We start from the raw sequence: 57,421 nt of genomic DNA, 5'->3' as shown, positions 1-57,421 counted from the left end.
TGCAGTAGCGGCTAAGCGTTAGTTAAGAATATTCAGCGAAGGAGCATATACGTTGTTGCCATCCAGCTTGGCGCCTACTTTCACATCACCCGGTCCGCCCCCTATGGCAATCTCATAAATATTGGCGTTACCACCTTTTACACAAACCGGAATATAAAATTTACCATCCTTTACCGAATTCAAACTGAAGATATCAGACAACGGAGCTTTCGGGATATTCAGTTTCGTGACGGTTTTGTTATAAATATCGATTTCGTAGAGTTGGCCATAATTTTCATAGAGATTGTCCCAGACACTCAAATCACTTTCCAGGATGACATTCGCATAAGCGATGCCGTTGCCTGCGTACCAAGCATTCCAGATGCTTACGGGTTCATCAAACTCTTCAGACACATTGAATGCGTAACCATCATCATATTCCCCATCTGTAATTTTCACAAATACGCAAGGCGTATTGGGTACGTCTTCCGGGTTTGAGGCCCATTGGTTGCTTCGAAGGTTCCATTGGTATATATCGCCCTTTTCATCTTTGAATGAGCCGTTGGTGCGATAACCGGCTACACTTCCTCCCGATGCCTTACTGATGATGGTCTTTGGGTTGGTAAACGACGGATAGTCATAGACGATGGTAATCAGGGAATCCGGAATATCACCATACACTTCAGGTACGCCATATTCTCCACCTACATATACCTTATCGCCCGAGACAACCGCACGGCACCAGCTCGGTTTGTACCGGTCCACGTTTGGCATCTTGAAACTACCGTAGCTCTCCACCGTAAAGGTAGCGATATCGATAATGGCGTAGGGAGCGTTTCCTTCGTCGTTTGGAAAGTTCATGAGAAGCAGGTCATTCGTTTCTGTCAGATCGGTATAGCGGGCGAACGAGCCAGACATCACCGCAGCGGTAGAAATTGCATCTTCCTTGGTGATGCCCGTTTCGGTAATCTTGTACTTATCCAATGTAGCTTCGTCTCCGTTGATGACGTACAGGTAGCCATCTTTCACCACCGCATGGTGAGCGATGCCTTCAATGCCGTTACCCACTACGGATATGCTGCCAGACATGATGTCTTTGCTAGGCACCATGTAATATTCTTCGCCAACTTCGATGCCGACAAAATAGTTCATCAACTCGGGTTGTTCGTCTGCCCTGGGATCGTCTTTTTTACATGAGGCCAAAAACATAGCCGTGGTTAACGAAAGGGCAAGAAGGGTCTGAAATCGTTTTATTCGTTTCATATCGATTTATATTATGTTGTGATTAATTATATGCTAGTTGATATTTCAATTTGATAAATGCTGCTCTGCCGGGCTTCTGGAGCAAGAAATTGTCGTATGCCTGCGTATTGGTCACATTGGAGAGGTCCAATGCCACACTGATCCGTTCGCCGGGCAATGTATACCCAACGCCAAGATCATAAACCAACTGGCTCGGTATTATATTTTTGGTATCCGCGGTTCCCAGGCTTGGCCAGTAGAGATAAAATTCGTGGAGGTAATTGGCATGGAGGTAGGCAAATAATTTCGAACCGCCTTGAATCGAGTTGGGTATATTGGCAGAAATACCTGCATTGCCCAGCAGATACGGTGTATTCCGCAGCCGGTCGCCATAAATGATATTCGGTACACCATCCTCAAGGCGTTGGTTATTCCGGATATCCAGGTACGTCATATTGGCGTTTACTTTCAGCCAATGGTTCAGGTCATATACCATGGCCAGTTCCACGCCTTTTCCGAGGGTCTGGCCCACGTTTTCATAGATTCCATCGTCCCGAGAGGCGATCATGTAGAGCAGCTGGTCTTTGGTATCCCTGTAGAAGACACCGGCCGTGACGGTTAAGCCCTGTTGGCTGCCGATCGGGATTCTTCCCCACACCAGACCCAGGTTGATGTTGAGGCTTTGTTCGGGTTTGATATTCGGATTATTCGTCACCAATACGCCGTTTCCCAGCGCCTCCGTGGGTGTTGGCAGGCGGGTAGCCTGTTCTACCGAAAACTTAGTGAGGAAAAGCGGGTGGAATTTATATGAAGCTGCTATACCGCCTCCCCAGTTAGACTTATTGTTCTTGATCGGAACTGCGGTTGCCTGGTATTCACCATCAACAATAAAATATTCCAGCTCGTTAGAAGTAGTTTTGAAATCATACCATTTTAGAAATGTGTTTACATAGAGCCTTTCATCAAACTTCTTGGTTTCGAGGGATAAGCCTGCAAACTGCCTGTGGATGTTTTGCGGCGCGATATGCGGTACCCGATACGCCGATACGTAAGGGTCTTTTCCGTGTCGTTTGGCGGAAGAATTGAAGTAGTTAAATCCAAGTTTAAATTCAGCCGGCAGCCGATAGGTCACGTTGATCCGGTTAATCCACGAATCTTCGTATAAAGTGTACCATGATTTTCCGTTGCGCGATATCTCTCCACCACCTTGTTCATGCGGCGTGGTTTCGCCTTTCCAATTGTAAAAAGCCATGGCCGTATCGATGGTTTCTCCCTTCCGGTTTGAATAACCGGAAAATAAGCTAACGGTTAAACCATCCGTAAACAGATTTTCCTTTTGATAGGAGAGATGCGGCATCAACAGCACCTCCTTGTAATGCAGCTTTCCATACACGGTAGCCATCGTCTGCCCCGTCTGTATACCCTTCCTTTGTGTGGATGCCAATAAACTGACAAAGAACTGGTCCGCCCATTTTTTGTCCACGAAGCCAACATCCACCTTTCCGTTGAAGGTTTGGAATTGATCATTAAATCGTGTCGCCGGATTTTCCTTTGTGAAGTCGACTGCTTTAAAACCAGTCGACGCATCGGCATAATTGACGCCCTGTCCCCACACGTTGTAATTATTATCCGAATGTGTGTAAAATGCTGAAACGCGCGTCGTAAAATGACTTGCCGAGTGGCTGTATTGGCCGTGCACCACTGCCTGGTGAGTGTTGAATGAGCCATAGCTATAGCTCGTTTCGAGAAATCTTTTACGCTTGCTATCCGATACAACATGGATTGCCCCGCCCAATGCATCCGAACCCAAATCAACCGGAACCACCCCCTTATAGACATCAATTCGTTTAATGAGCGAAACCGGAAGGTTATTGATCGTATAAGATGAGCCGAAATATTCCATCGGTATTCCGTCTATAAAGAACGTAACCGCATTTCCAGACATGCCATTCAGTGAATAGTTATAGTTGGAGCCCATGCCACCTTCCTGGCGAACCCGTACGCCCGGCGTCCAGTCCAATATCCGGTTTAGTTGGATGCTTTGGTTTTGAAGATCGGCGGTTTCAACGGATTCAACACTAAAGCCGGTTTCTCGTAGCGCTTGCACCTGGGTTTTACCGACAACGTCCACCTCGTCCAGATTTACCTTGCTTTCCTTCAATACGACCTTCAGCGGTTTCATGCTTTCTTTTCTTAGATGCAGGCGGACTTCAAAAGCTGCGTAACCTACGCAAGCCACCAGTAGTGTATAGTTGCCAACCGGAGCCTTCACATCAAATTGTCCCTGCTCATCTGTGGTGGTACCGTAGCGTGTTCCAGCCAGCGCCACCGAGGCACGGGCGATCGGGGTGCCCGATGGCGTAACAACCACACCCCGTACCGTCACTTCTTCCTGAGGTTGTGCATAGCCGGTAAAGTTTAAAAGGCAAAAAAAAGCCGTATTTAGTAAGAATAATTTGAACATCGATAATTCGAAAATCAACTCTTATAAAAATTAAATCGTTATTTAGATTGATTATAAAATGCAAATGTATAATATTGTAAGTACAAAAGAATACGAATCTGTGAACGACTCATTTTACCCGATCAACGACATATCGTTTGCCAGCGATAGGACTTCAACGACCGAAAAGCGGTCTCGTTGGTTTCAACACCGTTGGTTATCTACACCCCATTTCAAAGAATTCGTATACCAAATGGTCATTGTGTTGTTGTTGCTGGTTTTTTTTTCGTTCGAGCTTGACGAGGAGCAGCATCAGTCGTTGCATACGCTGTTCAAACCGTCCAAACTGGCCTTTTTCGCCAATTACCTCGCAGCAGCAATGGTGATAAATTATGTACTGCTGCCTGTTTTCTATTATCATAAGCGGTGGATCCTGTTCATCGTGGCACTTTCAGCGGTGTTGACTGCGGTGATTCTGGTGGATGAGTTTATCCTGGAGCAGATTTTTTTTCCCGATACGCGCGGGACACACTTCCCAGGCCTCATGTTTACGCTGGTTGAAACACTTCCCATTATCATTATCATTGTAGCCTTTAAACTTGCGTGGGATTCCAACCGCAGACAACGCGAACTGGAACGCTTAGCCGGTTTAATGAAGGAAAGTGAAATCCAATTTCTGAAATCACAGATTAATCCACATTTCTTATTCAATAACCTGAATAGTCTTTACGCGTATGCGATCGATAATTCGCCAAAGACGCCATCGATTATCCTGGAACTGTCGGCGGTATTAAGGTATATGTTGTACGATTGCCAGTCAGATTTCGTGGCACTGCCCCGTGAGATACAACAACTAGAAAACTACGTGGCCCTGAATCGATTACAAATCGAAAACCGGGGAGAAATCCAATTCACCAAAGACATCGCTAACCTGGATTTTTCGATCCCTCCCCTTATCTTGATTGTTTTTGTTGAAAATGCATTCAAACACAGTACCGGAAGCCAGGCGGCAAACATTGCTGTTGAAATCCGGGTGCAGGTCTCAACAGATGGGAAATTGACGTTTTTGTGCAAGAACAATTATTCCCTAGATTACCAGTCGGCTAGTTTAGAAAAAGGCATCGGGTTAGAAAATGTCCGGAAACGCTTGGACCTGCAATATCCCGGAGCGCATGAACTCGATATACAAGATAACGGAAGCATTTTTATCACCAGATTAACCATGCAGTTAAAAAAAAGGGATAAGCTATGAAATGTATCATTATCGAAGACCATGCTCCCGCACAGCATATCCTGCAGAAGTATATCCGCAGCACGGAGGCCCTTAAGCTAGAAATGACATGCTGCGATGCGCTTGAAGCAAGCACCTATCTCCACGATCATTCCATCGATTTGATTTTTTTAGACATCAACCTGCCACGTTTTTCGGGAATGGAGTTTTTGAGATCAGCGCAAAACCATCCGCTTACCATCCTGACGACAGCTTATTCTGAATTTGCACTTGAAAGCTATCAGTTCAATGTCGTTGATTACCTACTTAAACCGTTCTCATTCGAGCGCTTTACGCAAGCTGTTGAGAAAGTAATGACAATGACCCAGTCGATACAGCAAGTAGGGCAGGAGCATGCAACACCGGCCGACAAATACGTGTACATCAAGTCAAGTCATGATTTGGTGAAGCTTAATAGAGACGACATCATTTTTATTAAATCAGACAGTGACTATACCGAAGTGATTACCGCTTCAAATAAGTACCTGACATCAGAGCCGCTAAAAGATTGGGTAGCTAAATTGAATGACGATTTCAAACAAGTGCACAAGTCGTATATTATCAATACGGCACATTTAACGAAAATCTCGCACAACAAAATTTACCTAACCGTAGATCAGGTCATTCCTATTGGAAGAGCCTTTAAGAAGCATTTTATGGAAAAATTGCTGAAATTCACGGGTTCGTAATCGAAAGATGTTTTGTTTTACAGGCAAGACCTAGTCGTGTATGTCGAAATAGCAAAAGTCCATCTCCTTGGTTACCATTTCACTTGCTAAGTATGTCCACATCTCTTCGTGGTGTTAGCATGTATTTGCAGAAATCAGTTTCTTTGCACCCGGCATCCATAAGGGCAGTAATTTTCATACACTATAGGAAAGAATGTTACCGTTATGATAGAGATATTGCTCTAGTTTTCTAACGTCCTTCTGTCTAATGTGTATGTCAATATCAATTGTTAAATCACTATCAGCGTTTTTTTCTGTCTTCACCACGCTTTGATAAATAGTAAATTTTCTTATTTGATCGATAATTTCAAATCGCTTTTCAGCATGTTCTTTATTGATTTTAATTTTAAGCGCTTTCGTACTATTCGCAGGGATTAATTGTTTGCCAACTGTTTGGGTCAAAAACACTATGGCCATTGTTACAAACAAGAATAGGCCTGCAATGTAAAATTCCCCAAAGCCTATCGCCATCCCAATGGCTGCTGACACCCAAATTATACCGGCGGTAGTAAGTCCATAGATCGTAAACCCCTCTTTAAATATCACCCCGGCGCCTAAAAATCCTATCCCGCTAATTATGCCAGCAGCAATCGAAAAGCTATCGCCTTTTCCACTATAATTTTGTGATAAAATGGCAAAAAGCGCAGAGCCAACCGTAATTATTGTTATCGTTTTAAGGCCTGCAGATTTATCTTTGCTCTCTCGTTCGTATCCTAACAATATCCCGGCGACTAAAGCCGATACGGCCTTCAATATATCCGATTGTTGAAAATGCTGATTTATTTCTTCCATGACTTCCTTATTTTTCCTTAAAACGCTTTACGCCATATAAAGTTCCTATCCTCAGCACATATTCAGCCGCTTACTTAAAAAAAGAGGCCAACCTCACCCGGTCTAGCAGGCATTTCTAAACGATGTACTAACAAAAAACAAAAATTTTTTAAATTCATTGTCGATTTGTTCCGGTGCCATTCGTCTACTTATTGCGTACCATTACTTATCACGTGTAAAAAGAATAATCATGAAAAAGACAAAAGTAACTTGTGGATTAACAGTTTCTCTTGATGGCTTTGCCGCGGGGCACAATCAAAGTTTTGAAAAACCATTTGGAGATGGGTTTGATTCAGACTTGCTGGATCGTTGGATGTTTGCCGAGCCGGAAAAGCATCGGCATAAAAAAGAAATAGATGCTATTCTCGATGCGGGCGCATTTATCATGGGCAGTAATATGTTTGGACCTAAAGATAGGCGAGACAAATCGGGATGGAAAGGATGGTGGGGCGACAATCCGCCATATCATGCTCCGGTTTTTGTACTCTCCCATAAAGAACGCCCACCGATAGAAATGGAAGGGGGAACGATATTTCATTTTGTTACAACTGGTATCGAAGCAGCATTGAGCATGGCAAAGGATGCGGCAGGAGATCAAAATGTGAAGATCATGGGAGGCGCAAATACCATCAATCAGTATCTGGCTGCTGGTCTCATTGACGAATTGTGGCTGCATCTCGTACCCGTTACGATTGGTGTAGGCTCAAGGCTCTTTGAAGACGTACCGAATCTCCGGCTCGAACCTGTTGAGGTGAGCGGAACAGGCTTGGTGACACATATCAGGTACAAGGTTGAAAAATAGCATTGGCGATCCGATGAAAGATTCACAAATGAACCGGCCGGCTTCCGGTCGGTTTTTTTGTCAATCATGAAACGGCCGGTAAAGGACGAGTTGACGGACTTTTGATTGCTGGTTTGTTATTCCAGCTCGAAGCTTATCTTCCAATTGATTCCGAATTTGTCAGTCACAATTCCGTAGTATGAACCCCAGAAAGTTTCGTTCATTGGTAGCTTTATTTCCCTATCCTCGGATAGGCTTTGAAATAGCGTTTCAGCCTCTTCTTTGTTGTCGGTACTGATCGATAAGGAGAAATTGCTCGTTGACACCGGTTGATTAAACAGTGCCGTACTGTCCGCGCCCATCAATGTAGTGTTGCTGCTGATCGGAAGTGAAACGTGCATAATCAACTGGTCTTGGTCCGCAAACAACCCGCCGCTAGTTTGAGGTACATCCTTATATCGGCCGATATAATTGAATTCACATTTAAACACTGATTTGTAGAAATCAAAAGCCTCTTCGCAATTCCCGTTGAAATAGAGGTATGGGTTTACGGTTATCATAAAATAGTTGGTTTCAGTTTGTTGACCCTTTCATAATTCGCTGTTAAAATTAGTAAACAATTTCTATGCGTCAAACCGTCTTTTTTGGAAGCTAGTTGGTTAATTAGAAACCCCGATTCTCTCCGGTTCAGAGCTTTGCTTGGCTTGTACAGGGTGTTTTAATATACCGCGATTAGCGGTAATGTATCAGTTCTGGAAATATATCATGGTCAAATTAAACGCTGTCCATTTACTTCCGTCATAACTAAAAAGGAAGCATATGAACCGTATCACTAAAGCCGTAGCGTTTGCGTTATTTATAATGGTCATGGCAAAGCTCGTCAATGGCCAGACGATCAGGCTGGGGGAGGATCCCCATGCGCCTGATATCGTTTTGCGGGAAGGGCCGTTTTATCTATTGATCGACAACAAGGGAAATTTGACAACGGCTGAGCCGGAGCTTTTCCGAACAAGCAATGAAGTACGCATCGACTATGATCTGGACGGGCGTATCAAGCAGTTTGGCAATACATCGGTAGATTATGACCTGGATGGTCGGGTCCGTCAGATTGGTGATGCACGGATAGACTACGACCTTGATGGCCGTATTCGGCGTGTGGGGAGCAAACGCATCGATTACAACTTCAACGGTAAAATCGAACGTATTGGTGACGAATCATTGGATTACGACCTCAGCGGCCGCGTCAGGCAATTCGGCGCAGATCGTATTGATTATGACCTCAATGGCCGGATATGTCGGATTGGCGATCTACGTATCGAGTATGATTTAAATGGGCGTATTCGGCAAATAGGAGATAGGCGATTCGATTACGATCTCGATGGCCGCCTGCGCTCGGTGAGTGGCAGCGCGGTAGCTCGTCAATTCATGAGAAAATACCGGATGATTGAGCGCATAAATCAATAATCAAGTTATTTGCGGTAAAAATCCACGGCTAATTCCAGTGATGGTCACGATTTTCACCCTTCACCGTACCTCGCGTCCCAAAAAGAAATTTTCGTAAGCTAAATTTATCAGTGCTTCATAGCCCTCCCCGTTCTCTTCTGCTTTTGCGTATCCGTTTATTCTAAATCTCAAGAGGTTAATTGCATAAAACTTGCACCTATGACTTTCAGCGTGCCACCAAATCTTTTCCAAACCCTGAAATAACGAAATTTGCCCTCCAACGGCGTTCCCATTACTTGTCCTTTTGCTGTCATTGTTACTATTGAAAGCGCAGTGTCAGTTGTTATTTTAATGTCGTTAATTTCTGTTGAAGCATCTTCAATAATCATTGTTTTCATTCTATGCGCATTCAAGTCCATCTCCTTAGTTACAATTTCACCTGTCGGTGTAACTGCAATCAGGTCATCGTGCAATAGTTGGTTAAGTACGTCCACATCGCTTATTAGCTGAGCTGAAAAAAGTTTGTTTTCCGCTTCAACAACATGTTCTCTCGTGATTGTTTCTGTCATTCTGAATTAGCTTAAATTATTTTCACCTCTAATTAGTTCACGCTGGTTGCGGTAAAGATAAGCAATTGTGGTCTAGAGATGGAGAACTAGCTAATCTGTCATTGTCTACGGTATCTTTTTTCATGCGTAAGATGTACTACCTGACTGTATCAGATCGATACAGTGGGGTGTCCGAAATCGAACATATTTTAACAGACAATTATATAAAACATTGATAATTAATGGGTTTTATTCAGGCACCAACTTTGCCAGCAGAATTGAGAAAGATCCTCCCGTTCAGTATTTGTTTTATTTTTTATCAAAAATTAACACTTAAGTCATGATAAAAAACTCGCTAAAAATCGCTATCCGGATACTCTGGAAAAACAAACTTTTTTCATTAGTCAATATACTGAGCTTATCACTGAGTATGGCGGTTGGTGTTATTCTTTTTACATTCATAAAAGCTAATCACGATAAAGATCATTTTCATCCAAGATTAAATCAAATTGTGCGGATACTCACGCAAGAAACAAATGAGGGTGAACAAACCAAATTGGCAACAGCTCCATTGCCATTGGCGACTCAAATGGAAAGCATCTCCTTTGTTGAAAAAACGGTAAAAGTACGTCTGGCAGGAAGACATAATTTGCAAACTGACAGAGGTGATGTACCTATAGACATAAAATTTTCAGAGCCTTCTTTTTTTGATGTTTTTGGTTTTAAATTGTTGTCAGGCACCGCACAAAGCCTAACCAATAATTCCAACACCCTTTTTTTAACTGAAAAAACAGCAAAAAAAATCTTTGGAAACACCAATGCTTTAGGACAAACTATACAATTTGAAAATTTAGGTTCTTATACCGTTGAGGGGATTATCCAAGACCCGCCTTTAGAAACACATCTACCCATTGAGGCCATGTTATCGCTAAATTCTGCTGAAATGCTTGAAAAAAAAGGAGCAATCAGTACTATTTCACAAAATTGGGAAGACTTCAAGAGTTCAGCAATTTATGCCCGGTTAAAATCAGAAGGTAATTTAAATCAGCTCAATATCGTGCTCCAAAACTATAATCGGAAATTGGATAAAAGTCATCTTCAGTTTTTAGCACAACCCATAGAAGATATTACCCCTCGAAACAATGACATTAAAAATGACCCCAATGCGGGCGCCGATTGGACGAGTATTAAAACGCAACTATTGATAATTCTATCCTTAACCCTTTTATCTGCTTTCAATTATATCAGTTTGGCATTAGCGCGTGCCTTCTCTCGAGCGCAAGAAGTAGGTGTTCGTAAAACCATAGGCGCAACAAGAAGACAAATTATTGGTCAATTTTTAATAGAATCGACCCTTGTTTCCCTATTTGCATTGTTTTTTACCTTGCCATGTGTTCGAATTCTAATGCACTACGTACCCGATATGGATGTGGCGTTTTCTTGGGATACAACCTTATTTTTTGGCTTGTTAACCTACGCAATTATAACCGGATTGGTCGCCGGAGCATTCCCATCATGGCTATTGTCAACATTTCAGCCCATACAGATTTTACGTAAGATGAAGAATATAAAGCTATTTCGGGGTGTTGCTATTTACAAAGCTTTACTTGTTGTACAATTTTCAGTAACCATCATGCTGATGATATTAGTCGTCATACTGGTCGATTATGAAATAAAAAACAATGCAATCATTAACTCAACCGTGCCACCCAATGTCCTGACACTTGATTTAAAAGGTGAAAAATATGAAAACCTGCAAAACGAAATAAGTCAGTTAAGTCAAGTAGAAACGACTTCGGCAACTAACTGGTATTATAAACCGATTAAAATGGGCAAATCTTCAGTAAGATTAGACGATAACATTCTGGAAATAAATTATGTAAGTGTTGATCCGAATGCAATTGATAAAGAGGGAATTATCTTAAAATCTGGACGAAATTTTCCTAAAAATATGCCCCAAGGTACGGAACAATATGTGTTGGTCAATGAAGCGGCCGCAAAATTATTGGAAGCTAAATCGGAGCATTTGGTAGGGCAAAATCTATTACTGGACTCTGCCTATGTGCAAGTTATTGGTATTATGCCTAATGATATTGTTGGCCAATCAACCCCGTTGTTGTATCGTTATTTACCCAATGAAATAGCCACCCTGGCTATAAAAATAAATCCCGATGCAGAATTGGAAGTTACCAAAGCCATTCAATCTTTATGGGGTAACCATTTTCCTGAAAAAACGGCAAATATTCATAACCTAAAAGACGATTATTTAGGAAAAAGCAGTAAAGAGAGGCTAAGTTTTTTTGGATTCTTTGCCCTTATAGTTATGATAATCGCTGCTTTGGGCATTTTAGGCATAGCAAGTTACGCTGTAGAGACACGCACTAAGGAACTGGGTATAAGAAAAGTGTTGGGAGCAAGCAACATAAAACTGGTGTGGACAATTACCGGAAGTTTTGGCATTCTTATCCTAATTTCCGGACTTATTGGTGTTCCAGCGGGCTTGTTTGGCGGTGATTTATTAAGACAAGATATGGGCACTCATGTTGATTTGAGTATTATCAATATAAGCATAGGCTTTGGTTCGGTTGCTATAGTCGGGCTACTGACGGTCCTGTCCCAAACCGTTCGAGCGGCGCAAATTGAACCCGTAAAAGTTTTAAAAGCCGAGTAGAAAAGGTAAAACATTCGATGCATCAATTCCCCAAGAAGCGAGGATATGCGCTGCAACGATTTCCCGGTTTCCCTTTGCATTGGGATGTCCTTGCAGCTTCTTCTTGGGCAGATTTCCTATCGTGTGTATTGTATAGATTTTCAGGAATTTCTGAGAGTGTCGATTCATGTGCTTTGCCGCCAAGCGTGTAAAATTCCTGAAAACTCATAATGAGGGGTTTCCATCTATCGGGGTCAACTCGGTTTGGATTATTATCCATAATAATTGATTTATCCAGATATACCCTGTTTATCTTTAGTTCAAATGTGATAATCTTCCCATGCTGTAATGGTTCATCCTCTGCCAATTTATGAATGGCCATGACAACAGCCTCCATTTGTACAGGGCATTCGTTAACCCGTAAGGCATTGATGGTTTCAGACGGGCATCCCGTCAATCCTGCTATTCCAAATTTATTTTCTTCGAAACGATAACCCTTTAACATTTTAGATTGGGGAACAGGATTAGCACCCGTGGTTCTGGCCAGTAGGTTCACTGCCTTTACCTCGCGTACCGATGGAAGATTTAATACGGCCTCTTTTGTTACCAAAAGGTTTTTGGCGGTTTGGGATGAAGCCCCAAGACCAATGATGCACCGCCAACCCAACCAGAAAATCGAAGACATAGGCGCAAGATTATCTGTGCCATTGGGATTTTTGGTGCTGATAAGTACTACCTGTGTGCCGAAGTACAAAATGGATGGATAACTTTTAATATGCATGTTATAGTAGCTTGTATGATTTCGTTACTCAACTTTCCTGTTCATTTTAAAATTAACGATACCATACAGCTATTAAAATCCGTTTCTTGCGGATTAAAGGGAATAACCCTATTTAGGGCACATAATGCGCACCGATTACATTCACTATTTGCCTGAGCATTTCCTCTTCTTCCACCACCCCGTGATTCCGCCAGACCACTTCACCTTGTGGATTCACCAAGACCGTGTAGGGAACGCCTCCTTGCCATTGGTCATCCAAGGTCTTCATCAACTCATCCGCATTGCCCCCAGTAAACAAGTAGCTATTGGTTGTTCTGCCGTCTTCAAGCACTCGCTTACGGCCTGGGTCTGACAAGCCTGCGCCTTCGCCCTCCAAAAACGCTTTGACCGCATCTTTTTGGTCTTTATGATCCACACTGATGGTGATGAAATCAAAATTTCGCCAATCGAATCGTCTTGCAGCGGAAACCAATATCGGGAATTCATCCACGCAAGGGACACACCAGGTAGCCCATACATTGATCAAACGGAAATTATTGCTGCCATTTGCGCGCACCGCGGCAACTTGATCGGTATCGATCGGCGCTACATCAACGGGAGTTTTATCCCATTGCGCCATCCGCTCAAGGATGCCGTCTTTTTTACTGCGCCATTTCGTGGAGCAGCCCATGGGTTGCGTCACCTCGACAGGTACCTCTCCTCCGGTCAACAATGCCTGCACCGCATTTCGGGCATCTGGCGACTTTACCGTCGAGGCATCGGCATACATCGAATCATCAAAACGACCTTTGTAACGCAATTTGCGCTGCTCATCGAATATAAATACATGCGGTGTGGCCAAGCAGCCGTAGGCCCTGGCAACATCTTGCGTTTCGCCGTCATATAAGTACGGAAAGGTGAATCCGCGATCTGCCGCATAACGGATCATATCTTCGTACCCATCGTTATAAATGCCAAAGCTAAGTTCGTCGATACTTAGTCCATCCGGATGATTGGGATTGATGGCCACGAAAGAAAGATCCTTTTTATCCGTCTCATCCAAAAGAGCCAATAAGCGTTCTTCCACCCCATGCGATGTCGGGCAATGATTTGAGGTAAAGAAAACCATCAGCAGCTTCCCATCCGCGAAATCTGCCAAGGAATAGGTCTTGCCGTCAATACCGAGCAGTTCAAAATCAGGTGCAGCATCACCGATTTGTAAATCCGTGATTTTTTCCTGAGCGCGTACTGCCAGCAAACCAACCACCATCAGTAGCCCCGCAGTAAACAAGACCTTCCCCGTAAGATTTCGTAAAGTTTTCATAGTATAGCCTCAATTCTTGGTGTGCCTAATGACGCACATAAATCATACCAAAGCGGGAATCAACACCCGTAGACAACGGCGTTGATGTTCATCCCCTAGGAACGATACAGAAAGGTGGTGAAGTCATTTACCAAAAGTCGAATGCAGATATCATAAAGCGAGCGTCTGTTGGAGGCATTTTGCTTGGCGGGTTAGCTTGAAACATGTTTTTAACCTGCTTAGTGGAAGCGTTCTCGTTAGGCGTGAATAGTTGAATGAGTTTTGAGTTTAGTGAGGTAATTCTTATCTTTATCTCAGGTTTAGGTTGTTAGCCCCTAACCCCATTGGGGCGGATGCTCGTTATCTTTCAGGTAACGGGTTTCTCTTTTTATCACCCTATTGTCTTTTTAACATATCATTAACAATCCCGCTGTAACAAAGCGGAGCTGGAATGCGTTATATAGTCAGTTAGTAAAATTTGTCTTTTCATAATTTAGGTTTATAATTGGTTAGTTTGAGCCCCGATTCTCCCCGTTTCGGGGCTTATTTGTTGAACGATGTCTATTAGTTACGGAAATACCGATTTTCGTCAGGGCAGGGGAGACCGAACCGCCCCCCCCCTCAGATATTCAGGCAATACGTCTTCGTTTTTTACGAGCAAGCTATACTTAATTACTAAATACAATCCCGTTTGGAAATAAGGTGTTGATTGGCGTCAAATTGTACGGCGTCAGGCGATTCGATTATGATCTCGGCGGCCGCCTGCGCTCGGTGAGTGGCGGTGCAGTAGCTCGTCAATTCATGAGAAAATATCGGATGATTGAGCGCATAAATCATACCGCCAAATACCAATAAGAAATAAGTTCTTATAGGTCGTCAAGCTGCGAAAACAAATTTCGACGGCCCGTGTTTCGATAGTATAACTTTGCAGCCCAAGGAAAACGTATCAAAATGGAAAAGCAATATGAAGACAATGGGCGGATCCGGCCGCTGCAGGTGCCCGCCAAACACGATCCTCAGACATCGCTGACCGACCGAGTGGTCTTCGCGTTGGCCGATATCAAGAGTGGTACCGCCAAGCAGGTCGTAAAGCGGCTTGCCGAACTGAAAGACCTCGATATCGATATCTACACCGTGGAATCAATCCTTAACGGGCTATTCGATAAGGGGCTGGTCAATGGCTCGGAAAGCCCGAAGAACCGTGTTTATGATCTCGCAAAGGTCACCCGGCCCCACCTCGGGCATGTCGACCCGGATTCGCTTGACAAGTAGGACAGACTAATTTTCAATTAACGATTTAATTGTTCCAAAGGACCACTGCATATTTGATTTCTGCCTGAGGCTTCATCAGTATCCATCGACCATCGTGAATTTCATTGATACCGTACGATGATACCGTAGTATCCGACACCGGGCGCACCGCTATTACTTATCAATAGTACGTTTTGCAATGGTTAAAAGTAAAACAAGTTCGCAGCCTAACTGTTAATCAATTTCCGGCAAGATTGGTATTGGCGGTTTGCTGATAATCTAACTATTGGGATATGAAAAAGATACTGATGATACTCACTTCGCATTCGGCTATGGAAAATACCGATACCCAAACCGGTGTCTGGCTAGGCGAATTTACGGATCCATACTACGAACTATTGGACCAAGGTTATGAAATTAAGCTGGCTTCTCCCAAGGGCGGGCAGCCACCGGTAGACCCGATGAGCAAACTTACCGAGAACCTCACAGCATCCAACCGCAGGTTTAATGACGACGATGCTGCTCGGGCCGCTTTTGGTGCAACGCTCACGCTAAGCGCTATCAATCCAGAAGAATACGATGCATTGTTTTTGCCAGGTGGGCATGGACCGTTGTGGGACTTGGCCACCGATGAAATATGCGCCAGGATTATCCTTGATTTCTATAATTCCGGCAAACCGGTGGCGGCGGTATGCCATGGTCCGGCAGCTTTGATCAAAGCTGCCGAACTGCAGCCCGAATTGCTGGATGGTAAAAGGGTAACCGCATTCTCCAACACAGAGGAAGCCTTGGTGATGAAGAGTGACAACATCCCCTATAAGCTGGAAACACGGCTCAAAGAACTGGGTGCCGATTTTCATTCTGCACTCATTCCGATGGCATCTCACGTGGAGATAGACGGGTTGCTGATCACCGGGCAAAACCCGTTGTCAGCCGGACCAACAGCGAAAGCACTGATCGATCACCTGCAGGCGAATGAAGTACCGGAAACCAAATGACGTCTTCGGAACAGTAGATGTAAACCTCCAGTTCGCTGTCGTCAAAAGGCAACAGTAATAGCTGTCTTATCTTGTGCATGCTAAGGGTTTTGTTTGCCGTGTCGCTAGGAGATCTTGTCGACCCCTAACTTATGCAATCCTAAAACTCCCAATGGTGCACTTTGTAGCGGGATTATTGGTGTACTTTGTGTCGGAATGGCAGTCCCTGAAAATCAATCAGAAAACCAACCTATCCTAAACAACCCTTACAGACTCGTGTACTTTGCCCCGGAATCCGTGGTGCATATTGGAGCGGAAGGTGACGGCACCTTACAGTCCAGGGAAACTTATGAATATGACGAAAAGGAGGGGCTAGTCACAGAACACAGACTCAATTCAAACAATGAAATCTTCCTTTGCACATAGGTAACCTTCGGGTGGCGTTCTGCATCGTTCTTGCCATGTTTCAAACTTTTTAGTTGACTAAGCAGTATTTGCTATAATTATATAAACTAATAAGTTTAAATATGGAAACGAAAATTTCATTTTACAACTTGTTCGTTGTATATTTCAATTACCCCCAATTCGGGGTAATTGAAATTGGGTTGTTTATCATTTAGTGGAATTTGTCACCCTTTTCCAGCATTTCAATAATTTCTTTCATACGCTTTTCTCTTGTCTCTTGTTTTTTTGCGGTCTGAAGTCGAAATCCAATGGAGAACAGATTCGTCTTATTGAGACCCCTAAAGAACGCTTCTGCTTTTTCGTTTTTGCTAAGTTCTTTTAGAAAGTCTTCAGGGATGATCATTTTGCTTGGAGAATCGTATGCCTTTTCCCACCTGCCGTCTGCTTTGGCTTTTTCGACAGCTTTTAATCCTTCGGGTCTCATTCTTCCTTCACCAATTAATCTTTCGATATGTCCAATATTTATTTTGGACCAAATACTTTTTGCTCTTCGGGGGCAAAACTTTTGTAGCCAGGCTTGTTCGTCATATGCTTGTTTTTGACCATCAATCCACCCGTAGCAAAGCGCTACATCAAGTGCTTCTGCATAGCTGATGGTCTTTTTCCCGGAATCTTTCTTAAATATTTTGATCCAAAGCCCATTTGAGTTATCGTGATTCTTTACGAGCCAGGTTTCAAATGTTTCAGCGGTTTTGAATTCCACAATAGGAATAGTATTTAGTTTAGTCATATACTGCGACTTTTTTTCGTTCTATTGCTTGCCGCTCACGAGGCTATGTAAAGTTGGGGCTTTCAGGTGCTAGCCATTTTAAAATTGCTTGGTTTGTTTCCTCCGGCTTTTCTTGCTGAATCCAATGACCACAATCCAGACTAACAACATCCAAATTAGGAACGATATTCTTCAGGTTTTCACCCTTTGGAATTGTATCCCGTTCACCATATATCATAAGAGTCGGCTGATGAATGATTGGTTTTACATCCGCCATTAAGTGCCAGTTTCTATCAAGGTTTCTGTACCAATTTATACTACCTGTAAACCCCGATGATTCGAAGGCAGAAACGAACACAGACAGTTCGTTGTCGTCCATTAAGGGTTCCCCAAGTGGTTTTTTTGCTCTTGCAAGATCTATCATTAGCATTCCGGGGGCTGGTGGTGTCGGAGGTACGTTTTTGCGGAATATGTTACGGAGAAACTGGGATGCGTTTTTATTCATTATAGCATCTGCTACTCCCGGTTGTCTATTGAAGTGAACAAAATAGAAGTCTCCTCCAAATATTGCTTCCATAAACTCAATCCATGGTTTTTCTCCACGCTCTTGGTAAGGCAAAGCCAAATTTATCACTTTATTTACCCGTTCAGGATGCAATAGCGCCAAACTCCAAACAACATTTGCACCCCAATCGTGACCAACAAAAGTGGCATCTTCATATCCAAAGTAATCGAGTAGTGCAACCAGGTCACCTGTCAAGTGTTCAATGTCGTATTCCGTTACTTCTGTCGGACTGGATGAGTTGCCATAACCTCTCTGGTTCGGGATGATAACATGATAGCCAGCTGCAACAAGTGCAGGCACCTGATGGCGCCAAGAAAAAGCATGTTCTGGAAAGCCGTGACAGAATACAATAGGTTTTCCAGCATTTTGTTTACCTGCTTCAAAGACTTCCAGTTCCACACCGTTAACTGAAATAAGCGTGGGTTTGGGAAAATTGGTTGAATTGATTTCGTTTGCCATTTTTTATATTTTAAAGATTAATGATGCAAACTTATATGGTCAAGTGACAACCCTGTGTCAGGGCTAAAATAAATTAGTGATATTTTTCAAAATGCGCTTATACGGTCACGTTGTAAGGGTCAAAATTATCGGTAAGCATGCCTACTCTCCATCAACAGATATCATCATTTCGGTATGCATGCTCAAGTACACTTGGATCAGTTCCAATTTAATTAGGGAGTCGGCTCGTGGCTTTTTCCAACTTGAGTTTTTTGTATTTCTTTGCTAGGGCAGAATAGTAAACAGGCCGAAATCCAAATTATATTTAGGTTGATTCTCATGTGTCTACAATTAATCGAATAGTTAGTCGTAAATGCCCTATCTCCAAACCCAATTCTCGTTTTTTGTGTGGTTAATTTCCAGCAGCTGAGTCAATTCGTATATTGTCCGCTGAAGCTCTTGGAGATTGTACAATTTGTTTTTGGGGTTTCCTTTTGATTCTTCCATTGGTTGAAGCCGTAAATAGTTGATAAGCCAAATAATCACGCTCGTCAAGATGGTACGTTGTTTCTATGTTCATTTTTGTTTATAATCGCCAGCGAATGATTTACGCTGTAAATTAAAGCTTCCAGTACCTATCCGTTGTAGAACACTTCCGAACAGCGGAACCTCATTTTTTTTAACTACAATCACGATGGAATTATTTCAGAATAATTCCATCGCTTTCTATACAACTTATATCATAAGTTTTTTATAACCCCTATTTTGGCGTGATGATTTATTACAAACGATGTGTATACTACTCAATGTTTTTTAATGTAATGCAGTTGTGTCAATCCTGTTTCAAATGTTTTTGCTGTTATGAACTCAAGTGTTTGCTCAGGTCTTCCGTCCTTAAAAAGTCTTGTTCCATTACCCAATAGAATAGGTATAACCGAGATTATAAACTCATCTACTAAGTCGTGTTTCAATAGTTCATTTATTACTTCTGCACCACCGTCACAATAAATATTCTTTCCATTTTCAGATTTTAGTCTCTTAATCAAATCGGGGAGATTTCCTGTGTAAAAAATTGTTCTACCCACCGTTGGCCTTTGGTTTCTTGTTATGACATAAACGTCTCTTTGTCCGTTGTCGTAATGAGAAACACCGACTTCTTTCTGTACATAATCATAAGTTTTTCTGCCAATAACTAACGTGTCGATTGTCTCATTAAATTTGGCATAGCCATAATCTTCACCTTCTTTTTCTACAAGTTTTAGGAAGCTAAGGTCGTCATTAGGCTTTGCAATGTAACCGTCTAAGCTCATTGCAATGAAAAGAGATATTTTACGCATTCGTCTTAAATTTTAAAGTTTCTACAAAGGTAGTTCTATATGACCGTTGGTACTTTGTAAAAATGCGACAGAATTAAATCTGAGAGGGGGGCAGTCCTGTATTCCTTTTAATATCATTGGTTAGGTGCGAATGGTCATAATAACCACATTCAAATGCAATAGCTAACAAACTCGTTTCTTGAGTAGAATTTTTTATTTTAGACAAAGCATTTTGAAAGCGAACGATACGAGAATATTCTTTTGGGGTAATGCCAATTTGTATTTTGAAATTTCGCTCTAATTGCCGTACTGTTGTGAAGTTTTTTTTGGCAATTTCGTTTATACTTGATTGACCTTGCGTTTGGTGAATATCGTCAATGACCGATTTTAAAAGTCCATTTCTAATTTGCAGTCGGTTAATAAAAAAATTATTCAAATAGTGAATTGGGTTTTTAATGAGCGTATCGATATCAAAGGAATATGCTTTTTCGAGTTGAACGGTTTGGTCTATTATTTCACTTTGAGGGGCGTAATCGTAGAAATTCGAGAATACTGCAGGTTTTAAACATACGCCAAACAAATGTGTGCTTTCCTCAATTAAACTATCTTTAAAAGATCTCATTGCACCAACAACGTATGTTTTTCCAAAGTCCATTTTCACCATTCCATTATCTGTGATGCAGGTATCTCCCAAATTGATCACTAATCCTGCACAACCATCCGGAAAATTCCTTTCCCATTGTTTGTCTTTATTTTCGCCTATCAACTCCCAAAAGCTATGAATGTATGGTGTCAGTGCTTTACTTGGTATTGTTTCTCTATACTCCATGTTTGATTGCGATTAGTTGGCAATGACTACCGAATGGTTTTGTTAAAAATCCATTCAAATTCTATAACAAAAATACAAATTAATCACTGGAGGATGCCAGGGAGAAAATAGAAGTATGACGGAAGGAGTACATGGGCCGTTAGTTAATAAATTCCCGATTATAGTAACCGAAGAAAAACCAATTTAGATTTTTCCTTTGTCGTCATCTGTTTTGGATGAAGTTTTCAGGCGGTGGCTGTAACATTCTGCAATTATTGTATTTTACATTAAATGGATTTCGAATATTTATATAAGCTGTATTCACCCAAAATATTCAGGGTATGCCTAGGATATTTTAATGATGCGGACAAGGCAAAAGATGTTACACAAGACACATTTGTTACTGTATTTGAACACTTGAAATCGCTGAAAAACACAGATAACATGGCTGGATGGATTTATCGAATTGCCAGCAACAAATGTTTGCGACAGCTCGAAAACGAGAAAAAAAGCAACTTAATTTATGACTATGACTTTTCGCATATAGAAGACACTGAAACAGCGATGGAAGAGGGAGATTTCGCTAAACTGCATAAATACATCAGTGAGCTTACCGAGTTGGACCGCATCATCATCGGTCTCTACCTTGAAGAAGTCAATCAGGAAAAAATAGCGGAAATCGTGGGGCTAAGTCATGCAAATGTGAGGGTCAAAATACATAGGATAAAAGAAACCTTATCAAAAAAAATGAAAAGCGATGCGTACTGATTTTGAGCGAATAAAAAAAGCCTGGCATGGCCGTGATGGTTTGGTGCTTGCAGATTACAACCGGCTACAAACAGAAATAGCTTATCTGAGAAAACAAAAGAAAAATCGCCTACTACTATGGTCTTCGGCGGTTATAGTATGCTCGGTTCTTATGGTGTGCTATGTTGTTTATACGGATGAATTGAACAGCATTTATAAAAGCATTTCAGAATACATCATCTTGTTTACATCGATTTACTTGTTTGGCTATTCGTGGAAAAGCATCACTAAACAAAAGAAGGAATATCTACTAAATAGCCTGGATTTCATGAAAGGTATAGCATACAGAGAAATGAAACGCAAGCACGTGGAATCGCTAACAGGCTGTATTTGTCTTAGCCTTTTCATGATTGCATCATTTTTTTATTTCCTCGATAAGTTTCTTCAATCGCAAAGATCATCTATAATCAGCATTGCAACATTGTTAGGGGCGCTTGCCATTCTTTGGGCAATACTAAAACCCGCTTATGAGAAAAGGCGAACAAGAAAGCACGAAACATTTTTACGCAGAATAGATAGCATTTTAAAAAACTCAAACAATTAGAATTAATTATGAAAAACGTACTGTTATTACTCGTATTTATTGGCATGTCAAGCTTTGGTTTTGCTCAAACCAAAACCATTCAATACAAAGAAACCAAACGCAGATATATCGTGTATACACCCAAGGACTACGATGCTCAAAAAAATTATCCGGTAATTTTCAATTTCCATGGAGGCGGTATGACGCCTGCCGAGCAGATGCTATATACCAAACTTAATCAGACTGCTGATAAATATGGTTTTATTGTAGTTTATCCCAAAGGCATCGACGAAGATTGGAATGTAGGCTTTGGGATGTCTTACCAGAATGGGACAGACGATATCGGCTTTACAGACGCGCTATTAACCCAAATTGAAAAAGATTATAAAATAAATAGCAAAAAAGTTTTTGCAACGGGGTTGTCAAGAGGCGGCTTCTTCTGCCATCGAATTGCTGCCGAACTACCGCATCGCTTTTCTGCCGTTGCCAGCGTGGGAGCACCCCTCCCGGACTCTGTTGCCTACCACCATTCGAATAGAAAGGAAATCGGAATGCTTATGGTGCATGGCAGGGCTGATAAAATAGTGGATTACGAGGGAAAGGACGGCGGATATTATTCAGCATTGAATTCGTATAACTATTGGAAGGACGAAACATTTACGGATGAAAGGCTGACTAAGATAGATAATATTCCAGAAGACGATACATCGGTTGAGATCTTGGAAGCATCGTCTAAAAATAAGTCGGTTGTGCTGATTTCAGTAGCGAATGGAGGTCACACTTGGCCCGGTGCAGATACATTTAACATTGGGTTGCCAATTGGCCTAACATCCAAGGAGCTTGATATAAATGAATTTATGTGGGAATTTTTTAATAATCAAAACTAATTTCACAAGCGTATATTTCGTCTGTAGAGTTTTTTTCGACCACTAAGTGTAGATTAGACCGTCACGCCCTCATTAAACCTCGAACACCGTCCCATCGAGGATCGCGTGTTATATTTACTGTAAACGATACCAGTCGGTTCGGGTCTGCCGAAAGACGCCTATAAGGCAGCAGTGGAAGACATTGTCATCGACGTCCCCAAGGCGCTCCCCGATGACCCTGATGCCATACCTACTGGCGTTGTCAGTTATTTCGATCCAAACCCAGGAGCGCCTTTTTGTACACGTGAACAGCTTTGCCGAGCCAACTACGGAACTGAGCATAGGCGATAAGGTATCGTACACCCCCACGCGGAGCCCTCGTGGCATGCAGGCCACAGCGGTGGTAAAACGTTAGGAGCATCGACTCACAAGCCCCGATTGTTTCTGTTTCGGGGCTTTGCTTTTCGTTACCTTATTCCCCGCAGACCCAAATCATTTTAAGCAGTTTCTTTTCTTCCCAAAAGGCTTGCCGTTCGTCGTCGGTGAGCTCTGCTGGATTGCCTTGCTCGTCGAAAATGCTGGCAATCGTATTGCAGGCAGGGCCGATAAACCAGTGCACATAAAACGACCGTCCATCCCATTTAAACAAGCCGATTCGCGGTTCACAGACGCAGTTGTCGTCAATAAGTTGCGTTACCGATTCGGGCACGCCGTCCAAGCGTAATTGAGGTGCTTTGTCGCAGGAGAATAGGGTAATCGCCGCGATGCCAATCAGAAAACAGATACTTTTCATAATCAATTATAAATGGGTATAGATTTAGCGCCGAATCAGGGGCATGTTTCGGGCTAATAACGATTATCTTACAGGTAAGTTGAACGTTCCTTTAATTATTATACTGCCGCCGTTTTCATTCGGAACAGAGAAATCAATGGAACCTTCTGCTACGGTGGTACCATTTTGATTTTTCCCATACTTTGTAAAGGCTATGAAGCCAGTGCCATAATATGTCTTGTCATAATCTACGATGTATCTGAAAAAAGGTTCGCCACTTTCGAAATCACTAAAACCATCATCTTTCCCCTTCACGACGATTTCTTTTCCCCGTATTGGCTTTATGTTGTATTGCTTATTGAGTTCAATCCCTCCTTGCATGGGGTGATAAAGGAAAAGACTGAATTCCTTATTATTGCGGTTGCCCTTTTTGTAAGGTGAAGAACGCAGACTTAAACTTTCTTTCGTTTGATAGCCTGGAGACGAAACAGTGTATGTTAGTTCCGGGCCATCTTTTGCACCTGGTGGAAGTATGGTAGGTATTTCATCAATGAAGTTTATGCCATCTTTCTGGATTTCTAACTTGTAACCGCTAGGTAGAGGGTTTCCCTCCTTGTCACACGCCGCAAAAAAAAGGGGAAGAGCTAACAGTAAAATCAGATGATGGTTTTTTAGGTATTTTATTAGCTTCATATTTTCTATTTTTTTATTAAACGCTGTATTCTAATTGTTCGCTACATATCGATAACCGTTTCATTTACTAAGCTATTTACCTTTCTATAAAAAAGCGGCAATATAAATATAATTTTAATCGCTACGACAGGTTAGATTTGTAGGCCGAATTCTCTACTTTAGCATGACTGGGATTTCGGGAGGAGGTCAGACCCACTGCTACTTCTGGAGTTTCCTGTGCATACTTGATATATGCCGGGCAGCAAAAAATTGTATCTTAGCCCCATGTCTAGGAAATACACCGTCGGCGTCCCCTTTTTCACTACAGCGAAATCCATGGGCGCATACGAGGTAAAGGAGGTATTGTCATCGTGAAGGCCGAAACCACGCTAGGGAATGGAACGTCGATAGTTTCGCGCTTGAAAGCGGGTGATCACGATGCCTTCGATACCATATATGCCCAATTCCACGGCAGTCTATACCGACACGCCTATCAGCTGACTCAAGACGAGGACGATAGTCATGAAATTGTCCAGTACATATTCGTCAATCTCTGGACAAATAGGAAAAACCTCGATGCCAACAGGAATCTGTTGGCCTATCTGCACAAAAGCGTGCATTATGCTTTTCTTGAGCAACTAAGAAACCGGAAGACCTTCAGCAAATACGAGCAGGGATTACGTGACTACCTGCAGCAGGAACACAATACGGTTGATGAACTCCTGTTTGAAAAGGAACTAATCGCCCGTATTCGGAACCTAGCTACCGATATCCCTGGGAAAGCCGGCCAAGCTTTCGTGTATTACCACTTGGAGGGTTATAATTACCAGCAAATCTCGGAAATGCTTGGGGTCAGCGAAAAGACCGTGAAAAATTTACTGGCGAAATCGGCAAAAGACATCCGTTTGCATCTCGGGCTATCCATTTTGATCCTATGCATGGCGCCTTAAAGGTGCTTATATACGCTTGCCTGACTTTTTTTATTTTTTTCGGGATTTTATGGGACTTCGCGCTTATTATAAATAATGAAAGCGGAAGAAATCAAACAATTGCTCGAAAAGTACCTCCAGGGTACGAGTACGCCAGAGGAGAAAGCGCAAATCCAACGGTATTACCTGCATGTGTTAGACCAACCCGCCGAGCCTGCATCGCGACACCTTATCAAGCGCGATTTCCAACGGACCTATCGCCGCATCGCGCCGATGATCACCGGATCGGCTCAAAAGCCGACGTACAAACGCTTACGGTGGCTGCCGTACGCGGCAGCAGTGGCCCTCATCGCATTGGCCGTTGGCACGTGGTTCATTTCAGACACGAGAAAACAGGCAATAAACAAAATGCTCGTTACCACCGATATCGCCCCCGGCGGTAACCGCGCCTCGCTCACGCTGGCCGATGGGCGGACGATTGATTTGAACAAAGCGCAGACCGGTATTGTGGTGGGAGATAAGATGACCTATTCCGATGGGACCGATGTATGGAACGAAAACGAAGGGAACACGGAGTTGGGGCAGGCCGACCCACAGGGGCTAAGTACTGGATACTATGTTCTAAGCACTCCAAAAGGCGGCAGCTACCAAATCACACTCCCCGACGGCTCTAAGGTCTGGCTTAATGCGGCATCTTCGTTGAGGTACCCGAGCCGGTTTGATGGGAAGAAACGCATGGTGGAGCTGGAAGGCGAAGCGTATTTTGATATTAGACGACAGCCGCTAGACAACAGCCATGAGGCCCCGTTGGCGCCTTTTCTTGTCAAGACGACAAACCAAACCGTCGAAGTGCTCGGTACGCAATTCAACATATCGGCCTATACCGACGAGCCTGAGACCAGGACCACACTGGCGGAGGGCAAGATCAGGCTCAACGCAGGCGCCACCGGTGCAAGCATCTCACTGGTACCCGGAGAGCAGGGGATACTGGCAAATGGCGTTATCGAAACGAAGCAAGTCGACATCGAACCCTACACCGCTTGGAAAGATGGCAAATTCGTTTTCGATCAGGAACCCTTGGAATCCATCATGAGGAAACTCGCCCGCTGGTACGATGTCGAAGTCGTTTATGCAGGCGATAAGACCTATAGCACCTTCACCGGTTCGATCAGTCGGCAAGAGCAAATTGGTGCAATATTGGAAAAGATACGGTTCACACAGGCCGTAGATTTCAAGATTGAAGGAAGGAGGATCACCGTTATGTAAAAGCCGCTACCCATACGGGATCGGTACAAAAAGATGGCGGAAGTGCTTGAGACCCCTTCCGCCGGAGCGTTTGGTACACGATCTACCATTTCCGGAATAGAAATTTTAGTAACGAATTAACCAAACACGTTCAAAGTTAATGAAAAAAAGATATACGCAAACTTGGCGAGTGATGCGCACCATTTTCTTTTTGCTGACCGCCACCTTGCTGCAGGTACACGCCACCTCCATTGCGCAGGTTAGCCTTCATGAAAACAACATTACCCTGCGTGCGGCTATCAAATCGATAGCCCGGCAGACCGGCTACGACTTTGTTTATGCCGATAAGGATCTCCGGATGGCCAAGCCTATCCGCGTAGCACTTGATAACGCTACGATGGAACAGGCACTAGCAGTCTGTTTTGAGGGGCAACCCCTCACTTACGCCATTGCAGACCACACTGTGCTGGTGAGACGAAAGGAGCCTGCCAACCAGCCCGCCGTCGGCATACATCCGCCCGAAGAACGGCTCGTCCGCGCCTATCCCGAGGTGCGCGGCCGGGTGGTGGACAGCGTGGGTAACCCCTTGGCGGGAGCCAGTGTGCGTGTGCTCAATATCGAGGGAAAGCGGACGACACTGCAGACGAAAACCGATGAGCATGGATATTTTGAATTGAACAATGTGCCAGAAGGGTATCAACTGGAAATATCCTATATCGGGCATGTTGCCACCACCATCGTCGCCGCGGCCAACGTAAGTACCGTGGTGTTGAAGGTTTTTCATAGCGAACTGGAGGAAGTGGAGGTGATGGTGAATACGGGGTATCAAACGCTTCCCAAAGAGCGGGTAACAGGTAGCTTTGCCAAGCCCGACCAGGCCCTTTATGAAAACCGGGTCTCCACGGATATGGTTTCCAAACTGGAGGGGATTACAAGCGGGCTGGTGTTCAACAGGAACACACTAGCGGTGGCAAATCGTGAGTTGGACATTAATATCCGAGGCAGAAGTACCCTATTCGCCGATGACCAACCGCTGATTATTGTAGACAACTTTCCGTACAGCGGAAACATCCTGGATTTAAATCCCAATGATATCGCTGACATTACGGTCTTAAAAGACGCAGCTGCCTCCTCGATCTGGGGTGCCAGATCCGGTAATGGGGTTGTCGTGGTCACCTCGAAGACAGGCCGGCTGAACCAGCCTTTAAAGCTCACGGTGACGTCTAATGTCACCATCGTTGATAAACCAAACCTCCAATACAACCCTGATTACTTCCGATCTACTGACTACGTCGATGCCGAGATCTATTTATACAATCAGGGCAAGTACAACGACCTCTTCAGCAATGATATCCAGTATCCGATTATATCTCCTGTGGTCAAGATTCTTGCCAGCGGAGCAACTGCTGATGAAAAGGAAAGGGCGATATCATTATATCGGAATAGCGACGTGCGAGACGACATGCTCACTTTTTTCTACCGTAATGCGATCAGGCAACAACATGCGCTGAGCGTGAGCGGAGGGGGTAATAAGGCATCGTATTATGTGTCCGGAGGGTTCGATCGAAACCTGGAAAGCATCAAAGACAACGATTATAGCCGCATCACGCTCAATTCACAGCAACGGTTTTTCCCAACAGCAAATTTGGAAATTCAGACGGGGATCAACATCATCCATACCGCCACTGCACAAGATCACACCCTGGGTAACACCCAACTCAATAGTGGTTTTTATCCGTACACCCGGTTTGCTGACGAATCGGGGACGCCTTTGCCTATAGACCGCCAATATGATAGTCGATTTATCGACTCTATCTCCGGGATGGGGTTTCTTGATTGGAGCTATTATCCGCTGAAAGAGCAGGGAACGATCGACTGGACGACAACTCACTGGGATGTACGTGCCAATACCGGGTTATCTTACAAATTCTGGAAGGGGTTGGAGGTTTGGGCAAAGTACCAATACCAACGCAACATGGGCCAAACCCGGATACTAAGCGATATTAGCAGTTATGATACACGCCGACAGATTAATTCGTTCTCCATCGTTGAAAACGGACAGGTAGTCGGATACAATATGCCGTTGGGTGATATCCTATCCCGCACCAATAGTGTTCTGCATTCGCACCATTTCCGCACCCAATTGGGGTACGCCTTTGAGAAGGAATTACACGAAGTCACAGCGCTAGCCGGCGTGGAGGTGTCCGCGACGAATTCAGAAGGTTATTCGCAAATCATGTATGGCTACAATGACGACGTCGGTACGTTCACCAATGCGAACTACCTCGCCCAGTTTCCACTCTATCCCAATGGCTATGGCAGCATCCCGTCGGGGCTCGGTGCTACCGGGACCGCCGACCGCTTTCGTTCGTGGTTTGGCAATGCTGCATACACCTATCGGAAGCGGTATACCCTGTCCATTAGTGGCCGAACAGACGCCTCCAATTATTTCGGTGTCCAAGCCAACCAACGCGTCCTACCCTTATGGTCTTCAGGTTTGCTGTGGCAACTGTCTAAAGAAGACTTTTATGATTTGGCGTGGTTGCCTGAGCTAAAGATCCGTATGACCTACGGCTACAACGGGAATCTGGATCGATCTGTCACCGGCATTACCACGTTCAGGTATTACGCTAATAACAGCCGGATTAATCTACCCTACGCAGACATTTCTAACCTGGGAAACCCCGAGCTGCGTTGGGAAAAGTCGCGTATGATTAACTGGGCGATTGATTTTGCCACGAAAAATCATCGCTTGTTTGGTTCGTTGGAATATTACGACCGGCGCGGCACTGACATGATCGGCGACAAAATCATGCCTACAACCTCTGGCGTGAGCTCCTTTCGTGGTAATTATTCGACTATCCGAGGCAATGGGGTCGACATTCAACTTACGTCCGAAAATCTTACTGGCATCCTGAGGTGGAGAACCACGTTTCTCTTCAGTTACACCAATGACCGGGTTGTTCGGTACGAAAGCAGTCTGTTATCGGGCGCACAGTATATGAATGATGTTAGCAACGTACCCCTGGAGGGCAAACCCGTGTATCCGTTATTCAGTTTCCGTTGGGCTGGGTTAAACCCCGAAACGGGCGACCCTCAAGGTTATCTTGCAGACGGTTCGGTCAGTTCCGACTATCAGAATATGCGAAGTGTGTCGGTCGATAATCTCGTTTACCACGGTCGGCAGCGACCTGCGGCATTTGGCGGACTGACCAACAGATGGACATACAAAGGTTTCGAATTGGCGGTGCAGTTGAGCTACAAGGCCGGCTATTATTTTCGGCGTCCGGCGCTATCGTACGGCTCCATGTCTACCTACGACTACATCCGGGGGCACAACGACTACGTTAATCGGTGGCAAAATCCGGGAGATGAGCAACTAACCGATGTACCCTCGCTGGTATACCCCGCGAATAGCGACCGGGATCTCTTCTATGCCCAATCCGAGGTCAACGTGCTAAAAGGTGACCATATACGGATTCAGGACGTCTATTTTGGCTATACCTTCAAACCCCGTGCGGCTTTGCCGCTCCGAGACCTGCATTGTTTCTTTTACACCAACAACCTAGGCATTCTGTGGCGAGCGAATAAACAGGGGTATGATCCCGACTATGTTCCCTCAAGCGGAGGCGTGAGTACGCTGCCCCCACCCAGGACATTTGCGCTGGGTGTAAAGGCAAGTTTTTAATTAACAGAACAGCGAACATGAAACACCTGATATGTATAGTCGCCGCATGTTTACTTTCGGCATGCGGCAAAGATTGGTTGGCTACCAAACCAGATAAAGCACTCGTCGTACCCTTAGCGGTATCAGACTACCAGTCGCTTTTAAATAACAACCTGTTTACCAGCAACGACGCTGCGTCATTCGGCGAGTTGGGTGCCGATGACCTTTACTTTACAGATGCTGACTACCTCTCCCTGACACAATGGGAGCAGAAACCTTATACCTGGGCGCGCGAAGATTTCTACCCAGATAACGTCAATACTTCCTGGCGATATGCCTACCAGCGGGTGCTGAAATCAAATGTAGTGCTCGACGGCCTTGATCAATTGACCAGCGAAAAAGGAAGTGCTGCATGGAACAATGCCAAGGCTAACGCCCTGTTCTACCGGGCATTTGCTTTTCACCAGTTGGCTTCCCTTTTCTGCCAGCCCTTTGTGACCGGGCAGACCGAAGATATGCCGGGCATTCCGTTGCCGCTCCGATCCGACATCAATGCACCTATTTTCCGCAGTACCGTGGCTGAGACGTATCGTCAGATCATCACAGATCTGAATGAAGCGCATACGCTGCTGCCGGAAGTTCCGGCAAACAAACTCAGGCCGGGTAAACAGGCTGCAGATGCACTCCTGGCACGGGTGTTTCTCACCATGGAGGATTATGAGCAAGCCCTTTTACATGCTGAGCGGGCGCTGGAAGGTGCGGGATCCCTGCTTCCCTATCATCAGGTGTCCTCGGCGCCCGTATATCCTTTCGTCATCTTTAACGATGAAGTCATCTACCACTCCGGCGGGATTAACTATGGCGCGTTGCGCAAGTCATTTATTGACCAAACGCTTTACGACAGCTATGGACAAGGCGACTTGCGAAAACTCCTATTCTTCACCCTCGTTAATAACCAGCCAAGATTCCGGGGGCACTACGGCGGCAACCACATACTCTTTTCCGGTCTGGCGCTAGACGAAATGTACCTGATAGCCGCAGAATCCAGCATCCGAACGGGCCATGCTTCAGCCGGTCTAGCGCACCTCAATGTGTTGTTAGCACAGCGATGGGATCCGTCACTGTTTACGCCGATTCAGGAAAGCGACCCTGAGCGTCTACTCGCCACCGTGCTGGATGAGCGGAGAAAGGAGCTGCTTTTCCGGGGAGTCAGGTGGACAGATCTGCGTCGGTTAAACCGCGATCCCCGATTCGCAAAAACCATCAACCGGGTGGTTCTTGGAGAAAAGATCGAATTAGCTTCTGACGATATGCGGTATGTATTACCCATCGATGAGGAAGAAATTAGGCTTACAGGTATGGAACAGAACCCCAGATAATATACATCATGAACAAATTCATCAAAACACTCGTTATAACAGCGGCCATGCTTCCGCTATTCCTAGCTGGCCAATTTACGGCATACGCTACCGGAGACAACGTAATGTCACAATCAGATAGCATTTCCATCTCCGGAACTTTCCGTGGCGCCATCGCAGGCATTGACACGGTCACCTTATTTGTTTGGGAGAGCATGCCCCCGCTACGGCGTTTACATGCCAAAAGTTCAACTTCTTACCAGCAAATCTTGGTTGATGGTCAGTTCCATTTCTCCATCAAGCCTACCAGTGACATCGTTTACATTTCGCTCGCCTACGATAAGTGGAATGGTCAGCATAGACATCTATTCAATAGATATTTAAGCCAACGGGGAGACAGTATCAACGTGACCGCCAATTTTATTGAATTGACCAACATCAACACCGTTTCAGACAGTGGTCGGTTGATCGAAAACGATCAATTGTTTTTTTTGGGGAAGGGGGCTGGCAAATATAATATGTGGAAAATTGCGGAAAAGAAGGCCAATGACTTGGCTTCCGAATACTATGCCTGGCACCAAGCACTGCAGGAAGATTCGGGCCAAGAAAACTCCGAGATCGAGCGTATTTTTGACCGATACCAATACATTGCCAGCGCGCAGTTGAATTGGCTCAACCGTTTCACACCGGTGTGCTCTCCAGAGCTGTTTCGCGTCTTACGCAATGAATTGCTGGCCGAAATCAGTTACACATATTTATACCGCCCGTTAATATTTGCTACCAAAAAAATTACAGACTCCGACAGGGCTGGATTTGACTCGAGGTATCACGAATTGGTTCGAGACGTACCTCTTCCCGATACCAATAAGACCTCCGGTGCATACGGTTCATATCGTTTACTGGATTTTACACTTAGCAAAATACGCGTTGAAGGCACGTTGTCTGGGAGTGGCCTTTACCCGCTCCTCAAGCAGCGGTACACGGGATTGCTCAGGGAACGCCTGCTCACCAAATACTTGTCCGAGCAGTATAGTCACCTGCTTGCGGATAGTGCCCAATCGTATCTTCGGGATGCGTTGCAGCTGGTTCATGACGAAACCAACAAGCAATGCTTACTATCGCTTCAACACCTTGAAAAAGGTGCCCCTGTGTATAACTTCTCATTGCCAGATAGGGATGGTAATGTCGTGACCTTGTCCGATTTCCGCGGCAAAATTGTCTTTATCGACTTTTTCTATACCGGTTGCAGTAACTGCGCTTCCTATTTTAAAAAGTCCGTCAAACCCGCCAAAGAATACTTCAGAAGCAATCCTGAGGTCGTCTTTATGTCGGTATCCATTGACGGGAATCGTGATAAGTGGATCAAAAGTTTAGAAAGTGAGCTTTATACCTCTTCAGACGCCCTCAATCTCTACACCGATGGTAAGGGGGCTGTTCACCCGATTATCGAGTCGTTGAAGATTTTAGGGTATCCGCATCCTATTCTCATCGATCGTGAAGGTAAAATCTTCAATAATCGATACAGTGAGCTCGGGCAAAACGATCCGCCGGGGTTGATCGCCAGGATAAACGAAGCGTTGAAGCAACGTAGTTCCTCAACGGACTAAGTAAACCAATATTTCAGCCTGTTGGCTGCAGCAACGATCATGTGTTTGCAAGCCCGATCACAGCGCTCCGAGTCCTCGGAGCCTGTGCCGTTGGGCAATCCTAAAACTCCCAGTGGTGCACTTTAGCCGCCGACTAGCTCAACGCGGATTCACAGTTCATCCATTGTCTACGGTTACCTTGAATGTTCAAAGCCCATCATCAACTTTACCCTTATTGATTATGGCCATAATCCGTTGCTATATATCTTTCAAATGTAATGAGATAACGAGGACTTTGCTCATCGTATGTCATGGGGCGTCCGCGGAGCGTTTTGCCCGTAGCTACGGAGTATATCCTGTTCGTACCCCATCCTAGGGAAAACAATCTGAATTTCCAATCCATTACCGGGTAGCTCAGCAATTTTCTCTATAAAGAATCGGGTACTATTATTGATTTCGTCGAAGTGATCCATCTGTTTACTAATCTGTCCAATTTTCAATCTTTCCATTATCCTCAACCCAAATCTCAATAAATATATCTTCAGCCATCGGTATCCCTTTATCCTTTAAGATGTCAAATTTCAAAGAGCTCAGTGCATGGCGAATTTTGTTTATGCAGAAGTTATATTCGTCATCCTCGTAATAGTCTTTGATTTCTTCATCCGATACATTCATTCGCACTTTTGATACCGTTCCATCGGCACCGATTGTTACCCAATACCCTTCGGAGCAGTCAAATGCGTCTGGATTTTTCCATTTCTCCCTCTTGAGTTTCCGGAACAAAATATCGGAAACCTCATTTTTCTCTTTTCGATCGATACCCTTTGGGTCGTCGACATAATTTTCTACCGATTCATTTTTGGATACTCGGCCGCTGTCAAGCGTCAAGACCCGTTCCTTCTCAAAAATTTTATAAAATACGCCATCCCATCTTAATACCTCGTCCGTCAGTGGAAAGTTGAGGTATCCACTATACCAATCAATAAAAACTTTACCTTCAATAAAACTTTCCCCAAAAACGGTTTTCATCCTTGTAATTGATGCTTCCCTATCTTTCGCTACATGCTGCAGCTCCCCGCAGCCAATCATGTCTACAAGAAAAAGACTGTCGTGTTGAATTTCGTAAATAGCTTGGTACCCACGCCAACAATTAAAGGTAGCCCCATCCCTAAATGCTAAACCAAACAATGTTTCGCTGTTTTCGATATTCCGGCTTTGAAGATATTGCTCAACGATTAGATTGTAAGTAGCTACCGTATCATTTCCATAAACGATATAGTCGGGCGATTGCGGGCTTGCAATAAGTTTTGATGCCCACATCAAGATGACAACAATAAGCAACTGTTTATAACCCTTCATAAAATGTCTGAAACGGTTTCACTTTGCTTCTTTAAATTACTCATAAACGTTTTGACATTATGCCTGTTCCAGCCATGCGAAATAACCGAAGGGATGGCATTCGGATCACAGATGCTGTTGATCAGTATTTATTGTTATCTGAGGTCGCAAAATGTGATCAAAGGCATTCCAAAACCAAAAAATCCGAATGCTTCAGGCCCAGGTCACGTTGGTTTCGATAAGGGTAAAAAGTTTGTGTACAATATCCAAAATCTGTAATGGGTTTCTTCAACCGAGTTATATTACCGCCACTTAACAACATTTAAAAGTCAATCTGTACACACCATCCGTTAACCGGAATCCCCGATCCGTCAATCGCCCTTTCGTGCCAAGCGAGCCACTCCATAGTTTTGAGGGCATAAATAGTTATTTTAAGATCTAGCGAGATGAAAAAAACGATTAAAACAGCCACTATCGCACTGGCGCTTACCGCTGCCCTCATGTCGGGTTGCGAGACCACTCACCTAGACCTGGTAAACACCGGGTTCGATGCGGAACTATTTCGCAAAAACCTGAAAGCCTCCACCGATGGGAAAACGGTAGGCTACTCTTTTGCTATCAGCCAGAACGGCAAAGTCGTCAAGTTTGATGCCGGTGGATCAGCCCGTACCCAGAAAGATGGAGAGCTTGCTTACGACTACCTCACACGCCAGGGCACCGGCAGCACGTCAAAGACGATCACCGCTTTCGCCGTCCTGCAGGCCCTGGAAGCAAAAGGCAAAGACGAAAAAGCACGGCTTGTCGATCTGTTGCCCAAGTGGTGGGATATCCCCATGGAAAACCACCCGCTCACCGTGGCCATGTTGCTGCAGCACTACGCTGGCCTTACGCCAGTCGGGAAAGATTACAAATCGCTGCGCGAGAGTATGCAGATACCAACTACCGGCTATGGCAAGGCGCACTATAAGTACACGAACAACAACTACTCGATTTGCCGCGTGCTCCTGTTCTGTATCGTGAATGGCACAACAGACCTGAATGGCCTTAGCGATGAGGCCGCAGATGAGGTCGTGTCGCAATTCTACCGCAATTATGTACGGCAGAACATCTTCAAGAAGGCGGGCATCCCCAACTGGTCGCAGATCAACGTGGGCCCCTGGAACGAGAACGGCCCGGTGGATAGCGAAAGTGGCGATCGCCGGATAACACTCTATTATAATTTCCAGCAGCCGAATCTTGCCGGCGTAACTACCTGGACCACCTACCTGCAAGCCGGGCCCGGCGGCTGGTATATGAATAGCCCGGAAATGTCAGCCGTATTGGCGGCCGGCGAACAAGGAAAACTGGTAAGCGCCGCCATGATGAAGCGGATGAAGGAAGATTTCATGGGCTATGACGGGACGCGCGATGGAAAGTACGGCACCTATTATTTTAAGAACGGTGTCTGGGCTGATCCCCAAACACGGGGCATCTACACGGTGGTGATGCACTTCCCGAACAATGTTCAGGTGGCGTGGCACAGTAACGCCCGCGTAACGCAATTGGGATCGCCTGAAACGCTGATCCAAAAAGCGTATGACGCCTCTTGGCGATAGTGTCATCTACCTCAAGCGCACAGCCCCGGGCCGTAATGGCTTGGGGCTGTGTCGGTTCAGTGAAACGATCAATTTGTTCATAGTTAGGGTTTGTTTAAAGAGCTTGACGAAAAACTCGCCTCAATTTTTAATGATCATTAGTATTCCATTCTTTCTCGTTCAATTGAAACATGAAAGAATTAGGTGTTTGTTGTTGCAAACGTAGCCATTACTTAAGGCATTCCCAAGCTGATTGCCTCTGTCTCATTTCAATCTGGCATAAGGCATTTCATTTATTGTCGAAAATGCCCTCCAGCTCCTGCTTAAGTTCTTAACAACGGCGATAGGAGGGGGTCATCCGTCATCTTGTTGGGAAAGCCGAGCAAATGGTTTCTGAGTTTTAACACGATCACATTATCTGCCTCGGTGCCCTTAGACCGATGGGCGGTTAAATAGCTGATGTCAATTTCTTCAAACCCTTTTACTTCCGATTTACCTTGGCTTTCAAAATATTTCCCGAAATTACAGAATAGCGAGATGTCACTTCCTGCAAAGCGGTAAATCGATTGCCGATCGTCTCCTACACAAACCAATCGTGCACCCGACAATTCCCGGATTTCCATGATCAACTTAAACCGCGAAAATGAGATATCCTGATATTCATCAATGATGATGTATTTATAGCTGTATTTCGGCTTGTTCTGGCTTATAAGCTCCGTTGCGAAATTAATCATATCGTTGAAGTCAAGCTCATTTCTTTCCTTCAACGTGTTATCGTATTTTTCAAGGCAACGGGCATATTGAATCCTCACTATTTTAATTTTCCCATCGCCGATTCCAGTTCCTCAATTGTTGGCATTTCGCTTTTAAGTTTCTTCGGCAGCTGGTAGTCGGCCACACCCAATGGCGATTCGATTCCTTTAAGCGAATACTTGATAACCGTTTCATTGGGTGTCTTGCAAAGCAACACGCCAATGGTTTGCTTGTCTTCCTTGCTTTTGATCTGTTCGTCTATGGCATTGACATAGAAATTGAGCTTTCCCGTGTATTCAGGTTTGAATTCGCCAACTTTCAATTCAAAAACCACAAAGCAGTGTAAATGGAAATTGTAAAACAAAAGATCAAGGTAGAAGTCATCGTTGCCGACCTGCAAGTGGTACTGGTTGCTCACGTAGGCAAACCCCTTTCCCAACTCTAGCAGGAATTTCCGGATATGTTGTACCAAAGCCTTCTCCAGCTCCCGTTCTTGTATGTCTTCACCGATACCCAAAAAATCAAACAGGTAAGGGCTCTTTAAAGTTTCCTTTGCCAAATCGGATTGGAGCTTAGGGAGCGTGCGTTCAAAATTAGTAATGGCTTGACCTTGGCGTTCATGGAGTTTATTTTCGATTTGCAGCACCAATACATCTTTACTCCATCCGTTTTCTGCGGTTTTCTGTATGTAATACGAACGGATACTCGCGCTTTTTATTCTGTCTAATATGACGGTGTGATGCGACCATGGAATTTGTGCAACCAACGGTTGCACAAATTCATTATTCTGTTTCTCAGCATGTTGTGATTTTGCAGCCGACGGTTGCAAAATTGAGTCACCTAATTGTGCAATCCCTCCTTGCACAAATTCCGGATAGGCGTCGGCAAAGGCCCTCATGTATTTCAGATTGCGAACAGAAAACCCTCTAACATCAGGAAATTCGTTTTTTAAATCAGCAGATAGCCGGTCAATAATCTTTGCTCCCCAACCTGCATTCTTTATTTGACTAGAAATAACATTGCCTATATACCAATACAATTCCAGCATCTCGGTGTTTACCGCTAATGCCGCTCGCTGCTGGGACTGCCGGATTCGTTCTTTCAGGTCGCCAACTAATTGTAAATATGTGTTATCTATACTCATTGGTCAATTTATTTCCATAATCCAATGCATCACAACATTGCGACCTTATTACGGGTTCTAATTGATTAGTAAATTCCCCTCGATATACTTACTGTTTAATTATTTGAGTTTAAAACTAAATTTCCACCATCAGGTGGTCGTTTGGTCTTGAAGTCATAAATTGTGACTTTAAGATAGATAACTGCTTGAGGTAAATATAGGCGTTTAGTTTTTGACGTCCAATAATATAGATAAAAATGCTAAAAAATTTATTTTTTTGATTTAGTGGATATTCCGGAAAGTACACCCCCCTTATCTTTCAGGTAATGGGTTTCTCTTTTTCCACCCCATTGTCTTTTTAACATATCTTAACAGTCCTGCTGTAACAAAGCGGCGCCGGAAAGCGTCATATAATCAGTTAGTAAAATTTATAAAAGTTGTCTTTTCATAATTTAGGTTTATAATTGGTTAGTTAGCAAGCCCCGATTCTCCCCGTTTCGGGGCTTTGTTTAAGGAGCTCATTTCGTTTGGCTCGACTGCCGATTTAAGAATATCCTAAACACTTTTTCACTATCCGTACTTAGTTCAATGCGGTATTTTCCAGGAAATAGCAGATCAAGTTTCTCATAGACACTTTGTATACCATATCCAGCAGTGAAGCCATCATCATAAGGTGTTCCGTCGTCTTTTACTGAAATAGCCAGTGTTGAATCTGCCAACGTAAACGAAATGTCCACTTTTAGCTGCACCGTATTTCGGTTCATCCCATGCTTAATACAGTTTTCCACGATGGGCTGGAGCAGCATTCTAGGTATGCTGAACGACTTCGCGTCGTCCGCTATCTCCACACGGTATGTGAGTTTGTCACCAAAACGGATCTTCTCTATTTCCAGATAGGTTTCCATCATTTCCGCTTCCTGTTCCACGGTGATGAGCATTTCCTGTTCGCGGTTCATACTGTATCTGAAAAACCGGGATAACGCCAAGGCCATTTGCCTTGTTTTATTGCCATCCACGGTTGCCAGCCCCGCAATGGAATTCAACGAATTATACAGGAAATGCGGATTGACTTTTGCCTGCAGGGCGTCGAATCGCAGCTCTACATTTTTTTTCTGTAACTCCAGCTTACTGATCCTATTCCGTTGTCTTTCTTCCAATTGGTCCAGCATGTACAGGTAAGTATATTTGAACGGTATGATCAGGAAGGAAAAGCCGATGCTGCTACCGATCATATATTGGAGGTATCCCGGTCTGAATATGTAACTGCCGTCTTCAAATCGTTGGTGGACCACCTCCCTGATGGGGAAACCATCCAAAACGGCTACTATGCACGTGGACGCGAAGAGTGTAAGCGCACACAGCGTGAAATCCACGATGGCGTTCGATACCTTTCCCCCACGCTTTATGTAGCCGCTCACGAGGAGGTAGCCATTGTATACCACGAAAATAAAACCCAACGACCATACATGGGAGGGTTCGATGGTGCCGCGCCCATTTACCAATTGCCAAAGCGCCAATAGTCCGGATGACGCCAGAAATATCAGGTTCTGCTTTTTCCATTTTTCGGTAAAGTGTACCCCTGGCAGATGGGCCAAGACGTATGTCAATGCAAAGAATAATAGAAAAGCCGACAGAAAATCAAAGTATGCCTCCATAATGAAATTATTTTAGGCCAAATTAATACGGAACACGCCGGATGTCCAACGTTATTTCCCCAAACCTGAAAAACTAGCCGGTCAACCTGAAAAATATAAACTTAAATCTATAGCAGCAGTTCCCGTCTTATCACACTGATGTAACTGGTGCCGGTGGTTATTTTGGTGCGGCTATTATCTGCCATGGTAAGCACAAGCCGGTTATTGAAATGTTTTTCCACGGTTTCTATTTTCGTTTTTTTGACGATGTATGATTTTTGGACGCGCAAGAAATCATCGGGCAAGCGTTCTTCCAGTTGTTTCAATGTCAAGTCACATACGTGCTCTGTCCCATCGTCGGTGACCAACGACACATAGCCATCCCGGGCAGCGCAAAACGCTATCGTCTCACACGGCACAAAGGTTATCTTCGAACGCACGGTTATCGGTATCGCAAAGGCTTTTTTTGGCGGGTTCAGCATGCTGCTCCAATCCATCAATTTGGAAACATCGATTTCCTGATGCTTCGGAATGAATTTCTCTATTTTACCCACGCATTGGGCAAAGCGTTTATCATCCACCGGTTTGAGCAGGTAGTCGATGGAGTTTTGGTTGAACGCCTCGATGGCATATTGGTCATAAGCCGTGCAAAACACAATATAGGGCTGATAGGAGAGGCGCTTCAGCACCTCAAAGCCGTTCATGTCCGGCATTTGGACGTCCAGAAAGACGATTTCCGGCTTTAGGCTGTTGATGAGCGTCACAGCTTCCGTTCCGTTATGGGCTTGCCCAATCAGTTTAATGCCGTGATAGCCCTTCAATAGGTTATGCAAGGCATAATGAGCTGCCTGTTCGTCATCAACGGATATCGCCGTGCGGGTATGCATGCCCAATATTACATTTTTCGGTTTACTCATTAAAGAAATCTGATATGCTATCCTCACCACTCCAAGCGGCAAGCAGCTAATGTTTTATGTTAATCGCCCATTGTCATTCTTTTCACCACATTGTCCAGCCGCTCCACTACTAGGTTCAGATAAACACGGTTATCCGGACTACGTTCCTGTACAACTTTCAACAGCCCCCTGAAAAGGGTGAGCGTCGTGTTATCAGCCGCTGCGCCATCCGCTACGGAGATATACAGTTCGATGTCGTTGCCCACTTTTTCCACATGAACGTATTTGGTCACCTCGTCGTCAAAGAATCCACCCAATCGCAAGCTGTATGCAATGCGGTCAACCTCCCTTTCCGGTATATTCGTGGTGTCAAAACTGATTTCATGCTGCATGCGGCCATAGGTTTTTGAAGTAATATCAGCATTTACGATGGCATCCACCACTAATCCGGTGCCTAATAAAGCCACAAGGGTAATCACCAGGCCAATCAGGCCAACGCCTATTGTCCGTTTCCAGCTATGCACTTCTCCTCCGGCATCGATATGTGCCTCAATGCGTTCACCTTGGAATCGGTTTACCAATGCATAGGCAATCGTGGTATAAACGAGCGGAACGATGAAATTCGGGATTTTTTCTAGGGCAGGTACCAAGAATGGGCTCGCAAATATAACCACCGTGGATAGTAGCGTGGCTATCCATGTGATGCGCACTTTATCACGCTGCTCAAAGACCTTGAAGTTCTCGGCTATGAGGTACCCTATAGCCAATGGTCCGCCCAGAAATGACGCCAGCGCCAATTCTTTATCCCTATAGATCCGTTCGGTGGTCACCTCCATGGCAGTTCAATAGTGATCTATCTCACGGTAACGACAAATTCAACTTCGTCTTCCGGTAAGCAGCGTTCCGCATCGCAAGCAGAAAACGCAACCACTCCCTTTACTTTCACTTCCCCCTGCTCATGCAATCCAACTTTTTGCTGAAACACAACCTCATTATCGAAGTAAGGCACATCGATATCGAAAACCATTTCATAGTTCATCTTGGGCTTAGGCTCCAGGGTTTTTCCAATTACCGAATAAGCACCGTCGGGCTTAAAATCAATAGCGGTTTTGATAGGTCCGCCTTCCGGGACGTTAAGGGAATAGATGTGCCATCCTTTAGCCATTGTTGCTTTTACAAAGATGACGGCCTCTTTGTCGGTTATTTTCTTTGAACCAAACTGCCACTTAACCGGGGTCAGGATTTGGCATATGCAGGCAGTGGAAGCGAAGGTGAAGAGAACTACCACTAATGCTGATTTTTTTATCATACCTATCAAATTAAGGCCTATGTTATAAGCGTTTATATTATCTTCTGCTAAATGTATGCAAAAGTAGCGGCAATGCAAATTTGCTGCGAAATTGAATACCGGAAGTGGTTTCGGTGACGAGCTTTTCACGATGTTATAAAAAGTAGCCTTTCTGGCTAGCCGGAATATACGGCCAAGGAATCATTATTGGGCGGTATGGCATCGATGATCAAGAGCTTGACGAAAAACTCGCTTCAATTTTTAATGACCGTTAGTGTTCACTCGGGCAACCCGGTTCTGCGTATAATCCCTGAATATTGTCAGCTTTGTTTCGGCTATAAAGGGTACTTTGGTTTGCCGGGATCTGCAGCACATTTGTACTATTTATACCAAACCATATTCCCGGCCAATTTTAGCCTGCAACAGCCTGTACCTGGGTACGCCCGATTATGGTTACATTTCAAAACCTCGGTAATTTTTCGTATATTCGTGCAATTCTATGACGAATCAAGGGTATACACACGCTTTGGCGTTGCTTTCCGGCAACGCTTTCTGATAAGTTTTCTTTTCTGAAATCCGAGGTACACCGGTGGCGAAAGCCGTGGGTGGCTTTGTATTATTAACTAAAAAAATAATCACAACATAAAATAAATAAGGAAAAAATTAATGGCAGAAACATTTAGTAAACGAGAACGACGAAAGAAAAAAATTGAAAGACGAAGAGAAAAAGAGTTCCGCAGGGATGAGCGGCGGCAATTGCCGGTAAAACAAAAAAGCCTCGAAGAAATGATGGCTTACGTGGATGAAAACGGAAACCTTTCGGATACACCACCAGATCCGAAAAACGCCTATAAGGCAGCAGTGGAAGACATTGTCATCGACATCCCCAAGGCGCTCCCCGATGACCCTGATGCCATACCTACTGGCGTTGTCAGTTATTTCGATCCTTCCAAAGGCTATGGGTTTATTGTCAACGACCAAACCCAGGAGCGCCTTTTTGTACACGTGAACAGCTTTGCCGAGCCAACCACGGAACTGAGCATAGGCGATAAGGTATCGTACACCCCCACGCGGAGCCCTCGCGGCATGCAGGCCACAGCGGTGGTAAAACGTTAGGAGCATCGACTCACAAGCCCCGATTGTTTCTGTTTCGGGGCTTTGCTTTTCGTTACCTTATTCCCCGCAGACCCAAATCATTTTAACCAGTTTCTTTTCTTCCCAAAAGACTTGTCATTCGTCGTCGGTGAGCTCTGCTGGATTGCCTTGCTCGTCGAAAATGCTGGCAATCGTATCGCAGGCAGGGCCGATAAAACAGTGCACATAAAACGACCGTCCATCCCATTTAAACAAGCCGATTCGCGGTTCACAGAAGCAGTTGTCGTCAATAAGTTGCGTTACCGATTTGGGCACGCCGTCCAAGCGTAATTGAGGTGCTTTGTCGCAGGAGAATAGGGTAATCGCCGCGATGCCAATCAGAAAACAGATACTTTTCATAATCAATTGTTTTCCCCAATCTTATATCCCACCATCTCCCTGTCCGGCAATAGTGGCGGTCTCTTAATCTTATCGTTCAGTTCATCGAGGTACTGAAATACGAGTTCGATGTTTTTATCTTGGTTGTCCAGTGAGCGTTTTATCTTTTCAATTTCGAGGCGAATATCAGTTTCGCTCATGATAGCTGTTCGGAGCTGGTTAAATATCCGCATGATTCGTATGTTGACTTGGATAGCCCGTTGGCTGTTGAGGACGCTCGATAGCATTAGTACCCAGTGCTCAGTAAACACAAAGGGCTCGTTTCGCCGACCTCCCCAACTTGCGGTCACAAATTGTGACCGCAAGTTGGCCCACTCATCCTTAGTCAATTGAAACATGAAATCGTTGGGAAATCGCTCAATATTGCGTCTTACGGCTTGGTTCAGCACCTTGGTTTCTAACCCCTTAAGTGTTGCCAAGTCACTGTCTATCATTACATTTAATCCTACAAATCCGATAATACCTGTTTGTCGCCCAAAAGGTAACGGGTTTCTTTGTCTACGAAAGCGTCGGAAGAACTACAAGATGACGGGCAGGCCCTTTGATTCCCATGTTATTGATTCACGACGATGTCCTGCTTTTCAATAACTTCTCCGCTTGTATTTTTTAAGATACAAGTATATTCGCCGTCCGGAAGTTTCAGTGGTATTTGATTGGACATATAGCTTACCGAAATAGGTATTGCGCCGCGATCCAGTATATACTCTTCTTTTTTATAAACGTAAAAGCCAAGATCTTTTCGATTTTCATACCCTTTAAATGGGATGTCAACTTCAGTATATGCCAAGTCTGCCCCTAAGAAAATCCGGCGCGGGTTTAAAAAGTTTGCTATATAAATATCAAAATTATCATCAGCATCCGAGGACTCTACTATTTCAATCCTATCATCGTCAAATGTTCTCGGCAAAAACTTGGTTTGGTTTATGGTTAACGGATCTATTTTTGTTCGTTCTTTGAAATAAAAGCCCATTGTCCCCCGATCCTGGTCATCTATATCTTCTCCTATGTTTCCAAAACCACCAAGCACCGCTATTTTGACATCATTACCCTTTTTAATTCGTGTCTTTTTAATGATATTTTTTGCCATAGCGAGTTGCCGGTTTCGAGAGCCCTTTAAGTCCTCATAACCTATAATACGGAAACCCGTCATTTTGGCTACCCTAATCAAATTCGCCATGTTCGGATCCCTAGTATAAAACCCGCTTTCCATGACCGGAAATCCTGTACTATTAACGCGGTCATCGTCGTCTGCAAGCCCTTCCAATGCGAGCGTTCTGAATCCATGTTCGTAGAGTCTGTCAAGCATTAAGTTGACTAAAAGGCGGCATTGAGGTGCAAAGTGATTTTCATTGAACATAACTACCTGTTCATCCCGGATCGTATCAACCAGCGAATCAATAGTAATTTTATGGCGGTGTACAGGTTCCTCTTTCGCCTGGTCAGAATCGGTATACGCTACTGGTTCACCGAGAAAAGAAGTAAAAGTTTTAAATATTTGATCCAATCCTATATTGCTGTTTTCTTGATTTCGTATGATGGCTGAGAGCGTGTCTACGGGCAAAAGGTAGTTGCATTCTCCGTTACTTTCAAAACAACTATCAGCGATATTGAGTCCTGTATTATATATATCATCAAACACAAGTTCGTCGAATTTGTCACCTGTTTTTAAAGAACTGAAAACGGTCTCTATCGACTTGTTGATGTATGCTAAAAATTCTGGGCCTTCACGTGTTTCATCAAATTTAATATCTAGGATATTTAAGTAAGTATTAGTATACAATGGCACCAGAATGTCGGAAAAAACAGTTTCCTTATTTCGATAGATTTTATAGTAATACGTTGAGCCATGGATGGAAGTGTCCCGTGTGTAATCTGTAAGAGATGGATCCTCTATTAAATAACCCAAGATATACATGGGTCTATCGACGGCCCGATATGTCCCCCATAGAACAACGTTTTTGGGCAGAGGTATTTGGTGGGCCCTTAATTCACGTCGGAATTTCGGGAATGAAATATTTTTGCTGCCAATAATCGCGTTGCCGTAAAGACTTACCTTCACTTTTAACGACGTATTACTGTACTCGTTCATAAAGCCTTCTGAGAACTTATTTCTTTTTATTATCTCGCTGTTTCTCGTTGCACAACTATTGACGGTGGTTATAGCAACTATTCCAAAAAACAAACTAAGAAACGTGCTTCGCTTGATAAGGATCATACCCAGGTCACCTTGGTTTCGATAAAGATAAAAAGTCTGTGTATAATATCCAAGTCCACATTCATAACCCCATTAGGCAGTCAGAAAGCAGTGGAGATCGCCATACTACCTCCTTACTTCCAGAGCGGCTCTGACTTATCAATTCAGGAACATTGGCAAAAAGGCTGGTATCGTGAAACCACCACGCTGATTTCTATCTTTTCGATAATATCGAACAACAAGATGCGGAGTTCTCTATCAAAGTATACAAGTTAATGACATCGCTAAACCTGCTGTTGGGTTTAAAGATATGCTGCTGTTTATCGGCTTGCATGGGCCACCAATATCCCGCTAACCGATAGTAACATTTCTAGCCCGCGGGCCTTAAGCTGGGCGATTTGTTGCTCAATGGTAAAGGCTACTTTGGTATACATGTTGGTTATGTTAATTCAGATAGATAGCGCTTAGGAAAGCTATAAAAGCAAAAGACACGCCCCGGGTATCCGGCTATCGATTCATTTGCCGATGGGGACAGCCAGCTAATATACCGCGTTTCGCCAGGAAACTCCATTTCCTTAAATGCCCGATGGTCTGCGCCCAGTCCGCTGAAGAGGTAATAGGTTGTTTAGTTACCACACTTGCTTCACTTTGTAATTTTGGAACTGCGAATCGGCGGTGATTATGATGAGTTTGTCTACAACAGCTTGGCAGATAAGCATTCGGTCGAAAGGGTCGCGGTGGTGGAGGTCGAGCGTTACATTTTTTTCCGTATGGGCTGCTGTTATTGGAAGCAGGCGGAATCCATTTTTATCGAGTTCGCGATACAGGTCTTTGAATGACATGTCTAACTCCAGCTTACCCAGATTGAGTTTAATGGCCATCTCCCAAAAGGAGGCTATGCTTACAAACCGTTCGTTAAAGGGACTTTCGATAAGAGCTCGTGCGTTGTCGGAAAGCTGGGTGTCGCCATTGATAAACCAGAGAAAGGCGTGGGTGTCCAGCAGGTATTGCATTACATGTAGTCTTTGAAATCGTCAAGCGGCTCGTCGAAATCAGCGCTCATCTTGATTTTTCCCTTGGCGCTGCCGAATTTCGCAGGTTTGCTAACAATAGGCTTGGACTTGTTCAGAAGGAAGTCTACAAAATCATTCACCTCCTTTTTCAGATCAGGGGGTAATGATTCATATTTAGTATGTAATGTCAACTGTCCCATAAATGCAAATATACATAACAGACTTGTAACTTCAAACGGGATTAGTGCACACCGGCCATTTCCACATCTCCTCCTAGGTTGATAGTCCCTAATCCCATTGGTGCGGATTCAGTTTTATCACCTCATTGTCTTTTTAACATCTCTTAACAATCCCGCTGTAACAAAGCCGGGCCGGAATGCGTTATATAGTCAGTTAGTAAAATTTGTCTTTTCATAATTTAGGTTTATAATTGGTTAGTTAGCAAGCCCCGATTCTCCCCGTTTCGGGGCTTGGTTTTTAGCGACTTTTATAACGAATAGCGATGACAGTTTTTTGGTTTTAAGTGTAACGGACTTCAAGGAGGAGGTCACTCCGCCGTTATCCTTTGGGTCGGACAAAGTGCTTTTTAAATCCAAGGGTGGAAATGGGCGGGAGTCGAACCCGCATTTATCTTATTGGCAAAGATCTTTTTCCAGTTGAATTACCATTTCCATTTAAAAGTACGAATTATATTTCGATAACAAAAAAATCAACAAGCTCTTTCGTGGAAAGCGTTCTTTTAGTGCCCGAAGGGATAATTTCTTCCGAGAGTTCGCAAAATATTTCCTGATTGATTCTTTTCAAAGCGGTTAGCTTGGCAATAACATTTTCATGGACGTCAAATAAAGACGCATATGCAGACAGCGCTTCATTTTTGTGTCCAGCGTCGACTAGGTCCCATTCCTCCGTGCCGTTTACGGGATTTATCCACATCACAAAATACAAAGGCTGGCCATCCGGAAGTTCTTTATTCAAGATGGCCTCCAAACTAATCCTGACATAATTATGCTGATGTCTGGAAATCTGTGGAGGAAAAAGTTCGTACACACGAAATGTAACTGGCTGCCACGAAAAATCTTTTAGTTCTCTTGAATAGCATCTGACTGAAACGATTTCCTCTGAAGTGATCGCTGAATAGCTATTGTCCATGAGAAATGAAAGGGGTACATACCGCTCATAAAGCTCGGCCATGAAAGGGTTACTGCGAAAAATATTGATAGCCATCAGTTCCTTTGGCCGAAATGCCTTAACCTGCTTCCAAAGCCTTTCGATTTTTAACAGGATGCGGTAGAAATCCCGATGCTCATGGATCTGCCAGTTTCTAAGTACATCATTGGCCAGAAATTCGTCAAAGGTTTTATATTTTAGCTTGAAAATACTTATTGCTTTTTTTAAGGGTAATGGTTTTAATCGGTTAGCGTTTCTCCAATTGGGTTCATATCGCATAAAACCATCTTTGGAGACGTAGAGTCCGCCATTCTGATTTAAGCGAAAATAGATGTTTTTTGCGAATTTGTCTATTTCCAGTTTTTCGTTATACACATAATTATCAATCTGCTTGAGTTTAGGAAGTACTACGGAGTTTGTATAGCAGCTATCGTAAAAGCTGATTCGCTCCAGTTGCTCGGCGACTAAATTGTAGCTATTCCTATACCGTTTCATATATCTCAATCTTGGGAACTCCAGACACACCTCCGCACCAAAGTTATCTTCATGCAGCAGTTCGCCGTGTATCTTTTCGAGTTTTTCGAAATCAACCCTGCTGCGCTTTACTAGCAGATTACCTCCCACTTCTTTGAGTTGCGGGAAATAATATGTTCCATACCCGTATTGGAGGTTTTCTCTTACGCCCGATCCCATATGCAAACTGCCTTTTACATGGGTTAAATTAGGGAATCGGGTATTGTATCCCGTTAATATGATTTTTCCGTGGATTTCCTTGTGCCAAATTGTAATATTATTGCCCGTGACTTTTAAGTTAAAAACACCATCCGTTGGCAAATCCATCACTTGGTCTTGATGGGCTATACTGATGAACCGGGTTTTAGCCGTACCAGGGACTGGCTGGCCCATCACCTTCAATTGACACTTCGTTAAGGATATGCGATGCCTGAAGTCTATATCGTTCTTAAAGTCAAAGTCAACCTGGCTTTTCAAATCCCCACCCACATGTTCAAGTTTGTCCAATTCAGCAGCATAATGCAGCGTCAGGTTCCCTTCAATAGCCGTTAATTCGGGGAAATCACCATTTCTCGCATCGATGGAAAGGCTCCCTTGGATCCTGCTAAGGTTTGGAAAGGCGCATCCTTCAGCCCTGATAATCAGATCAGCATTAAGATCGGTAAACTGAAACGTATAGTCGCGAAGATATATTTCAATGCGTACGATTATATCAGGATTTAAAGTAATCAAATCCTGGGGGTGCCGAATTTTTACCGTTTGCTTTACATTTTCCTTTTTCATTATACGGGTTAAATGTAGCTATCGGTAAGCCGACACCAATACTTTCGTTTGTCTCTTTACGTACTTGATTACATAGTTTGTCTGGCTTCTAGTGACCAGTGTGTCACCAACGTAGAAACGCAAAGAGCCAGTTGATGAAATGAATTCATAGTAGTCTCCTTCATTTCCATGATAGTTCACATTGATCGTGCCATTAGACGATACACTATTCGGTAAATGCCAACTAACTCTTGCCAAGTTATGCTGCTGCCCACAGGCTTTTTCAGCTTGTATGCTCGCGGTAAGATTTCCAATTTTATCGACCAATGCCGATACCTCTTCGAATTCGGAATCGTCCAAGTATGTCTGGCGGTGCTGGAAATCAGGGGGGGCAACATCCATTCCCTGTTGATAAGCCACATTGTCGGGCGAAGCATCGTCTTGATTCCAAGAAAACATGGAGGAAGCCTTGTCTCGTGTCCGAATCAACCAAGACAATATTTCGCCTCTTTCTTGAAAAATCCAAATAATTACTCTCAATAAAGCAATTGCCAAAAAGACGTGGATGATTTCCATAATGTTAGCTTAGCTTTTTACGTTAATAATATGACTCATTCAAGCATTTAAGTATCATACCTTCGCGCATCTTCTTTTTTTGATTTTTTACCATACAATTTTACATTTAGTGTAAAGCTATTTTCAGGACAAGACATGAGGAATAAAACAATACCTTTGATTCGTCCGGAAAACTATAGTACTCCCCAAAAATTGGACAGCTGCTTAAATGTTTAACTTAGCAGTTGTAAAATGAAAAAAGAACGCAGGAACCACGAAGTAGCAGCGAAGCTAATTCAGTGCAGGCTTTAAGGCAAAAGTAGCCATAATAACCTGAACAATACTTAAAAAAATAAGTTACATAATGAAAAACATATTTATAGGGGTGCTTATTATTGTAGCGCTCATTTTCCTATCGGATAGAATATATAAAATATATAGTCTGCATTTTGTGAACTCTCACGAATCTATCATTTTAATAAACAATCGACTTCTTTTAGATGAAATAGATTCTTTCTTTAATCTCGAAAAAGGGACTTTTAACCCAACAGAACATCAAATAGTTTTTAGTTTATTTAAAAGAGACGGATACAGCCTTGAATATTATATAAATCTTCCCGTGAAAAACAATAATGGACAATTAGCTGGTACTGAGTTTGAATGCAATATCAAGTATGAAAGTGTCAGGCCATATAGATTTTATGACTATGAAGTAAAAAATAGAAATATAATTGTCAGAGTTATTGAAAAGAACACAAATGTTATAAGACAATTGAACTCGAACCAAATTATTGCACAAAAATATTTCCCAGGGGTTTATCAATTTGGAAAAATAAATATTTTTAATGTCAACAAAAGTGGAATTACCAGACATTGTAATTAATGTTTATGGAAAGGCTATAGCATCGCTACTGCCAACATTGCGTAAGTGCAATAACGGGTTAAGTGCTTAAATCAAAGCTATTACATTAACTAACTTTATGTAACTGACCTCCCCCCTGAAAATGGCTTGTTCGCTTTTCAGCACTTTGGCTAACATGAGAACGCCTGCTTTGTAAAAGCAAACGGCAAGCATTTGGAACAGGCGCCATGTCCTAAGGTCGCATTTTGCGATCTTAGGATTCGTTGATACTCTTCAAAACATGAGGTCAACCCTTTCCAATGGCTCAAATACACCCTGGAAAACATCATGGCCATCAACCACAAAAGCTTGAAAGAACTCTATCCGCCGAATTATAAGAAATAGTCCTGAAATCAAACATGTAGTTCATAGGGCGGATACGTTCCTTTGACTATGGAATTAATCTTTACCGTATGGTGTAAACCATATTGTAGTAGAATCGAATTTTCAATAAGGATAACCCTTTTCCGTATCTTGCCGATGTGATATAAGTAAAACTACTAAGCATATTTTTATAAGTCATTTTTTTGAAAAGAAATTACCTTGTTACGTCTTGTTAATAGTTAAAGCTATGATAAAACCCATAATACTTTCACTCCTCATGACCATCTTTTCTGTTCATAATCAGTCTGAACCAGAAAACGATGTAGAGCGTCGAAATCTAAAAGGAAATGTAAAATCATACAAGGAGTCTGTTTTTAACCGCAGATATGATGAAGGTACTAACGATATGAAAGGAAAACTATTACAGATTTCAACACATGAGGTTCACTTCAATTCTTTGGGGAAAATAATGGAAGAGAACATCCACAATACCGAAGAAAATTTCAGCAGTCGGACATGCTATCTATATGATGATGAATCTGGTTATCGGACTAAAACAGAGCATACAAGGTATAATAGGGCTATTAGCTATCAAGAAAGATTTGATAACAAGGGAAACCAAATTGAGAGCAAAACATATTTGAAAAATGGCACTCTCCTGTCTACCACCAACAATAGGTATAATAAAAATGGAATAATAGCGGAAACCAAGACAACCTACACAGATAAAGGAAAGGAATTTTATAATTCAAGTTTAAGAGAAAGCCGTGTTTTTACGTACGATTCAATTGGTAACAATACGGAAGAAATCGTGTACGATGCGCACGGGCCATTGCGGGCGAAGATTGTTTATATATACGACCAATCTGCAAATCTGATTGAAATGCAAATGTTGGATTCCGGAAACAAATTGCTTCGAAAGGAAATGTATGAATACGATAGTCAAGGAAATAAAATCGTAGAACAGGAGGAAGGTGGCTATAAACTTGTCCATCAATATGACGCTACAGGGAAGAAAACAGTTAGTGAGTTCAGCAAAGAGGATTATATGTCGTACGAGTACAATGAAGACGGTCTTTTGGAAAAGGAAAAACATTATAGGAAACATATCACGAATGCAAAACTATTGAATACAATTGTGTACAAATACAACAAAGCCAGACAACTTATTGAAGAATATGAAACCGATTTAACGTGGGGAAAATCAGAAAGACGGCTATATCAATACGACGAACGGGGGAACAGAATCGAGAAAAAATGGATAAAGAATATCGGTGATGGTGATTTTGAAGAAATATGGTCAGCTACCTATGACGAAAAAGGGAATAAACTGAAAGAAGTTTTAAAAGCGGATAATCGAACGTATTTTGAGGTGTATCTGTATGATGAAAACGGGCGAAAGATTAAAACCGAACAATACGAATCTTATTTACAACGCACTGTCGACAAGAGAACTACCTTTCTATATAACAATAAGGATAGCCTTATTCTAAAAACGGAATTTAACGAACGAGGCAACATAAGTCGAGATACCATTATATATGACGAAAAAGGACGAAAGACTCACAGGTTAAGCTTTTATGATACAAATAAAAGAAGTACTTACAACAAATTCAAGTACAATCAGAACGGAAAATTAATTGACCGGAGCACGTTCAATAGTGACGGCACCTTACAGTCCAGGGAAACTTATGAATATGATGAAAAAGAGGGGCTGGTCATGGAACACAGACACAATTCAAACGATGAAATCTCCCTTACGTTCATATCAAAATATAAGACAGACGGAGCTCTGTTAAGCCGTGAAGCACATAGGAAAAACGGGATGGAAGACAAAACAACATACACTTACGATGATAAACAGTGTTTGCTTGAAGAGCATTACTACAATAGCAACGGAGAACTAACGCAGGTAATACAATACAAGTATGACGACATTGGAAATAGGATTGAGAAAAAAACAATAAGATGGGGCGAAATAACAGAACTTATAAAATACGAAATCACATATCATCAATAGAGGTAAACCCTCTACGGAGACGCATTTCCGATTTGAACCCTTACGCGGCAAGTTGCAGGGCGAAATCATTTTTAACCCCGATGGGATTCATGTAAAATGACCAATATTACGCACTTACAGACATTGCATCAATCGACTTTTCCTTCGGAGACTATTACGGCCATAATCCGCCGATGCGCCATACGTTGAATCCCCGGTTATCACAAGGCGTTAACAATTATGTCAAGTTTGTTGATATTAGCGGAAAGGAACATCAATACCATTTCAAGCTGTTCAGTGCAAACGGTTCCCAAGAGCTTTATCCGATTATTAAGCAGGCTACCGTACATGGTAAACTATCGCTGCACCGCGAGTTAGAACTCCTGGGTATCGATGACTATGACGAGATACAACGTTTCAAGGCCGAGCAATCCAATGGATGAGGGGGGCGCCGACTAGCTCAACGCGTATTCATAGTTCATCTGTTGTCTACGGTAACCTTGAATGAAATGCTATCCAAAACAGCGCCCTCATCCGATAATAGGAAGAGCCATTCGGGGCCATGGATTAACGGCTGATTGCTTGAAACATCCAAGAACAGCCAATCAATTAGCAATCCCGACCCAAAGAAACACCGTGCTTAAATACATCCACAATAAGCTAAATACCACATGCACCGTTGTTTCAAATACTTTACCCCGCCAGAGCTCTGAGGCGTATCCAAAGAACTGAATCAACAGCCTGACAATCCAAAAGATACCCAAACCCAAGGAAATTGTCTTGCCCATGCTGGTCGTGATAAGGTCTTCGGTATGCATTACGCATAACAAGCCCATCATGAAAACGGTCAGCGCAATGAAGAACACATGTACCAGCATCATCTGCCGATTAATCAGGTTCAACGGCCTCAATGCTTCCCGCCAGTTGAAATATCTGGGAAAAAACAAATGGATAAAAGCCAATGCCATTAATAGTACGCCCGTAATTTTAAGATGCACAGCCATGTTTTTCCAGTATAAATGTCCGTATAAAGGGCGTCGATCTGATTTCCTGTTTTACATTCAAACCTGCTGCCCGAAACGTCTGTAACCAAGAGGTTCGTGGGAAAAAATGAAAAAAACCTATCGAGAACGCCAAGAAATTGTTCAGGTCGCGCAGATGTTCGGTTACGGCCACGTTACCCTTCGTCGTGATTATCCGGTTAATTTCCCTGAAAAACCGTGTTTGTTCCTCGCGATTGCGGATTTCATGAGCCGCAAGCATCACCACTACTAGATTAAACGCTCTATCCGAGAAGGGTAGACTATCTGTTGTTGCCGGAATGGTTTTGCTATCGGGCGGATAGGCTTTTCTTGCCCGTTTGATCGAAACCTCGGTATGTATTTCCGGATTATAGAAATCGCAGATCGTTACGGCCGATTCGCCGTACTTTTGTTTCAGGATTCCGCTCGTTTCGTCAAATCCAGCATGGATATTCAGAATATGCGGCTGGCCTTCTGGTATGCCGACACGATCAAGCCATCTCATCCGGTAAAGGCCGGAAAGGTCGTAGACGTAAAAGGATATCATCAACGAAATGAGGATGGTAAAAGCAGCTAAGGTAATGGCAATTATTACTAAGTGCTGAATGTCATTCGGAAAGACACCTGTCCATATCCATGCCGTAGCAATGGCCATACCGGCCATTGCGTAGAAATGCCAGTTGAAGCGGACGATGTTTGCCACGCCCTGGTACGCTTTCCGCTTTACATCCATTTTTCTACTCTTCCTTTTTTCCAGCGATAGGGGATATTTGAAATCTCAAACGCACTTGCCAACACCGCAGGCGAAAGATCTAACCGGTCTATGAATCCCACCGAATAGCTGTTGACCATAACTGGGACAGGCTTCCAGCTTCTCCTCACACCTTCAACGATCACCACCTCTTTTTTTATCTTATCGTAGCCAAACGTGTATGGCAAGGGGCCGGCGAACTTCCGTGCTTCCTTCCAATCGGCAAAAGGAGAATCGGCAGGTAGCGGCGCGTCGTCGGGGCAATGCTCAATAGCAATCTCAAATGCCGATTTACGTGAACGTACCGTTCTCGATTTGTCGTCTACCACGACACTTATATCCGTGGTCGAGTACGTATAGTGCGTAAAGATATTTCCCAGGAAGCTCATTTTATGACTATCTGTTTCGGACTGGAGGATGTACAATCCCCGTAGACGTTTCCCGGAACAGGTGTGGTATCGGACAAAGATCCGGTAGCCAATTAAGAAGAAATCGTTGCCCATCCATTTCGGAAAGCCTGCGGGCCGCAGGTTCTTTGTTTGTACCATGGCAACCGCAAGGAAGGCCCATTCGTTCCGCAGTAAGTCTAATTCGAGGCATTCGGGAATTATGCCAGCCACTTGCGTCTTCGGAATAGCAAATGTTATTACCAGCGAATGCTCGAAGAACGCATTAACAGCAAACGGATGGTTTTTAAATGTCATTTTTAAGCACGAATTCCCAATAATAAATAAGTCCGATGAATAATACCGCGAATAACACATTTATCCGGCCCCAAAGCAGCAAGTCGGCTGCCATGAAGAATTCCAGTGTATTCATGGATGCCACGAGTACCATCTGGATAATGGCATTAAATCTCGGCATCCACCTTGTTAGTATCCATACTGCCATCCCCATCTCAGCCGTTCCGATCAGTATGGTCAGCGGTTTGGCGAAATCGTCACCCAAAATCCGGGCTACGATCTGTTCGTGCCTCGGAACTAGGTCTAAAACTTTACAAGCCAAGCCGTTTATCAGCCATACAGCAGCAATGAAATACGTGAGTATGCGGTGTGCTGTCAATGGAATATCGGTTAATGTAGGCGATTTTATATAGAATTCAGCAAGCCCTGCAATTCCTTTAGGGTAATCATTTTCGTTTGTCCATAGGTGCCGGTTTGAAGAACGATTTTATCACCAGATACAAGATAGTCAGCTCTCGATTTTATGCAGAGGGCAAAGAGGTAATTATCCTTGCTGTCCGCCACGACCTTGGGAATGTCAGTCAACTTATAGCGTTTAGTTATTAGGTCATGAAGTTTTGCAACTTTCGAAACACTCGCCGGAGGTACAAATTTCCTGAGTTTAGGTCTTGCCAACACATCCGTAATCTCTGCTTTCAACGCCTCGCAGCTTGCGATCCTTATGCCAGACTCAGACATTTGGACGATCAAGTCTAATCTACGGTTGATAGCTAAGCTGACCCAAATATTGCAATCCAATACTAAGATCATTTTTGCGATTTAGTGGTGCGGACGGCCCGGCTTTCCTGTACTATTTCTTCCATAGAAAGTGTCTTCCCTGGCTTAATGGACTCATTGATTTCCCTAGCGAGGGCCATGGCGTTGCTTTCTCGTGTAACCGTCACACCCAACTCCTTTAGTAATTTTTTCACCAACGAAGTCTTATTTTCCGGCACTTTAATCAAAAACGTATCCATATTAGCAAATTTAATAAAAGAATCGTTATTTGGCAATACAATACTGGAATGACTTTCTTGCATCATGGATGGCTCTGTTCAAAGATCTGTTAAGCGCGGTCACCATATACAATTTACACAGACATCATCCTGCAGCTTTCACCATATAAGGATCAGAGCTTGTTCCATTCATCGGTCAGGTTTAATCCAGCAAGCTTGAGGTTGAGGTAAACACTGTGGAACCACATCAAGAAAAAAACAGTCGCCATGACCAAGCTCACCAATACCCCAAAAAGCAAAGCGATTTGTATCCGTTCATTTGCCGCGATTTCACCTAATGAAGCTTCTCTACCAATGATTATTCTTTCTAGTAGGTCAATTTGCGCCGTGTAGTGATATATTTCGAAGACCAGGAGCACGCAGGCCATGCCGAAAAACCTAACCGTCCACTTGGCTTTGCTTTCGTTATCCAACAAAGGCGAGTATGCCTTTCCATTTCCGATATCCATAATCAAATTCAATCTACATTTTTTTCCTATAAAGAGTAACCTGCAATTTTAAGTATCGCATAGTTTTATCGGTTATCGCTTTGTTCATCTATTGTCGATGGTCACCTTGAAGGAGGCGCTATCCAAAACAGCGCCATCATCCGACAATAGGAAAAGCCATTTGGAGCCATGCCTATCACTTCGTTGCCGAATCTCAAAGTAAGGCGTTGGAATAATCCGGCCGAATGTTTTGTCCAATGTAATCCGGTCTCCGTCTCTAGTATAATTGCCGTAACTGTAATCGCTAGAACCGATCACGTGGTTATTCAATACATAAGACCCATCGGTTTTAAAATCGATCGAGACCCCATTGATGTCGCCGTCATAATCTGCGCGTACCCAGGTGGCTTTATTAAAACGCGCTTGCACACGATATTCAATGGCTAAAATCGTTATTAGAAAGGCGATACCCAGAAGCGCTGGAAATAAAGCTCCTATTTCTCGGGTAAAGCGGTAATTCCTGATGTCGGCAATAAGCGTCCAAACCAGTACGATCGTCCCTGCGATGAGCAAGAAAAACCAAATTAACGCATCGTCGACAAACTGCTCGTATTGAAATTTAATGGTGTAATGTACCAGTGGTATCCCAATCAGACAGATTAATAGCAGTCGAATTGATTTCATAGGCTGATCCGTTCTGACACATCCGAGGAAGTGCATGCAATCATCGACTTTGTGAAACCCTGCGTTTCGATATCGTTATGGTCGGTCTGATCTTTTACATTCGGGCAGAATGACGCCCGGCGCCTGATCCATTCCGGTGATATTGTAGATGCCTCGACCATTTAAAAATTCTTCGATTTAATTGGTGTCAAATCAATATTAAGCTAATTATCGTTGATTTTTCGTCACTTCAACTTTCATAATCTTAGTAACTATAAATCTTGATTTGTTGGTGCCTAAATGGCCATAACCATTTTTAT

Annotated in this window: 59 protein-coding genes and 1 tRNA gene (2 of these 60 only partly in view); 21 read left to right on the top strand and 39 right to left on the bottom strand. The window is 43.6% G+C overall.

Features of this window, described 5'->3' with window-relative positions:
• The 3 genes in view from IEV98_RS21715 to IEV98_RS21705 are tightly spaced (at most 22 nt apart) and all read right to left on the bottom strand, a layout consistent with a single transcriptional unit that may run on beyond the window.
• A protein-coding gene (locus IEV98_RS21715) for a hypothetical protein (RefSeq protein WP_188508155.1) crosses the window boundary here: on the bottom strand, position 1 shows a 1-nt sliver of it. Its footprint begins 272 nt before the window's first position; only 1 of the gene's 273 nt is visible here; its start codon straddles the left edge of the window (only 1 of its three bases is visible, at position 1); its stop codon lies beyond the left edge, outside the window.
• 17 nt (positions 2 to 18) lie between these two features.
• A complete protein-coding gene (locus tag IEV98_RS21710) occupies positions 19 to 1,242 on the bottom strand; it encodes a DUF4374 domain-containing protein (RefSeq protein WP_188508154.1) in 1,224 nt (407 codons plus the stop codon).
• A gap of 22 nt (positions 1,243 to 1,264) precedes the next feature.
• Positions 1,265 to 3,685, bottom strand: a complete 2,421-nt coding sequence (locus tag IEV98_RS21705) for a TonB-dependent receptor (protein WP_188508153.1) — start codon at positions 3,683 to 3,685, stop codon at positions 1,265 to 1,267.
• 100 nt (positions 3,686 to 3,785) lie between these two features.
• Here IEV98_RS21705 and IEV98_RS21700 point away from each other — a divergent pair, with 100 nt between their 5' ends.
• Both IEV98_RS21700 and IEV98_RS21695 read left to right on the top strand, forming a co-directional pair.
• A complete protein-coding gene (locus IEV98_RS21700) occupies positions 3,786 to 4,916 on the top strand; it encodes a sensor histidine kinase (RefSeq protein WP_229738896.1) in 1,131 nt (376 codons plus the stop codon).
• Positions 4,913 to 5,623, top strand: a complete 711-nt coding sequence (locus IEV98_RS21695) for a LytR/AlgR family response regulator transcription factor (RefSeq protein WP_188508152.1) — start codon at positions 4,913 to 4,915, stop codon at positions 5,621 to 5,623. The genes IEV98_RS21700 and IEV98_RS21695 overlap by 4 nt, the downstream gene beginning before the upstream one ends.
• Positions 5,624 to 5,797: 174 nt before the next feature.
• Here the strand turns inward: IEV98_RS21695 and IEV98_RS21690 are convergent, their stop codons facing one another.
• On the bottom strand, positions 5,798 to 6,454 hold the full coding sequence (locus IEV98_RS21690; RefSeq protein ID WP_188508151.1) for an MgtC/SapB family protein: 657 nt from the start codon (positions 6,452 to 6,454) through the stop codon (positions 5,798 to 5,800).
• Positions 6,455 to 6,683: 229 nt separating this feature from the next.
• Between IEV98_RS21690 and IEV98_RS21685 the strand changes: the two genes are divergently transcribed.
• Positions 6,684 to 7,295, top strand: a complete 612-nt coding sequence (locus IEV98_RS21685; RefSeq protein WP_188508150.1) for a dihydrofolate reductase family protein — start codon at positions 6,684 to 6,686, stop codon at positions 7,293 to 7,295.
• A gap of 116 nt (positions 7,296 to 7,411) precedes the next feature.
• Here IEV98_RS21685 and IEV98_RS21680 read toward each other — a convergent pair whose 3' ends face one another.
• Positions 7,412 to 7,834 carry a VOC family protein gene (locus IEV98_RS21680; protein WP_188508149.1) on the bottom strand — a complete coding sequence of 141 codons (423 nt, stop codon included), beginning with the start codon at positions 7,832 to 7,834 and terminating at the stop codon, positions 7,412 to 7,414.
• A 259-nt stretch (positions 7,835 to 8,093) separates the two neighbouring features.
• Between IEV98_RS21680 and IEV98_RS21675 the strand changes: the two genes are divergently transcribed.
• A complete protein-coding gene (locus tag IEV98_RS21675; RefSeq protein ID WP_188508148.1) occupies positions 8,094 to 8,738 on the top strand; it encodes a hypothetical protein in 645 nt (214 codons plus the stop codon).
• Between the two features lie 167 nt (positions 8,739 to 8,905).
• Here the strand turns inward: IEV98_RS21675 and IEV98_RS21670 are convergent, their stop codons facing one another.
• On the bottom strand, positions 8,906 to 9,286 hold the full coding sequence (locus IEV98_RS21670; RefSeq protein ID WP_188508147.1) for a nuclear transport factor 2 family protein: 381 nt from the start codon (positions 9,284 to 9,286) through the stop codon (positions 8,906 to 8,908).
• Between the two features lie 319 nt (positions 9,287 to 9,605).
• On the opposite strand from IEV98_RS21670, the gene IEV98_RS21665 reads away from it, so the two are divergent.
• Entirely contained in the window at positions 9,606 to 11,936 is a 2,331-nt protein-coding gene (locus IEV98_RS21665; RefSeq protein WP_188508146.1) for an ABC transporter permease, read from the top strand.
• Between the two features lie 22 nt (positions 11,937 to 11,958).
• On the opposite strand, the gene IEV98_RS21660 is transcribed toward IEV98_RS21665, so the two are convergent.
• Together IEV98_RS21660 and IEV98_RS21655 are read right to left on the bottom strand one after the other, a co-directional pair.
• A complete protein-coding gene (locus tag IEV98_RS21660; RefSeq protein WP_188508145.1) occupies positions 11,959 to 12,696 on the bottom strand; it encodes a flavin reductase family protein in 738 nt (245 codons plus the stop codon).
• A 112-nt stretch (positions 12,697 to 12,808) separates the two neighbouring features.
• Positions 12,809 to 13,999: a redoxin family protein gene (locus tag IEV98_RS21655; protein ID WP_229738895.1), complete on the bottom strand. Its 1,191-nt coding sequence runs from the start codon at positions 13,997 to 13,999 to the stop codon at positions 12,809 to 12,811.
• A gap of 930 nt (positions 14,000 to 14,929) precedes the next feature.
• Here IEV98_RS21655 and IEV98_RS21650 point away from each other — a divergent pair.
• Both IEV98_RS21650 and IEV98_RS21645 read left to right on the top strand, forming a co-directional pair.
• A complete protein-coding gene (locus IEV98_RS21650) occupies positions 14,930 to 15,250 on the top strand; it encodes a hypothetical protein (RefSeq protein ID WP_188508144.1) in 321 nt (106 codons plus the stop codon).
• Positions 15,251 to 15,522: 272 nt separating this feature from the next.
• Entirely contained in the window at positions 15,523 to 16,227 is a 705-nt protein-coding gene (locus tag IEV98_RS21645) for a type 1 glutamine amidotransferase domain-containing protein (RefSeq protein ID WP_229738894.1), read from the top strand.
• Positions 16,228 to 16,822: 595 nt separating this feature from the next.
• On the opposite strand, the gene IEV98_RS21640 is transcribed toward IEV98_RS21645, so the two are convergent.
• From IEV98_RS21640 to IEV98_RS21625, 4 genes are all read right to left on the bottom strand, one after another.
• On the bottom strand, positions 16,823 to 17,401 hold the full coding sequence (locus IEV98_RS21640; RefSeq protein ID WP_188508143.1) for a YdeI/OmpD-associated family protein: 579 nt from the start codon (positions 17,399 to 17,401) through the stop codon (positions 16,823 to 16,825).
• Positions 17,402 to 17,444: 43 nt separating this feature from the next.
• The gene (locus IEV98_RS21635) at positions 17,445 to 18,404 is read right to left on the bottom strand and encodes an alpha/beta fold hydrolase (protein ID WP_188508142.1); all 960 of its coding nucleotides are present in this window, start codon (positions 18,402 to 18,404) and stop codon (positions 17,445 to 17,447) included.
• Between the two features lie 782 nt (positions 18,405 to 19,186).
• Positions 19,187 to 19,720 (bottom strand): dihydrofolate reductase family protein, encoded by a 534-nt coding sequence (locus IEV98_RS21630; protein ID WP_188508141.1) that lies wholly within the window; start codon positions 19,718 to 19,720, stop codon positions 19,187 to 19,189.
• 73 nt (positions 19,721 to 19,793) lie between these two features.
• On the bottom strand, positions 19,794 to 20,528 hold the full coding sequence (locus IEV98_RS21625) for a helix-turn-helix transcriptional regulator (RefSeq protein ID WP_188508140.1): 735 nt from the start codon (positions 20,526 to 20,528) through the stop codon (positions 19,794 to 19,796).
• Positions 20,529 to 20,798: 270 nt separating this feature from the next.
• On the opposite strand from IEV98_RS21625, the gene IEV98_RS21620 reads away from it, so the two are divergent.
• The 4 genes from IEV98_RS21620 (at position 20,799) to IEV98_RS21605 (ending at position 23,118) form a co-directional block, all read left to right on the top strand.
• Positions 20,799 to 21,275, top strand: coding sequence for an RNA polymerase sigma factor (locus IEV98_RS21620; protein WP_188508139.1), 477 nt, complete (start codon positions 20,799 to 20,801; stop codon positions 21,273 to 21,275).
• Positions 21,265 to 21,858, top strand: a complete 594-nt coding sequence (locus IEV98_RS21615; protein ID WP_188508138.1) for a hypothetical protein — start codon at positions 21,265 to 21,267, stop codon at positions 21,856 to 21,858. Before IEV98_RS21620 ends, IEV98_RS21615 begins: the two co-directional genes overlap by 11 nt.
• A gap of 8 nt (positions 21,859 to 21,866) precedes the next feature.
• Entirely contained in the window at positions 21,867 to 22,724 is an 858-nt protein-coding gene (locus IEV98_RS21610) for a CE1 family esterase (protein WP_188508137.1), read from the top strand.
• A 211-nt stretch (positions 22,725 to 22,935) separates the two neighbouring features.
• Positions 22,936 to 23,118: a cold-shock protein gene (locus tag IEV98_RS21605; protein WP_188508136.1), complete on the top strand. Its 183-nt coding sequence runs from the start codon at positions 22,936 to 22,938 to the stop codon at positions 23,116 to 23,118.
• A gap of 57 nt (positions 23,119 to 23,175) precedes the next feature.
• On the opposite strand, the gene IEV98_RS21600 is transcribed toward IEV98_RS21605, so the two are convergent.
• Together IEV98_RS21600 and IEV98_RS21595 are read right to left on the bottom strand one after the other, a co-directional pair.
• Positions 23,176 to 23,496, bottom strand: a complete 321-nt coding sequence (locus tag IEV98_RS21600; protein WP_188508135.1) for a hypothetical protein — start codon at positions 23,494 to 23,496, stop codon at positions 23,176 to 23,178.
• A gap of 63 nt (positions 23,497 to 23,559) precedes the next feature.
• Positions 23,560 to 24,168, bottom strand: a complete 609-nt coding sequence (locus IEV98_RS21595; protein WP_188508134.1) for a hypothetical protein — start codon at positions 24,166 to 24,168, stop codon at positions 23,560 to 23,562.
• Between the two features lie 350 nt (positions 24,169 to 24,518).
• Here IEV98_RS21595 and IEV98_RS21590 point away from each other — a divergent pair, with 350 nt between their 5' ends.
• The 5 genes from IEV98_RS21590 (at position 24,519) to IEV98_RS21570 (ending at position 32,953) form a co-directional block, all read left to right on the top strand.
• Positions 24,519 to 25,097, top strand: a complete 579-nt coding sequence (locus IEV98_RS21590; protein WP_188508133.1) for an RNA polymerase sigma factor — start codon at positions 24,519 to 24,521, stop codon at positions 25,095 to 25,097.
• A 75-nt stretch (positions 25,098 to 25,172) separates the two neighbouring features.
• Positions 25,173 to 26,342 carry a FecR family protein gene (locus IEV98_RS21585; RefSeq protein WP_188508132.1) on the top strand — a complete coding sequence of 390 codons (1,170 nt, stop codon included), beginning with the start codon at positions 25,173 to 25,175 and terminating at the stop codon, positions 26,340 to 26,342.
• Between the two features lie 139 nt (positions 26,343 to 26,481).
• Positions 26,482 to 30,009, top strand: coding sequence for a SusC/RagA family TonB-linked outer membrane protein (locus tag IEV98_RS21580; protein ID WP_188508131.1), 3,528 nt, complete (start codon positions 26,482 to 26,484; stop codon positions 30,007 to 30,009).
• A gap of 17 nt (positions 30,010 to 30,026) precedes the next feature.
• The gene (locus IEV98_RS21575) at positions 30,027 to 31,367 is read left to right on the top strand and encodes a RagB/SusD family nutrient uptake outer membrane protein (protein WP_188508130.1); all 1,341 of its coding nucleotides are present in this window, start codon (positions 30,027 to 30,029) and stop codon (positions 31,365 to 31,367) included.
• 8 nt (positions 31,368 to 31,375) lie between these two features.
• Positions 31,376 to 32,953, top strand: coding sequence for a TlpA family protein disulfide reductase (locus IEV98_RS21570; protein ID WP_188508129.1), 1,578 nt, complete (start codon positions 31,376 to 31,378; stop codon positions 32,951 to 32,953).
• A 459-nt stretch (positions 32,954 to 33,412) separates the two neighbouring features.
• Here the strand turns inward: IEV98_RS21570 and IEV98_RS21565 are convergent, their stop codons facing one another.
• Positions 33,413 to 34,291, bottom strand: a complete 879-nt coding sequence (locus tag IEV98_RS21565; RefSeq protein ID WP_188508128.1) for a hypothetical protein — start codon at positions 34,289 to 34,291, stop codon at positions 33,413 to 33,415.
• Between the two features lie 425 nt (positions 34,292 to 34,716).
• Between IEV98_RS21565 and IEV98_RS21560 the strand changes: the two genes are divergently transcribed.
• Positions 34,717 to 35,865: a serine hydrolase domain-containing protein gene (locus IEV98_RS21560; protein WP_188508127.1), complete on the top strand. Its 1,149-nt coding sequence runs from the start codon at positions 34,717 to 34,719 to the stop codon at positions 35,863 to 35,865.
• A gap of 302 nt (positions 35,866 to 36,167) precedes the next feature.
• On the opposite strand, the gene IEV98_RS21555 is transcribed toward IEV98_RS21560, so the two are convergent.
• The 6 genes from IEV98_RS21555 to IEV98_RS21530 form a co-directional block, all read right to left on the bottom strand.
• Positions 36,168 to 36,656 (bottom strand): UvrD-helicase domain-containing protein, encoded by a 489-nt coding sequence (locus IEV98_RS21555; protein ID WP_262892495.1) that lies wholly within the window; start codon positions 36,654 to 36,656, stop codon positions 36,168 to 36,170.
• A complete protein-coding gene (locus IEV98_RS21550; protein WP_188508125.1) occupies positions 36,656 to 37,741 on the bottom strand; it encodes a PDDEXK nuclease domain-containing protein in 1,086 nt (361 codons plus the stop codon). Before IEV98_RS21550 ends, IEV98_RS21555 begins: the two co-directional genes overlap by 1 nt.
• Positions 37,742 to 38,238: 497 nt before the next feature.
• A complete protein-coding gene (locus IEV98_RS21545) occupies positions 38,239 to 39,375 on the bottom strand; it encodes a sensor histidine kinase (RefSeq protein ID WP_188508124.1) in 1,137 nt (378 codons plus the stop codon).
• A 107-nt stretch (positions 39,376 to 39,482) separates the two neighbouring features.
• The gene (locus tag IEV98_RS21540) at positions 39,483 to 40,271 is read right to left on the bottom strand and encodes a LytR/AlgR family response regulator transcription factor (protein ID WP_188508123.1); all 789 of its coding nucleotides are present in this window, start codon (positions 40,269 to 40,271) and stop codon (positions 39,483 to 39,485) included.
• A 59-nt stretch (positions 40,272 to 40,330) separates the two neighbouring features.
• On the bottom strand, positions 40,331 to 41,086 hold the full coding sequence (locus tag IEV98_RS21535) for a hypothetical protein (protein ID WP_188508122.1): 756 nt from the start codon (positions 41,084 to 41,086) through the stop codon (positions 40,331 to 40,333).
• A 17-nt stretch (positions 41,087 to 41,103) separates the two neighbouring features.
• A complete protein-coding gene (locus IEV98_RS21530; RefSeq protein WP_188508121.1) occupies positions 41,104 to 41,559 on the bottom strand; it encodes a protein-disulfide reductase DsbD domain-containing protein in 456 nt (151 codons plus the stop codon).
• Between the two features lie 645 nt (positions 41,560 to 42,204).
• Between IEV98_RS21530 and IEV98_RS21525 the strand changes: the two genes are divergently transcribed.
• On the top strand, positions 42,205 to 42,654 hold the full coding sequence (locus IEV98_RS21525; protein ID WP_188508120.1) for a cold shock domain-containing protein: 450 nt from the start codon (positions 42,205 to 42,207) through the stop codon (positions 42,652 to 42,654).
• 114 nt (positions 42,655 to 42,768) lie between these two features.
• Here IEV98_RS21525 and IEV98_RS21520 read toward each other — a convergent pair whose 3' ends face one another.
• The 9 genes from IEV98_RS21520 to IEV98_RS21480 form a co-directional block, all read right to left on the bottom strand.
• Positions 42,769 to 43,032 carry a hypothetical protein gene (locus tag IEV98_RS21520; protein ID WP_188508119.1) on the bottom strand — a complete coding sequence of 88 codons (264 nt, stop codon included), beginning with the start codon at positions 43,030 to 43,032 and terminating at the stop codon, positions 42,769 to 42,771.
• A 2-nt stretch (positions 43,033 to 43,034) separates the two neighbouring features.
• Positions 43,035 to 43,529 (bottom strand): ORF6N domain-containing protein, encoded by a 495-nt coding sequence (locus tag IEV98_RS21515; protein WP_371870700.1) that lies wholly within the window; start codon positions 43,527 to 43,529, stop codon positions 43,035 to 43,037.
• A 95-nt stretch (positions 43,530 to 43,624) separates the two neighbouring features.
• Positions 43,625 to 45,160 carry a hypothetical protein gene (locus tag IEV98_RS21510; protein WP_188508117.1) on the bottom strand — a complete coding sequence of 512 codons (1,536 nt, stop codon included), beginning with the start codon at positions 45,158 to 45,160 and terminating at the stop codon, positions 43,625 to 43,627.
• 319 nt (positions 45,161 to 45,479) lie between these two features.
• Complete coding sequence (locus IEV98_RS24765) at positions 45,480 to 45,599, bottom strand: hypothetical protein (RefSeq protein ID WP_371870695.1); 120 nt, start codon at positions 45,597 to 45,599, stop codon at positions 45,480 to 45,482.
• A 295-nt stretch (positions 45,600 to 45,894) separates the two neighbouring features.
• Entirely contained in the window at positions 45,895 to 46,278 is a 384-nt protein-coding gene (locus IEV98_RS21500; RefSeq protein WP_188508116.1) for a type II toxin-antitoxin system VapC family toxin, read from the bottom strand.
• A complete protein-coding gene (vapB, locus tag IEV98_RS21495) occupies positions 46,278 to 46,478 on the bottom strand; it encodes a type II toxin-antitoxin system VapB family antitoxin (protein ID WP_188508115.1) in 201 nt (66 codons plus the stop codon). Before vapB ends, IEV98_RS21500 begins: the two co-directional genes overlap by 1 nt.
• Positions 46,479 to 46,877: 399 nt before the next feature.
• Positions 46,878 to 46,950: transfer RNA gene (locus IEV98_RS21490), tRNA-Gly, on the bottom strand.
• A 15-nt stretch (positions 46,951 to 46,965) separates the two neighbouring features.
• Positions 46,966 to 48,741, bottom strand: a complete 1,776-nt coding sequence (locus tag IEV98_RS21485; RefSeq protein WP_188508114.1) for a hypothetical protein — start codon at positions 48,739 to 48,741, stop codon at positions 46,966 to 46,968.
• Between the two features lie 18 nt (positions 48,742 to 48,759).
• The gene (locus tag IEV98_RS21480; RefSeq protein ID WP_188508113.1) at positions 48,760 to 49,209 is read right to left on the bottom strand and encodes a hypothetical protein; all 450 of its coding nucleotides are present in this window, start codon (positions 49,207 to 49,209) and stop codon (positions 48,760 to 48,762) included.
• 430 nt (positions 49,210 to 49,639) lie between these two features.
• Here IEV98_RS21480 and IEV98_RS21475 point away from each other — a divergent pair, with 430 nt between their 5' ends.
• From IEV98_RS21475 to IEV98_RS21465, 3 genes are all read left to right on the top strand, one after another.
• A complete protein-coding gene (locus IEV98_RS21475; RefSeq protein ID WP_188508112.1) occupies positions 49,640 to 50,158 on the top strand; it encodes a hypothetical protein in 519 nt (172 codons plus the stop codon).
• A gap of 589 nt (positions 50,159 to 50,747) precedes the next feature.
• Positions 50,748 to 52,520, top strand: coding sequence for an RHS repeat domain-containing protein (locus IEV98_RS21470; RefSeq protein ID WP_188508111.1), 1,773 nt, complete (start codon positions 50,748 to 50,750; stop codon positions 52,518 to 52,520).
• A 173-nt stretch (positions 52,521 to 52,693) separates the two neighbouring features.
• Complete coding sequence (locus tag IEV98_RS21465) at positions 52,694 to 52,942, top strand: hypothetical protein (protein WP_188508110.1); 249 nt, start codon at positions 52,694 to 52,696, stop codon at positions 52,940 to 52,942.
• Between the two features lie 162 nt (positions 52,943 to 53,104).
• On the opposite strand, the gene IEV98_RS21460 is transcribed toward IEV98_RS21465, so the two are convergent.
• From IEV98_RS21460 to IEV98_RS21420, 9 genes are all read right to left on the bottom strand, one after another.
• Entirely contained in the window at positions 53,105 to 53,503 is a 399-nt protein-coding gene (locus IEV98_RS21460) for a hypothetical protein (protein WP_188508109.1), read from the bottom strand.
• Complete coding sequence (locus IEV98_RS21455) at positions 53,487 to 54,254, bottom strand: class I SAM-dependent methyltransferase (protein ID WP_188508108.1); 768 nt, start codon at positions 54,252 to 54,254, stop codon at positions 53,487 to 53,489. Before IEV98_RS21455 ends, IEV98_RS21460 begins: the two co-directional genes overlap by 17 nt.
• On the bottom strand, positions 54,245 to 54,976 hold the full coding sequence (locus IEV98_RS21450; protein ID WP_188508107.1) for a DUF2071 domain-containing protein: 732 nt from the start codon (positions 54,974 to 54,976) through the stop codon (positions 54,245 to 54,247). The genes IEV98_RS21455 and IEV98_RS21450 overlap by 10 nt, the downstream gene beginning before the upstream one ends.
• A complete protein-coding gene (locus tag IEV98_RS21445; RefSeq protein WP_229738893.1) occupies positions 54,966 to 55,334 on the bottom strand; it encodes a DoxX-like family protein in 369 nt (122 codons plus the stop codon). The genes IEV98_RS21450 and IEV98_RS21445 overlap by 11 nt, the downstream gene beginning before the upstream one ends.
• A gap of 26 nt (positions 55,335 to 55,360) precedes the next feature.
• A complete protein-coding gene (locus IEV98_RS21440; protein WP_188508106.1) occupies positions 55,361 to 55,765 on the bottom strand; it encodes a putative toxin-antitoxin system toxin component, PIN family in 405 nt (134 codons plus the stop codon).
• Positions 55,762 to 55,971 carry a hypothetical protein gene (locus IEV98_RS21435; protein WP_188508105.1) on the bottom strand — a complete coding sequence of 70 codons (210 nt, stop codon included), beginning with the start codon at positions 55,969 to 55,971 and terminating at the stop codon, positions 55,762 to 55,764. Before IEV98_RS21435 ends, IEV98_RS21440 begins: the two co-directional genes overlap by 4 nt.
• A 152-nt stretch (positions 55,972 to 56,123) precedes the next feature.
• Complete coding sequence (locus IEV98_RS21430) at positions 56,124 to 56,459, bottom strand: hypothetical protein (RefSeq protein WP_188508104.1); 336 nt, start codon at positions 56,457 to 56,459, stop codon at positions 56,124 to 56,126.
• Between the two features lie 84 nt (positions 56,460 to 56,543).
• Positions 56,544 to 57,122, bottom strand: coding sequence for a hypothetical protein (locus tag IEV98_RS21425; RefSeq protein ID WP_188508103.1), 579 nt, complete (start codon positions 57,120 to 57,122; stop codon positions 56,544 to 56,546).
• A 207-nt stretch (positions 57,123 to 57,329) separates the two neighbouring features.
• Positions 57,330 to 57,421, bottom strand: partial view of a hypothetical protein gene (locus IEV98_RS21420; protein ID WP_188508102.1) — the final stretch only. Its footprint extends 373 nt past the window's final position; 92 of the gene's 465 nt are visible here — the last part of the coding sequence; its start codon lies off the right edge, out of view; the stop codon is at positions 57,330 to 57,332.

This window comes from Parapedobacter pyrenivorans, from assembly GCF_014636865.1.
GTDB lineage: Bacteria > Bacteroidota > Bacteroidia > Sphingobacteriales > Sphingobacteriaceae > Parapedobacter > Parapedobacter pyrenivorans.
Note: the sequence above shows the minus strand (reverse complement) of the source record. Positions and strands in the feature narration are given on the sequence as shown.

Bases quoted from the DNA above. Each gene is read 5' to 3' on its own strand.
- IEV98_RS21610 (WP_188508137.1), top strand. From the start codon at position 21,867: ATGAAAAACGTACTGTTATTACTCGTATTTATTGGCATGTCAAGCTTT.
- IEV98_RS21430 (WP_188508104.1), bottom strand. From the start codon at position 56,459: ATGGATATCGGAAATGGAAAGGCATACTCGCCTTTGTTGGATAACGAA.
- IEV98_RS21705 (WP_188508153.1), bottom strand. From the start codon at position 3,685: ATGTTCAAATTATTCTTACTAAATACGGCTTTTTTTTGCCTTTTAAAC.
- IEV98_RS21595 (WP_188508134.1), bottom strand. From the start codon at position 24,168: ATGAAGCTAATAAAATACCTAAAAAACCATCATCTGATTTTACTGTTA.
- IEV98_RS21550 (WP_188508125.1), bottom strand. From the start codon at position 37,741: ATGAGTATAGATAACACATATTTACAATTAGTTGGCGACCTGAAAGAA.
- IEV98_RS21620 (WP_188508139.1), top strand. From the start codon at position 20,799: ATGGATTTCGAATATTTATATAAGCTGTATTCACCCAAAATATTCAGG.
- IEV98_RS21485 (WP_188508114.1), bottom strand. From the start codon at position 48,741: ATGAAAAAGGAAAATGTAAAGCAAACGGTAAAAATTCGGCACCCCCAG.
- IEV98_RS21670 (WP_188508147.1), bottom strand. From the start codon at position 9,286: ATGACAGAAACAATCACGAGAGAACATGTTGTTGAAGCGGAAAACAAA.
- IEV98_RS21450 (WP_188508107.1), bottom strand. From the start codon at position 54,976: ATGACATTTAAAAACCATCCGTTTGCTGTTAATGCGTTCTTCGAGCAT.
- IEV98_RS21545 (WP_188508124.1), bottom strand. From the start codon at position 39,375: ATGGAGGCATACTTTGATTTTCTGTCGGCTTTTCTATTATTCTTTGCA.
- IEV98_RS21500 (WP_188508116.1), bottom strand. From the start codon at position 46,278: ATGCAATACCTGCTGGACACCCACGCCTTTCTCTGGTTTATCAATGGC.
- IEV98_RS21675 (WP_188508148.1), top strand. From the start codon at position 8,094: ATGAACCGTATCACTAAAGCCGTAGCGTTTGCGTTATTTATAATGGTC.
- IEV98_RS21465 (WP_188508110.1), top strand. From the start codon at position 52,694: ATGCGCCATACGTTGAATCCCCGGTTATCACAAGGCGTTAACAATTAT.
- IEV98_RS21680 (WP_188508149.1), bottom strand. From the start codon at position 7,834: ATGATAACCGTAAACCCATACCTCTATTTCAACGGGAATTGCGAAGAG.
- IEV98_RS21600 (WP_188508135.1), bottom strand. From the start codon at position 23,496: ATGAAAAGTATCTGTTTTCTGATTGGCATCGCGGCGATTACCCTATTC.
- IEV98_RS21615 (WP_188508138.1), top strand. From the start codon at position 21,265: ATGCGTACTGATTTTGAGCGAATAAAAAAAGCCTGGCATGGCCGTGAT.
- vapB (WP_188508115.1), bottom strand. From the start codon at position 46,478: ATGGGACAGTTGACATTACATACTAAATATGAATCATTACCCCCTGAT.
- IEV98_RS21625 (WP_188508140.1), bottom strand. From the start codon at position 20,528: ATGGAGTATAGAGAAACAATACCAAGTAAAGCACTGACACCATACATT.
- IEV98_RS21530 (WP_188508121.1), bottom strand. From the start codon at position 41,559: ATGATAAAAAAATCAGCATTAGTGGTAGTTCTCTTCACCTTCGCTTCC.
- IEV98_RS21650 (WP_188508144.1), top strand. From the start codon at position 14,930: ATGGAAAAGCAATATGAAGACAATGGGCGGATCCGGCCGCTGCAGGTG.
- IEV98_RS21685 (WP_188508150.1), top strand. From the start codon at position 6,684: ATGAAAAAGACAAAAGTAACTTGTGGATTAACAGTTTCTCTTGATGGC.
- IEV98_RS24765 (WP_371870695.1), bottom strand. From the start codon at position 45,599: ATGCAAGCCGATAAACAGCAGCATATCTTTAAACCCAACAGCAGGTTT.
- IEV98_RS21710 (WP_188508154.1), bottom strand. From the start codon at position 1,242: ATGAAACGAATAAAACGATTTCAGACCCTTCTTGCCCTTTCGTTAACC.
- IEV98_RS21470 (WP_188508111.1), top strand. From the start codon at position 50,748: ATGATAAAACCCATAATACTTTCACTCCTCATGACCATCTTTTCTGTT.
- IEV98_RS21525 (WP_188508120.1), top strand. From the start codon at position 42,205: ATGGCAGAAACATTTAGTAAACGAGAACGACGAAAGAAAAAAATTGAA.
- IEV98_RS21630 (WP_188508141.1), bottom strand. From the start codon at position 19,720: ATGCGTAAAATATCTCTTTTCATTGCAATGAGCTTAGACGGTTACATT.
- IEV98_RS21570 (WP_188508129.1), top strand. From the start codon at position 31,376: ATGAACAAATTCATCAAAACACTCGTTATAACAGCGGCCATGCTTCCG.
- IEV98_RS21605 (WP_188508136.1), top strand. From the start codon at position 22,936: ATGACCCTGATGCCATACCTACTGGCGTTGTCAGTTATTTCGATCCAA.
- IEV98_RS21540 (WP_188508123.1), bottom strand. From the start codon at position 40,271: ATGAGTAAACCGAAAAATGTAATATTGGGCATGCATACCCGCACGGCG.
- IEV98_RS21455 (WP_188508108.1), bottom strand. From the start codon at position 54,254: ATGGATGTAAAGCGGAAAGCGTACCAGGGCGTGGCAAACATCGTCCGC.
- IEV98_RS21645 (WP_229738894.1), top strand. From the start codon at position 15,523: ATGAAAAAGATACTGATGATACTCACTTCGCATTCGGCTATGGAAAAT.
- IEV98_RS21535 (WP_188508122.1), bottom strand. From the start codon at position 41,086: ATGGAGGTGACCACCGAACGGATCTATAGGGATAAAGAATTGGCGCTG.
- IEV98_RS21655 (WP_229738895.1), bottom strand. From the start codon at position 13,999: ATGAAAACTTTACGAAATCTTACGGGGAAGGTCTTGTTTACTGCGGGG.
- IEV98_RS21690 (WP_188508151.1), bottom strand. From the start codon at position 6,454: ATGGAAGAAATAAATCAGCATTTTCAACAATCGGATATATTGAAGGCC.
- IEV98_RS21695 (WP_188508152.1), top strand. From the start codon at position 4,913: ATGAAATGTATCATTATCGAAGACCATGCTCCCGCACAGCATATCCTG.
- IEV98_RS21565 (WP_188508128.1), bottom strand. From the start codon at position 34,291: ATGAAGGGTTATAAACAGTTGCTTATTGTTGTCATCTTGATGTGGGCA.
- IEV98_RS21510 (WP_188508117.1), bottom strand. From the start codon at position 45,160: ATGAACGAGTACAGTAATACGTCGTTAAAAGTGAAGGTAAGTCTTTAC.
- IEV98_RS21640 (WP_188508143.1), bottom strand. From the start codon at position 17,401: ATGACTAAACTAAATACTATTCCTATTGTGGAATTCAAAACCGCTGAA.
- IEV98_RS21575 (WP_188508130.1), top strand. From the start codon at position 30,027: ATGAAACACCTGATATGTATAGTCGCCGCATGTTTACTTTCGGCATGC.
- IEV98_RS21665 (WP_188508146.1), top strand. From the start codon at position 9,606: ATGATAAAAAACTCGCTAAAAATCGCTATCCGGATACTCTGGAAAAAC.
- IEV98_RS21440 (WP_188508106.1), bottom strand. From the start codon at position 55,765: ATGATCTTAGTATTGGATTGCAATATTTGGGTCAGCTTAGCTATCAAC.
- IEV98_RS21635 (WP_188508142.1), bottom strand. From the start codon at position 18,404: ATGGCAAACGAAATCAATTCAACCAATTTTCCCAAACCCACGCTTATT.
- IEV98_RS21580 (WP_188508131.1), top strand. From the start codon at position 26,482: ATGAAAAAAAGATATACGCAAACTTGGCGAGTGATGCGCACCATTTTC.
- IEV98_RS21460 (WP_188508109.1), bottom strand. From the start codon at position 53,503: ATGGCTGTGCATCTTAAAATTACGGGCGTACTATTAATGGCATTGGCT.
- IEV98_RS21435 (WP_188508105.1), bottom strand. From the start codon at position 55,971: ATGGATACGTTTTTGATTAAAGTGCCGGAAAATAAGACTTCGTTGGTG.
- IEV98_RS21475 (WP_188508112.1), top strand. From the start codon at position 49,640: ATGAAAAACATATTTATAGGGGTGCTTATTATTGTAGCGCTCATTTTC.
- IEV98_RS21520 (WP_188508119.1), bottom strand. From the start codon at position 43,032: ATGAAAAGTATCTGTTTTCTGATTGGCATCGCGGCGATTACCCTATTC.
- IEV98_RS21425 (WP_188508103.1), bottom strand. From the start codon at position 57,122: ATGAAATCAATTCGACTGCTATTAATCTGTCTGATTGGGATACCACTG.
- IEV98_RS21560 (WP_188508127.1), top strand. From the start codon at position 34,717: ATGAAAAAAACGATTAAAACAGCCACTATCGCACTGGCGCTTACCGCT.
- IEV98_RS21585 (WP_188508132.1), top strand. From the start codon at position 25,173: ATGAAAGCGGAAGAAATCAAACAATTGCTCGAAAAGTACCTCCAGGGT.
- IEV98_RS21660 (WP_188508145.1), bottom strand. From the start codon at position 12,696: ATGCATATTAAAAGTTATCCATCCATTTTGTACTTCGGCACACAGGTA.